This window comes from Pseudomonas sp. PB105, from assembly GCF_009764655.1.
GTDB classification, from domain to species: Bacteria; Pseudomonadota; Gammaproteobacteria; order Pseudomonadales; family Pseudomonadaceae; genus Aquipseudomonas; species Aquipseudomonas cyclaminis.
In genome coordinates, this window is sequence record NZ_RWIO01000027.1 from 1 (window position 1) to 57,671 (window position 57,671).

The following is a 57,671-nucleotide window of genomic DNA, read 5'->3' on the forward strand; positions in this document are numbered from 1 at the left end:
CCACCCGCCCACCCCCGCCTAAACTCCATCCAAGTTATTTCAACGGACAGAGGACTCACCATCATGGGCAAACGGCACCCCAATCTCCCCGCCTGGCAATGGCGTAACTACCCGCAGAATCACCAGCACCCCACCAACCTGGCCTTGCACCTGATCGCCGTGCCACTGTTTATCGTCGGGTTTCTGTTGATCGTTTCCGGGGTGTTCAGCCTGAGCCTGGCCAGTTTCGCCATTGGCGTGGTGGGCATCCTGGCCGGCCTGGGTTTGCAGCGTCATGGTCATAGTCTGGAAGCCCAGGCGAGTGAGCCGTTCAGTGATCGCAACGATGCCGTGCAGCGCCTGGTGGTCGAGCAGTTCGTGACTTTTCCGCGCTTTGTGTTGAGCGGTGGCTGGTGGCGCGCCTGGCGGCAGCGCCATCGGCACTGATGCTTAGGCGAACACTACAACGGTCTGGCGGCTGATCGCGATCAATTCGCCGGAGGGGCTCCACAGTGCTGCCGCAGCGTGGCCGTAGCCGTCGCAGGCGTGTTCGATGTTGACGTAGTACTGGCACCAATCGAGGGTTGTCAGATCCTGCAATGGTTGGATGAACTCGATGGTCCAGGTCAGGGTGCTGCCCGGCGCCGGTTTTTTCAGGTGCGGGAGCAAGGCCGGGGGCCAGGCGTCGACCAGGGCGAGGATGTGCGCTTCGGTCAGCGGCTCTTCTTTCACATCCCCACGCAAGCGAACCCAGCCGCCCATGTCGCGGGATTTATTGCCGGTAAATGGCAGGCCGCCAACGCTCCAGCGCATCGCCAGGTGCCGCATGAACTCAGGCGTGACGCCTTTGATGTAGGGCAACTCCTGGCACTCGTCCCAGTGTTTGAACACCGGCGGTGCTTCGCTTGCCACATCAATGACTGATTCACGGGAAGCGCCGAAACTGGCCTGTACCAGCGTCGCCACTTCACCGTTCTGCATGACACGGCCGAGCAATTGGCTGACCGCCTTGCCTTCGCGCAACACTTCGACTTGATAGCTGGCAGAGACATCGGGCGCCACCGGGCCAACGAAGGTGATTGCCAACGAGCGCAACGGTCGATCCGCAGGCACCTGGGCGCGCAGGGCTTCGTATTGCAAAGCGGCAACCAAGCCGCCAAACGTCGCGCGACCTTGTGCCCATTCAGCAGGAATGGTGACATCCAGCGGGTGGCTACGGGCAGCGTCGAGCAAGTCACTAAAGCGCATGGCGACCTCAGGTCAAAGGAAACAGATGAGGGATCTTAACCATCGTGGGGGTGACGTACAGCGCCTATTCCGGCCAAAAGCCGGACCGATTCAGAAACAATCGGAGCTGAGCTTATCCAGCACCCGATCCGCCTGCCCCTCGGCTTTGGCCATGGTTTTGTGCCATACCGCCACACAGGGTTGCAGATCGGCCTGGTGTTCAGCTTGGGCCAGCCACTGCCAGCAGTCGTGCCAATCGCCCAGGGCACCTTGGGCTTTCTTCAGGCGCGACATGGCGTTGGCGGGCAACTTGTCCAATTCGGGATAGGCCTCGGCGGCATAACGCACGCGCTTGATCAACAGCCGCAGACGGTGGCGATCATGGCCAGGATCCTTGAGGGCTTCACCGAGGGTATGCCATTGCTTGGCCAGGCGCTTCTCGATCCGCGAGCGCACGCCCTTGAGCAATTTCTGATGCTGGGAGGCGCGAATAAAGCGTGGGAAGGCATCCAGAATCTGCAGCAAGTGCGCCAATTCCGGACTTTGGGCTACGTGCCGATAAGCATCGGGCTGCAGGCGCAGACGCCGATCCGCCGCGTCGTGATGACCATGCTGGTGCAGATAGGCGGCCAGCACCTCACGATCACGCAGCGGGGTGGTCAATTGGCCGACACTGCTGGCGGCCAGCTCAAGCTGTTCGACGCCCGGCAACCCGCGCAAGGGCCGCAACAGACTACGCAGGCGCCGCACCGTGGTGCGCAAGTCATGCAGCGCTTCGTCGTCGGTGACGGCAGCGAGGCGAGCCTGGCAGCTCAGTAACCCTACTTCCAGGCCAATGACCTGAGCGACTAACTGATCGACCAACGCTGACATCCTGCCCTCACTTCTTGATGAAAAATCCTACTTTCTGCCGACGGCTCAACGCCCGGCGCGCGACTCACGAATATAGAACCGTGCCTTTTCAGCCTTGTTGGAGCAGCCTTCAAACGCTTCAAACTGCTGCTGAGTCTTGGCACCGGTCAACAGGGACAACGCCTTGGAATAGCTGACGGTACCGGCGAAGCCTTCGGCCTTGGCCAGGTCGAGCTCTTTCCACGCGGCGTCCAATTGCGCACCGCAACTGTCGCGGTAAGCGGTTTTGCCGGCACAACCGGCCAGGGCCAACAGAATCACAGGCACACACATCCAGGCTTTCATCGATGACACCTCAAAATAAAGAAAAACAGTCGTACGGTTGTAGACGTTACCTACAACAAAAAGTGCCTTGTCCTTAGCCTGAAATCGATAGTACCTATTGCCAGAGCATACCCGAGCCTAGTCGCTACTCTGGAAAAATATTACGCCGCTTAGCGAAGATTGAAGCCGCCCCCTCAATGGGTGCATTGTGGCTACCTGCCGATCAAAGGATATGGACCATGAAAAAACGTGTTGCCTTGGTGCTGGGCTCGGGCGGAGCCCGGGGTTATGCCCATATCGGAGTGATCGAAGAAATCGAACGACGCGGCTATGACATTGCCTGTATTGCCGGCTGCTCCATGGGCGCGGTGGTGGGTGGAATCTATGCCGCAGGCAAGCTGGACGAGTATCGAAACTGGATTGAAAGCCTTGACTACCTCGACGTGCTGCGCCTAGTGGACGTTAGTTTTCGCCTCGGTGCGATTCGTGGCGAGAAGGTCTTCGGCCAGATCCGCAAGATCGTCGGCGAGATCAATATCGAAGAGCTGCGCATCCCCTACACAGCCGTGGCCACCGACCTCACCAACCAGCAGGAAATCTGGTTCCAGGAAGGCTGCCTGCACCAGGCCATGCGCGCCTCGGCGGCAATTCCCAGCCTGTTCACCCCCGTGATGCAAGGCAACCGCATGCTGGTGGACGGCGGCCTGCTCAACCCGCTGCCCATCGTGCCGGTGGTGTCGAGCCATTGCGACTTGATCATCGCAGTCAACCTCAACGCCACCAACCAGAAGCACTACCACTTGCCGGTGATCCAGCGGCCGCCGGCCTTCAAGAGCCGCTTCAACAGCCTGGCGAAATCACTGGGCTCGCACCTGCCGTTTCGCCGCAAGCAGGCCGAGCAGTTGATGAAGCTGGAGCAGGAAGCCTTGCAGGCCCAGGCGGCCGAGATCAACCCGTGGCTGGATTCGGCTGAACCCGAGTCCCAACAACCCGCCGCCGCACCGGAAAAACCCGGCGCACCGAAGTCCGCCACTGGATCGTTCATCATCGATAATGTGGGGCCAGCGTCGTTGCTGGACCTGATCAACCAGAGTTTCGAGGTGATGCAGACGTCATTGGCCCAATACAAGATTGCAGGCTATCCGCCGGACGTGTTGATCAACGTGCCGAAGCGGGTGTGCAGGTTTTTCGAGTTCTACAAGGCGCCGGAGTTGATCGCGTTGGGCCGGGAAATAGCCAGTGACACGTTGGACCGGTATGAGAGTGAGCAGTCCTGAGTACTTCGCTGTTGCCCGCGACGACGGTGGATCAGATAACAAACCTCTTCAGGCTCAAGCCCCCAACAACCGATACCCCACCCCCGCCTCGGTCACGATAAAACGTGGCTGAGTCGGATCATCCGCCAGTTTCTGGCGCAGATGGCCCACCACAATCCTCAGATAGTGACTGTCCTCGGTATGGGTCGGCCCCCAGATATCCTTGAGCAATTGCTGCTGAGTAATCACCCGCCCTGGATGCCGTGCCAACTGCGCCAGCACGGCATATTCCTTACGGGTCAGCGCCACTTCAGCGCCGTCCAGCAGTACGCGGCGATAGGCCAGATCGACCGTCAGCGGGCCGAAACTCAATGCTGCTTCCTGCGCTTCGCCTGCAGGTGCCTGGCGCAGCAGCGCGCGAATCCTGGCGAGAAATTCCTGGATACCAAAAGGCTTGGTCACATAGTCATTGGCGCCACCGTCGAGGGCTTCGACCTTTTGCCCTTCGCTGGCGCGCACCGACAGCACCAATACCGGCACCGTCGACCACTCACGAAACTCCCGCAGCACTTGCTGGCCGTCCATGTCCGGCAGGCCGAGGTCGAGCACCAGCAAGTCCGGCTTGCTCAATGCCGCCTGGGCCAGGCCTTCGTTACCGGTACCAGCCTCGATCACTTTGTAGCCCTGGGAGGCCAGGCTGATGCGCAAGAACTTGCGGATCTGTGGTTCGTCATCAATGACCAAAATCGTCGCGGTCTGGCTCATGGTGTTCCATCAAAATCCGTGGAGAAAGGAGGGTAGCTCACGACTCAGGCTCCAGGCCAGGCTGTGTCGGCAATGGCAAAAACAAGGTGATACAGGTGCCGCGCCCTTCAATGCCCTCGGCCACGCGGATATGCCCTCCGTGCGCCCCGACCATGCCCTGGCAGATCGCCAAGCCGAGGCCGGTGCCCTGCCCGCCCCGATCACCGCGTGCGGCGGTGTAGAACATATCGAAAATTTTCGCACGCTCGTCTTCGGGAATACCCGGCCCCTCATCGGCCACCGCGAAAAACAGTTGGTTATCCGACACCCCGGCACTCAATTGCAAGCGTCCCTGAAGAGGTGAAAAGCGTGCGGCGTTCTCCAGCACATTGACCAGCGCCTGCTCGATCAAGGCCGCATGCACATACAGCAATGGCAGCTCAGGCGGCACCTCGGTGCTTACCTGCAACGGCGCCAGCACCGCACGTAAACGGCCGAGAGCACTGCCGACGATATCGCCCGGCGACACCCAATCCCGCGCCAGCTTGAGCGCGCCATGGCCCAGGCGCGTCATGTCCAGCAGGTTCTGGATATAACGATCGAGGCGCTCGGCTTCATCGCGCGTGCCTTCGAGTAATTCGCGACGGTCCTCCAAGGGGATGGCTTCACCCAACGCCAACAGGCTGTCGATACTGCCGCGCATGGACGTCAGCGGCGTGCGCAGATCATGGGACACCGACGCGAGCAAGGCGCTGCGCAGTTGCTCGGTTTCGCCGTGCAGACGTGCGGATTCAAGCTCCTGCGCCAACTGCGCACGGGCCAGGGCCTGGGCCAGCGGCTGGCTCAACGCGGTGAGCAGGCGGCGGCGTTGACCACTCAACGCCTGGCCCGGTTTGGCACTGACACCCAGCAAGCCCAGCGGACCTTCCTCGCCCGACAATGGCCACCACCACCAGCGCCCAAACGGCAAGGTGCCGGTGCCCATGCCAGCGGGCTGGTCATGTTGCCAGGCCCAGTCGGCCGCGGCGCGTTCGGCTTCGCTGAGGGTCAGCGGGCCGCCGGTCTCGACCTTCCAGCCGCCCTGACCGTCGCGATTGACCAGGCACAGGTCCAGATCGCTCCAGCCTTCCAGGTGATGGGCCGCCGCGCTGACCACCGCCTGGCGATCGGTGGCGGCCGTGAGTTTGCGTGACAGGTCGAGCAGCTCGCTGGTTTCTTCCTGAGTGTCGCGCAATGCCTGCAATTGTCGACGCTGGCGCGCCGCGAGGTTGCCGGTGAGCGCCGCCATCAGCAGGAAGAACAGCAGGGTCAGCACATCTTCTTCGCGCTGGATGGAGAAGGAAAAATTCGGCGGAATAAACAGGAAGTCGTAGGTCAGAAATGACAACGCCGCGCACACCAGGGATGGCCCCAGGCTGCTGCGCACCGCCACCAGCAAGACGGCGGCGAGGAACACCAAAGAGATATTCGGCAACGGCAACACACTGGACACCGCCCAGGCCACGCCCGCAGCCACCAGCGTTGCGAACACCGCCAAGGCGTAATCGAACCACACCAGCCCGCGCACCTGCGGCATACGCGGCGGTGCGGGAATGTCGTCGCTGTCGAGCACGTTGATTTCCAGGCCCCGCGCATTGCGTAACAGACGCGCCGCCAGGCCACCACCAAACAGGCGACGGCGCCAGCGCATCCGCGACTGCCCGACCAACACCAAGCTGGCGCGGCGTTCGGCTGCGTGCTGGATCAACGTTTTGGCCACCTCCCCCGCCCTTAGCAACACGACTTCGCCGCCGAGACGCTCGGCCAATTGCTGGGCGTTTTGCAGGCGCAGACGCGACTGTTCATCCCGTGCGCGGCCGTTATCGACATGCACCAGGCTCCACGGCAAGTGCCGACGCTGTGCCACCCGACTCGCATGCCGTACCAGGCGTTCAGCCTGGGCATCACCGTCCACGCCCACCAGCAAACGACCGCGCACCGCCGGTGCCGCCTGACCAAGCTGGCGATAGCCCTGGGCCAAGTCGTCGTCGACGTGGGCGGCGGCGGTCTGCATCGCCAGCTCGCGCAGGGCCATCAGGTTGGTCTGGGTGAAAAACGCATCGATGGCCGCTCGGGCCTGTTCCGGGACGTAGACTTTGCCGTCGCGCAGACGCTCCAGCAGCTCGCGGGATGGCAGGTCGATCAGCAGCAGTTCGTCGGCCTCTTGCAGCACCCAGTCGGGCAGGGTTTCACGCACGTGCACGCCGGTAATGCCGCGCACTTGGTCATTAAGGCTTTCCAGATGCTGGACGTTGACCGTGGTAAACACGTTGATGCCGGCGGCAAGCAGTTCCTGAATGTCTTGCCAGCGCTTCTCATGACGGCTGCCCGGGGCGTTGCTGTGGGCCAGTTCGTCCACCAGCACCAGCTTGGGTTTGGTGGCGAGCAGGCCGTCGAGGTCCATTTCTTCGAGCATCACGCCGCGGTATTCGCTGCGCAGCAACGGTTGCTGTGGCAGGCCGCTGAGCAAGGCTTCGGTCTCGGCGCGGCCATGGGTTTCCACCACGCCGGCGACCAACTTGACGCCCTGGCGCAGTTGGGTGTGGGCGGCCTGCAGCATGGCGTAGGTCTTGCCCACGCCCGGTGCGGCGCCGAGGAAAACTTTGAGCCGGCCACGGCCGTTGCGGGGCAGATCGGCGAGCAGGGCGTCGGCGCGGCCGGAGTCGCTCATGCGTGGGGGTTCCTTCAGGTGTTTGTATAAAGTTTTTCAGGGCTCCATCGGGGGCAAGCCCACTCCCACATTTGGAATGCATTTCCCTGTGGGAGGGGGCTTGCCTCGACGGTGGTCTCAATGCCTACAACTTTTCCAGGGCCATGTTCAGCGCCAGCACATTCACTACCGGCGGCCCCACCAACGGGCTTTCGATGTGCTCATCCAGCAGCCGTTGCAAGGTCGACACCGGCACATTCCGCGCCGCCGCCACCCGCGCCAGTTGATAGGCAATCGCCTGAGGTGGCAAGTGTGGATCAAGACCGCTGCCAGAGGTAGTCAGAGAGGCCAACGGCACCGGACCCTGACTGGGCACCCGCTGTTTATTCGCGTCATCGAATACACGGGTAGCCAACGCTGGGTTACTCGGGCCGAGGTTACTGGCGCTGCTCGACACGGTCGCAAAAGCACCCGCCGATGGGCGCGGGTGGAACCAGCTGTCACCGGTAAAATCCTGGGCGATCAGGCTGGAGCCGCGCACCTTGCCATCGGCGTCGCGCACCAGGCTGCCGTTGGCCTGGTCGGGGAAGGCCACTTGCGCCACGCCGGTGACCACCAGTGGGTAGGCCACACCGGTGATCAGGGTCATGAGGACCAGCAGGCTCAGGGCCGGACGGATCATGTTAGTCATAGTCAAATCCTCAATAAATCGGCAAACCAAGGTAGCCAGTTCAAACCAGGTGCAGCGCGGTCAGCAGCATGTCGATGGCCTTGATGCCCACGAATGGCACCAGCAACCCACCCACGCCATAGATCAACAGGTTGCGCCGCAGCAACGCCGCTGCACTCGCCGCCTGTACGCGCACACCGCGCAATGCCAGCGGGATCAACACCACGATAATCAGCGCGTTAAACACAATGGCCGACAGAATCGCGCTCTGCGGACTCTGCAGGTGCATGACGTTGAGCACACCCAGTTGCGGATAGATCGAGGCGAACAGCGCAGGCAGAATCGCGAAGTATTTGGCCACGTCGTTGGCGATGGAAAAGGTGGTCAGCGCGCCACGGGTCACCAGCAATTCCTTGCCGATCTGCACCACATCCAGCAGCTTGGTGGGGTCGCTGTCGAGGTCGACCATGTTGGCGGCTTCACGCGCTGCCTGGGTGCCGTCGTTCATGGCCATGCCCACGTCGGCCTGGGCCAGTGCCGGTGCATCGTTGGCGCCGTCGCCGCACATGGCCACCAGGCGACCGTCGTTCTGCTCATGGCGGATACGTGCGAGTTTTTTCTCTGGCGTGGCTTCGGCCAGCACATCATCTACGCCCGCCTCGGCGGCAATCGCAGCAGCCGTCAGCGGGTTGTCGCCGGTAACCATCACGGTGCGGATGCCCAATTTGCGCAACTCGGCGAAACGTTCGCGGATGCCGGGCTTGACCACGTCCTTAAGATGAATCGCACCGAGCAACTTGCCATCGGCGCACACCAGCAACGGGGTGCCGCCGCTTTGGGCGATCTTGTCGATTTCCCGCGACAACGCAGGTGCAAGGTCAAGGCGCTGCTGGCCGATAAATGCCAGCAGCGAATCCACTGCGCCTTTGCGATACACGCGGCCTTGGCAGTCAACGCCGGATAGCCGGGTTTCGGCGCTGAACGGCACGGCGGTCAACTCGTCCGGCGCAGGCTCAGCCTGAGGGTGCAAGGCGCGCAGGTATTCAACGATGGATTTGCCTTCCGCCGTGTCGTCCGCCAGGGACGCAAACAGCGCGCCTTCGGCCACCTCGCGGCCGCTGACGCCAGGCGCCGCGACCACCGCTGCGCAGCGGCGATTACCAAAGGTGATGGTGCCGGTCTTGTCCAGCAGCAACACATGCACGTCACCCGCGGCTTCCACGGCACGGCCGGACTTGGCGATCACATTGAGGCGTACCAGGCGGTCCATGCCGGCGATGCCGATGGCCGACAACAAGCCGCCAATGGTCGTAGGAATCAGCGTCACCAGCAGTGCGACCAGAAACACCAAAGGCAAGCTGCCATTGGCGAAGTGGGCGAACGGCTGCAGCGTCACGACCACCAACAGGAAGATCAGCGTCAGGCCGATCAGCAGGATATCCAGCGCAACTTCATTGGGAGTCTTCTGGCGCTTGGCGCCTTCCACCAACGCGATCATGCGGTCCAGGGTCGACTCGCCGGGGTTGGCGGTGATGCGGATCAGCAGCCAGTCCGAGACCAGCCGCGTATTACCGGTGACTGCCGAGCGGTCGCCGCCGGACTCGCGGATCACCGGGGCGGATTCGCCAGTGATCGCCGCTTCGTTCACCGCCGCGATGCCTTCGATCACCTCGCCGTCACCGGGGATCATCTCCCCGGCGGCAACGCGCACCACATCGCCTTTGCGCAGGCTGGTGGCGGGCACGACCTTGAAGCTGCCATCGGCTTCCTTGCGCCGTGCGCTGAGGCCTTCGCTACCGGCCTTGAGGCTGTCGGCGCGCGCCTTGCCGCGCCCTTCGGCCAAGGCTTCGGCGAAGTTGGCAAACAGCACGGTGAACCACAGCCACACGGCGATCTGCACGGCAACGAAAGTCGGCACGGTGGTGTCGGGCACGAAGCACAGCACCGTGGTGAGGATCGCAGTCAATTCGACCACCAGCATCACCGGCGAGCGCTTCAGCTGGCGCGGGTCAAGCTTGACGAACGCCTGGACCAGCGCCGGGCGCCACAGAGCAGAGATGGCGGTTTTGGCAGGCTCCTGGGGTTTGACCGGGGCCGCGTTTTTTGCAGGCATATTCATGTTCATATCCCTTCTCAGAAGCCCATGCTCAAGTGTTCGGCGATAGGACCCAGCGCCAGCGTCGGCAGGAAAGTCAGGCCCCCTACCAGCAAGATGGTGACGGTCAACAGGGTCACGAACAGCGGGCCGTGGGTGGGGAAGCTGTTCTGGCCCATCGGTGCGCTCTTTTTCATCGCCAGGCTGCCGGCCAGGGCCAGTACCGGGAGGATGTAGCCAAAGCGGCCGATCAACATGCCCAGGCCGAGCATCAGGTTATGGAACGGCGTGTTGGCGCTGAAGCCAGCAAACGCCGAGCCGTTGTTGGCACTGGCTGAGGTGTAGGCGTAGAGCAGTTGGCTGAAGCCATGGGGTCCAGGGTTGCTGATGGCACCGGCTGGGCCTGGCAGGCTGGCAGCAATGGCACCGAGCACGAGCACGCCAACCGGCATCACCAACAAGGTCACGACGAGCAGTTGCACTTCCTTGGCCTGTAGCTTCTTGCCGAGGTATTCCGGGGTGCGACCGATCATCAAGCCGGCGAGGAACACCGCGATCAACACGTTGAGCAACATGCCGTACATGCCGGCGCCAACGCCGCCGAAGATAACCTCACCGACCATCATGTTGACCAGCGCCACCATCCCGCTGAGGGGGCTGAGACTGTCCTGCATGCCGTTGACCGAACCGTTGGACGCCGCGGTAGTGGTCACCGACCACAGCACCGTGCCGGTGGTACCGAAGCGCGTTTCCTTGCCTTCCAGCGGTGCGGTCTGCTCCACGGCCGGGTTGTTCAGGGTCGGATTGGGCTGGTACTCGGACCACAGAGACGTCGCGCCGCCGATCAGGAACAACGCCAGCATGCAGCCAAGGATCGCGCGGCTCTGGCGCAGGTCTTTGACGTAGTGACCGAAGGTGAAGACCAGCGCCACCGGGATCAGAATGATGGACGCCACCTCAAACAGGTTGGCCCACGCGGTCGGATCTTCAAACGGATGCGCCGAGTTGACCCCGAAGAAGCCGCCACCGTTGGTGCCCAGTTGCTTGATCGCAATCTGACTGGCCGCCGGGCCGAGGGGGATGACCTGATCCACGCCTTGCAGCGTCACGGCATCGACGTAATGGGCGAAAGTCTGTGGCACGCCCTGCCACACCAGGAACAACGCCAGCACCAGGCACAGCGGCAACAGGCCGTAGAGGGTAGCGCGGGTCATATCAACCCAGAAGTTACCCAATGTCTGGGCCGACTTGCGACCGATCCCACGGCACAGAGCGACCAGGACTGCCAGACCGGTCGCCGCACTGACGAAGTTCTGCACGGTCAGGCCGGCCATCTGGCTGAGGTAGCTCAGTGACGCCTCGCCGCTGTAGGACTGCCAGTTGGTATTGGTCATGAAACTGACCGCGGTGTTGAAGGCCAGCGTCCACTCTTGCCCCGGCAATTTCTGCGGGTTGAGTGGGAGATAGTCCTGGAACACCAGGATCGCGAAAAGCAGCAGAAAACCCGCGAGGTTGAATGCGAGCAAGGCCAGCATGTATTTCTGCCAGCTCTGCTCCTGCTGCGCGTCGACACCCGACAGGCGATAACAGGCTTTTTCGACAGGCCCCAGGACCGGAGTCAGCCACGTGCGCTTGCCCTCCATCACCTTGTAGTAGAACCGCCCCAGGAAGGGGGCCGGCACCAGTACCACGGCAAAGAAGGCAATGATCAGCCAATAGTCATAACTGTGCATGGCCAGCTCCTAGTTCCGATCCGCGCGTAGCAGCGCAACCAGCAGATAAATGAACAGCGCCACGGCCAATAGCAGTGACACCCCGTCCAGAACGCTCATGGAAGTCTCTCCGTTCAGCGGCGAGTGCCGCGTGTGGGGCAATTGTCCGCAGGAGTGGTGTAAAGGAACGAGAGCGAGGGTGCAGGCGGGGCGTAAAGACGGCGTAAAGAGTGGGTTTATACGGGGTTTACAGAGGGATCTGTGGTGGCTGGTAGGGCCTCATCGGGGGCAAGCCCCCTCCCACATTTTGAGCGGTATATGCAGGGCCAAGTGTGGGAGGGGGCTTGCCCCCGATGAGGCCCTCCCAGTCACCCCCGCACTTATCTGGTGCAACAAGGCAAAGTTTCAAACGCCAAACCATCCCCCAGACGACAGTTGCGCGCCTTTACGACAATGATTCTCAGGCTGGCATGGCCGCTGCAACACCTTGAATCATTCCAAACCGTTCAGGGAGCAACACAATGAACACACAACTCAAACCCACCCTAGGCACCCTGCATTTATGGGGCATTGCCGTCGGGCTGGTGATCTCCGGGGAATACTTCGGCTGGAGCTATGGCTGGGGCGTGGCCGGGACCTTGGGCTTTCTGGTGACCTCGTTGATGGTCGCCGCGATGTACACCTGCTTTATCTTCAGTTTCACCGAGCTGACCACCGCAATTCCCCATGCTGGCGGGCCATTTGCCTACAGCCGTCGGGCGTTTGGAGAGAAAGGCGGTTTGATCGCCGGCCTTGCCACACTGATCGAATTTGTCTTCGCGCCACCTGCCATTGCCTTGGCCATCGGCGCTTATCTGAATGTGCAGTTTCCAGCGCTGGATCCCAAACACGCGGCCGTCGGTGCGTATATCGTGTTCATGGGCTTGAACATCCTTGGCGTGAAGCTCGCCGCGACCTTTGAACTGGTGGTGTGCGTGCTCGCTGTCGCCGAGTTGCTGGTGTTTATGGGCGTGGTTGCGCCGGCCTTCAGCTTCAGTAACTTCGCCCTGAACGGCTGGGCCGGTTCCGACACGTTTGGCGCTCCGGCAATTGCGGGCATGTTTGCCGCGATTCCCTTCGCCATCTGGTTCTTCCTCGCCATCGAAGGCGCAGCCATGGCGGCTGAAGAAGCGAAAGATCCGAAACGCACGATTCCAAAGGCCTACATCAGCGGCATCCTGACCCTGGTGATCCTGGCCATGGGCGTGATGTTCTTCGCGGGTGGCGTGGGCGATTGGCGCACCCTGTCGAACATCAACGACCCGTTGCCACAGGCCATGAAAACCGTGGTCGGCGAAAGCTCCGGCTGGTTGCACATGCTGGTGTGGATCGGCCTGTTCGGCCTGGTGGCGAGCTTCCACGGCATTATCCTGGGCTACTCGCGCCAATTCTTCGCCTTGGCCCGCGCCGGCTACCTGCCGTCGTTCCTCGCCAAACTGTCGCGTTTTCAGACACCACACCGGGCGATCATCGCCGGCGGCGTGGTCGGCATCGCCGCTATCTACAGCGACGGCCTGATCAACCTAGGCGGCATGACCCTGACTGCAGCGATGATCACCATGGCGGTGTTCGGCGCGATCGTCATGTACATCATGAGCATGCTCAGCCTGTTCAAATTGCGTAAGACCGAACCGCTGCTGGAACGCACCTTCCGCGCGCCGGGTTATCCGATCGTGCCAGGCATTGCGTTGGTATTGGCGGTGGTGTGCCTGGTGGCCATGGCGTGGTTCAACACGCTGATCGGGTTGATCTTCCTGGGCTTTATGGCGGTGGGTTTCATCTACTTCCAACTGACCGCGCAAGACCGTGCCGATGCGCCGGCAGATGCAATGTTGACCGGGCTCTAAGGTTTACGAGGCAGAACGGGCCTACACTGAACTACTCAGAAAGCCCGTTACTCAAAGCAGCTATTGCCGTGGGAAAATTCTCCCACGGCAATCTGCCTCAAGGAGAGCCTTATGCCGTGGTATGCGTGGTTGATTATGGTGGTCGCGATCGGGTCGATCGTCGGGGGGCTGATGATGCTGCGAGACAGCGCCAACAAAGTGGAGCTCACCGACGAGCAACGCAAACGCGTGGCCGAACGCAACGCCCAGGCGGATGCCAAGGATTCACAGGATCGCTAGGATCGATTACTCCCAATCCGCCTTGGCAATCTGCAACCCGTGCTGCCCCTTGTAGGCAGCACGCTCTGGCTGGCTCCAGCCATTCAGTAACTCATCCTCCAACTGATAGATCTCGACACCCAGCGGACGACACACCGTCAGTGGATCCTGCGCATCCGGGCCCCACATCGGCAGTGACAAATCCCCACCCGGGCAGGTCGACAGCGCACACAGCAAATCAATTTCGGCAAAAAACTCCAGGTAATCGCCCTTCTGTGCAGGACACGCCTTCATGAAATACATGTCGTCGTGATTGAGACCGGTGCACTGGAAAATATTCAACACGTCATGCACGTCGAATTCCGTCAGACCGTGGGGCAACACCGCACGCGTCAGGTTGGAGTGGCAGTGGTGGTGGAAATCCTCCCCCGTCAGCATGCGGTTCACGTAAGGGTCGCAACGCGTGCCCAGCAAGTCATGCAAGCGCCCGCCGTGCTCGTCGATACCGTAGCCGGCCAGGCTGTCATCAGTGATCGTAACCAAAGGCCGCAAAAACGGCAGATTCGACCACAAGCGGTCATGGGTGCTGACATGAGCGCCCTGCAATTGGCGGGTGCGCGCCGCCCAAAGACGTTCGCGAGGGTCATTGGCATTCCATACGTTAAAGTCACCCACCTGCGGCCCCACCGGCGTGGTGACACGAAACACATGCCCGGCCGGCACCTTCCACGCCCTGCCCGTGCGAATCGGCACTTCAAACTGTTCGATCAACGTGCGCTGATCCGCCCGGTCACGAATACGCTCGTAAAACGCCGTATCGACCTGCAACGCCGAGCCTTTGCTGACCTGATAAGCGGCCGGATAGTCTTTATACATGGTGCAGATCCTCAATCAGGGGTGGGTAAAAAGAGCCAACGAGATGCGTTCGGAATCCTCCAGGTACAGGCTCATCGCCTCCCCTGCCGCGGCTTTATTCGGCTGGACCAGTAACGTGTAAATCTCGCGGTCACGTTCCAGCCAGGGCGACTGGAATCGCTGCTCATCGAGCGCCGCGCAAAACACCAAGCGTAATTGGGCGATGACCTGGGCGAAAAACTCATCGAACAACGGGCTGCGCATCAACCCGACAATGTGCTGATGGAACAACAAACTGTGGGTGGCCACGGCGCGCCAGTCTTCGCGCTCACGGGCCAGGGTGGTGGCGTCGATGGCGTTTTGCATGCGTTCAGATTGTTCATCCGTCAACACGCTGCTGTCGGCGATCGCCTGCAATTCGAGGGTGCGGCGCACGACAAACAGGTCGCGAACCTCCTCCCGCTGCAGTCGCCGGACCATCACACCCTTGTTGCGCACGTAACGGGTCAGCCCTTCCTGACCCAAACGGTGCAGGGCTTCGCGAATGGTGTTGCGCGACGCACTGTAGGCCCGGACCAGATCCACCTCGACCAACGCCATACCTGGCAATAACCGCCCGCCGATAATGTCGGCGCGCAGCTCCAAGGCAATCTGGTCGGCTAAAGACAAACTGGGAGTCATCATTCCCTCACGATTGTTGAACAATCTTTTGCGTAGAGGTAATCACTTTTCATGCCAACACCTTAGCTTCGCCAACCGTGTAAAAAAGTTCAGGTTGGTTAAAATGCCAGCCTGTCACCGAGGCCGCCCTATGCGTTATTCCCAAGACCACAAAGCCCAGACCCACCAACGCATCATCAAGGAAGCGTCAGCCCGCTTTCGCCGTGACGGCATCGACGCCACCGGCCTGCAGCCGCTGATGAAAGCGCTCAACCTGACCCATGGCGGCTTCTACGCGCACTTCAGGTCCAAGAAAGAGCTGGTGGAAAAAGCGCTACAGGCTGCGGCGGCCGACCTGGATGCCCATTGCGACATGCTGTTCAGCCAGGAACGGCCGCTGGACTCGTTTATCGACAGCTACCTGTCGGAATGGCACCTGACCTCACCGGACCAGGGCTGCCCGTTGCCAACGATGTCTTCCGAACTGGGCTTGAGAGGCCAACCCAGTGCAACCACCGACCACGTGCTCGACGCAAGGCTCAAGCAAATTGAAACGGCACTGGGCGCGGGACGTTGCGACGCAGAAAGTCTGATGATGATGTCGACACTGGTAGGCGCACTGGTCTTGGCCAGGAGTGTTGAAGATCCACAATTGGCAAGACGGATCATGGAAGTAGTACGGGAGAACCTGAAAACGCAAAATCTGCAGGAGAAAGAGGCCGATCAATGACCGGCCTCTTGGACGTTTAGTTGATCACCAACCTGTCGCGGTTCTTCTCCAGCAACGCCTTGCCGATCCCCTTCACTTCCAACAACTCATCCACCGCCGTGAACGGACCGTTGCTTTCGCGGTAGGCGATGATCGCCTTGGCTTTGGCCGCGCCAATGCCGAACAGATCCCGACGCAGGGTCTCGGCGTCGGCGGCGTTCAGGTTGACCTTGGCGGACTGCTCGACCTGAGTCATCTGCGCGGTGACAGGGGTTGGGGCTTCTGGCTTGATGGACGGCGCTGCGGTGGCGGCGACGGAGAGGGTTGTGAGGAAGGCGAAGATCAGCGAAGAAATGTAGGTTTTCTGCATGGGTGACGCTCCTTGACATCGTTGAGGGAAAAGCAGCTTTTCCGAAGCTGCTTTTCAAACTTAGGTGATGTTGGGGATTCGTCAAAAATGCTTGCGTAACAGAGTGTTAAATCAGGGTTCCAAGCGACGTTGCTGGTAGATCCAGTCGACGATTTCTCCGTCAGGGGAGTAGCCGCTTACAGTGTCGCGCAGGAGTTGGCGGACGCGGGTGTAGTCATCTTGTTCCACCGCGGCCAGCAGCTCCGTCAGCTTGTCTTTGAGCACATCCCAGGATAAATGATCTTCGTTGGCGCTCATGATCATGGGGTGTCGTGTAGCGACAACGTTGTCGCCGATCAGTAACTCTTCGTAAAGCTTTTCACCGGGGCGTAGGCCGGTGAATTCGATGGCGATGTCGCCTTGGGGATTTCTATCGGAGCGCACGCTCAAGCCCGAGAGATGAATCATTCTTTCGGCCAGTTCTACGATCTTCACCGGCTCCCCCATGTCCAGGACGAATACATCGCCGCCCTGGCCCATTGAGCCCGCCTGAATCACCAACTGTGCGGCTTCGGGAATGGTCATGAAGTAGCGTGTGATTTTCGGATGAGTCACCGTGATAGGCCCACCCGACTTGATTTGCTTGTGAAACAACGGGATAACCGAACCGGAAGAGCCCAGTACATTACCGAACCGGACCATGGTGAACCGGGTTTTATTGACGCGGGAAATGTTCGTTTTATCATCAAACAGCACAGGCGCCAGCTCCCGGCTCAGCGCTTGAAGGGTCAACTCGGCAAGGCGCTTGGTACTGCCCATGACATTGGTGGGACGTACAGCCTTGTCGGTCGAGATGAGCACGAAGTTGGAAACGCCGGCTTGGAGAGCAGCCTGTGCGGTATTGAGTGTGCCGATCACGTTGTTCAGTACGCCTTCGGCGATATTGTGTTCGACCATCGGCACATGCTTATAGGCAGCCGCGTGATACACGGTGTCTACCCGCCAGGTTTTCATGACATCCAGCAGTTTGTTCGGGTTACGTACCGATCCCAGGATAGGGAGCAGTCTAACCGATAGCGACTCTCGGGCGATGCGCTGTTCAAGCTCAGACATAATGCTGTAAAGATTGAACTCACTGTGTTCAAACAGTAACAACGTCGTCGGATTCAACGTCAATATCTGGCGGCACAATTCAGCGCCTATCGAACCTCCGGCCCCCGTCACCAGAACGCTTCGTCGCATGATGCAATGTTCCAGCAGTTCGGATTGCGCGGGAACGGTATCGCGCCCAAGCAAATCAGCGATATCAACTTCTTGGATGTCATCTACCTTGACCCGCCCGCTGGCAAGGTCCATAAACCCCGGCACGCTGCGTACATGCAACGGAAAACCTTCCAGAAACCCCAAGATCTCGCGTCGACGGCCTCTGTTGGAAGACGGTATGGCCAGAAGGATTTCCTGTGCGCCAGTGGCTTCGATCATCCGCTGGATATGTTTGGGCTTATAAACCTGCAACCCTGAAATGACGCGGTCAGAAATACCATCATCGTCATCGATAAACGCAACCGGGCGCATGACGCGGCCCATGCGCAAAGCAGCGACCAGTTGGTTGCCTGCGGCGCCTGCACCGTAAATTGCAACTCGCGGCAAACCGTCTTCCCGGCTGGTGAATGGCACATGCTGCGCAGCCGTGAACCAATCGCCGAGGAAGTACTGGCGCATGGCCAGCCGCAATCCGCCGACCATTATCACGCTCAGCCACCAATAGTTGAAAATAATAGAACGAGGTACGACGGCCTGATGATTGCTGTACAGGTAAACCACGACCCCCAGAATCAGAGAGGACAGGCTGACCGCCTTGATTATCACGATCAACGCATCGTTACCGAAATAACGCATCACGGCGCGGTACATTCCGAAACGCACAAAAAGCGGAATAGCCACCACTGGCGCACTCAAAAACAGCCAGAAGTGTTGCGCCACAGGGTTGATCATATCGTCCACACCTAGGCGAACGACAAACGCCATCCACAATGCCAGCCAGACCAGGAGAACGTCTGTGATGACTTGCAGAAAGCGCTTCCTTCGCCGAGGAAGGCCCAGTAGACATGACCGGATGGTACCCATAAACCCTTCAAACACCTGTGCAGCTCCTTTACTCGCGGCTAAACGCTCACCGCCTCTATAACGCGTTTACTGCAAAAATAACATCAGGTTTCCAGCTCACCGGCTTTGTACTTGATGGCTAAAACGACCAATGGCGTATAAGCGATAACCAATCCCAGCAGGCCATTCAAACCCAAAACACCGACGCCTATTGCGATGGGGGTCAGCCACAGCACATTGATCGCCAGGACCGACAGCGTCACAGGCAAATGACTGCCCACTTCACGAGACGCGAACTGGTAGGCGTGGCTGCGATGGGCTTCGTAGACTTTGTCCCCCCGCACCAATCGCCGGATCAACGTCAATGTTGCATCGACAATAAACACACCCAAGAGAATCAACCAGACCCACAGCAAATTGGCATTCTGCCAGGCCGCAGTCAGCGACAGCACGCCAAGGGCGAACCCGAGAAAACCACTGCCGGCATCGCCCATGAATATTCTTGCCGCAGGGAAATTCCAATAGAGAAACCCCAGCACTGCCATGCTTAATAACAGTGGCACCCAGATAGCCGCCCCATACCCGCCCAGCCAATAGACCAGGCAGGCGCCGAGGCATACGCACATCGCCTCGATACTCGCCAACCCATCAATGCCGTCCATGAAGTTGTAAAGGTTGAGTGCCCATACCAGGTAAAAAACAGCGGCCACATGGCCCACCCAACCGAGGTCGGTGGTAATGCCCGGCAAGCTCACAGCGGGTAAACCGCCGATCCAGAAGAGTGCCCATGAGGCGGCACTGAAGTGTCCCAATAAACGCCAACGTGCGGCAATGTGACCATGATCGTCGAGAAAGCCCAGCACCGCGACCGCTGCACCGCCCCCCATGAGTGCCCAGGTGAGGGCGGGAGAAACCGCCCCACTCACGAACAACAGGGGCAGCGCGACGAGAAAACTCACAACAATCGCGACACCGCCGCCCCTGGGCGTGGGCACCGAGTGAGAGCTGCGTGCGTTGGGTACGTCAATCAGGCTTCGGGACAGTGCATAACCGCGCAATAACCAAGTCAATACACCTGCAAGGACGGCGACAATCGGCACGAGCCAAAGTAAGTGGTTCATCAACGGCTCCCTGTCGGGTTCATATTCACACACACCACTACTTCAAACTCCCCTGAAAATGCTCTGCCGTCTTGCGTAAAGCGACCGTCACGGATGTAGGCGGTGTCCATCCCAGGAGCTCACGCGTTTTTTGGATATCAACCTGTAGAGAGCCACACAGGCGCTGCCCCATTCCTCTGCGCCCGATCAGGAACATGCCCCAGCGCAGCAGGGCTGCGGGAACAGGAATCAGCCGCGCAGGCTTGTGCAATGCCAGCCCAATACGGGTCAACAGTTCCGTGGTCGACATATCCTCACCGTCGCTCACCAGAAACACCTGATTGGCCGCTGCGGGATGCTGAAGACACGTCACAATCAGGTCCACCAGGTTATCCAGCGCCACCAAGCTGCGCTGACTGCGGATAGCCCCCAGCGGCAAGGCAATGCCTTTGTTCAGCCATACCATCATGCTGCGAAAGTTCGCCCTCACGTCCGGGCCATACACGAGGACGGGACGAATAATAACGACCTCCATGCCGGTCCGCTGAGCGAGCAACTGAAGTTGCTGCTCAGCCTCCATCTTGGAGACGCCGTATGGGCTAGCCGGGGCGGGTGGATCATCTGCCGTATACGCTTCCCCTGGCCGGGTACCCTCGCCATTGACTTTGATCGAACTGATAAAAATGAAACGCTTGACCCCCGACCGCGCGGCTTGCTCGGCCAACCTCAACGTGCCTTCTACATTGATCCGGCGATAGGCCGAATACGGATCGTTCGATGCATCGGACATCACGTGAACACGGGCCGCACAGTGAACCAGCACATCAACACCGGTGAGAGGCAGGTCCTCCGAGGCAAGGTAGTCTTCACCCACGCGCACCCTGGTCGCCCCCAAAGGCAATACCACATCGTCACGACGTACGAGTGCAAGCACCTGACAATCAGCATTCGACGCAAGACGCTCTACAAGCGCAGCCCCGACAAAGCCACTTGCTCCGGTCACGAAGAATGTTTTCTTATGACTCAATCCGCATTCTCCAACCGCCTAGACACATCAACATGTTGCTCCACAATTTTTCTACACACGCCTGCACGAATCGCTGTCGCTCGCAATGAAGGGAGCAACCAGCAAGACCCAGGTGAAATTCCCGATAAGTTTGAACATGCTCAGGTACTCGCGTCGCCAGTCTTCAAACGCCGAGCAAACTGCGCGTCTACAACGCCCAAAGCCCCGCACTTAGCAGGGTTCACAGCGAGCCCCGACTTTGCGCGCTCGCGTCATCACTTCGCAAGGGGCGTAGAGTACCACTTGAAGCCCTGACTCCGCAGGTTCCGAGCGTGCCTGGACGCGTTTCGTAGCACTGTACCTCGCGTATACATTGATCAATACGATATTGAGCGCTACAAGCAATGGGCAGACAGGGCATCTATGGCACGCCACAGGTTTGAAAGTGCATGCGAAAGCCTGTACCACAAGTTCTGCGCGAGCGCCCGGCTTGTCGTCGAACGCATCGATCCACGCAACCTCAGAAAATCCTCTTGGTCCTGGGATCGGGCGGCTGCAGCGCCACATAAATGGCGCTTTTTAATATGTAAATTCAAGAGTCTATGCTAGTCTCCCCGCCTGCCAATTCTGCTGTAGCACTCGTGCCATATGGGTCTTCGCCCCCACCCACCAGTTGATTGAGCGGGTTTCAAAGGCGCTTGCAGGAGAGGTTTCCCATGACGGCAGCAATGTTGGCGAACGGATTGGGCACACGCCCTCCCGAGACCCGCCATATCCTCGTTCCCTGCGTCACGTCAGCACATCTTTTTCTATAATGAAATACACGATTTTATTACTTGCTCTGTTTAGGGTCATACCGTCAAAGAGTACGTTGCTCACTCAATCGAAACCTTATTTCGATTTCATTGATACCCCGCATGGACCCTGCCTATTGAGCGGGCACGTTGAGGACCCCGGCGAATGAGTGGCCTATTTAAAAATATCTCCGCCAACTTTGTAGGGCAAGGCTGGATCGCCCTGATGGGTATCTGCTTTGTTCCACTCTACCTTAAGTTCATTGGTGTAGAAGGTTACGGGCTGGTTGGATTTTTCATCATTCTTTCGTCAGCCATGACGATGTTTGACGGCGGATTTGGGGCCGTGGCATCGCGAGAGGCATCCACTTATGAAGCCGCCTCTACAGCCCAAAAACAAAAGATAGTACTGACCATTAAAAGCGTGGAATGTATCTTCTGGTCTGTCGCAATCGCGCTCGGTGCATGCATCACACTGCTGGCCCCACTGATAGCTGACCACTGGCTCACCGTCAATGCGGACAACGTTGAATCGGCCACGCGTTCGCTGAGAATAATGGGGATTGCACTGCTGTTACAGTTCCCTATCGGGCTTTACTATGGCGGCCTCATCGGACTTCAAAAACACGTCACACTGAACTCGATAAGTTCTGTATTCGCCACCACGCGTGCCGCCGGCGCGGCGTTGGTTTTATGGATTGTTTCACCGACTGTAGAGTGGTTTCTGATATGGCAGGGCATCAACAGCCTCGCCACCGTTCTGGTATTGCGTAGAAAACTGATCAGTGAACTTCCAGAGTGGCGAGAAGTGGGCGTATTTTCCACGGACATCATTAAACGCCTCGGTGGCTTTGCGGCAGGCGTAGCGACCACCAACATCCTTGCTTTTCTGTTAATGCAAGTGGATAAGATCATCCTGTCAAAAATACTCCCACTCAAGGAGTTCGGGTGTTACATGCTGGCCTGGACCGTGGGTTCGGTGGCATTCCGGCTGGTCTCTCCAGTGTTTAATGTCTACTACCCAAAACTGGTATCCCTTGTCACTACACACAACAACGTCGAAACATTTGGCACGTTTACAAGGGCCAGCCAAGTACTTTCATTGCTGGTGATCCCATTCTCTATCTGGGTCGCGCTATATAGCCAGCCGTTACTGCTGTTATGGACGAGAGATGAACACGTTGCGGCACTAGCCAGTACTCCGCTATGGTTTCTGGCGATTGGGACCATGTTCTATGCATTCATGCAGATGCCTTACGCACTCCAACTGGCCCACGGCTGGACGCGGTTCAGCGTATGGCAGAACGCTGTGGCTGTTGTATTCATCATCCCGCTGACTTACTACCTGGCCACCCACTACGGACTGGACGGCAGTGCATTGCCCTGGTTGATTCTGAACGTGAGTTACGTGGTGATATGCTCACCCGTTATTTTTCGAAAACTCAGTATCAAACCGGCCAGAATCTGGTACACCGAAACAATCCTGATACCCGCCGCCATCGCCTTATGTGCGCTGTTTGCAATGAGAGCACTGTTCGACACTTGGGCGTTAAACAACCCTTTCACAATGGCATTCTCCCTGGGAGCCACCTACCTGCTCGTTGGGCTCCGCGTATTTGTCATCCGCTTTGCTGCCCGAAAAATCGAGTGGAGAAACCCGCTCTGAGAATGCTGGCCCGTCACCGCACCAAAACAGCCGCCAGAGGCACTGATTTTGCTAAGGTGCACACTCGATTTCCTGATCTATCAAGGTCTTATTTCTCACGAGGCGAAGCATAAAAATGCGCGTTGCTTTTGATCACCAGATATTCTGCCTACAAAACTACGGCGGCATTTCTCGCTATTTTTCTCGCATTGCCGAGCAGATGGCCATCACCGGCAACGAGGTGGGCATTTTCTCGCCGCTTCACCGCAACTTTTATCTCAACGACCTGCCCGAGGGCATTGTCCACGGCCAGAAAGCCGAACAGTACCCGCCTCGTACGACGCGGCTGGCGCTGATCTACAACCACTTGCTGGGTCAGCGCGCCATGCGTGCCTGGAAGCCTGAGGTTGTGCATGAAACCTATTTTTCACGTTTCAGCGCTGCCCCGAAGGGCTGCCCGATCGTACTGACTGTCTACGACATGATTCACGAACTGTTCCCCGAGAATTTCTCCGCCCGGGACCAGACAACGGCGTTAAAGCGACGCGCCGTTGAGCGAGCGGATCATGTCATCTGCATTTCGGAGAGCACCCGCCAGGACCTGATGAAACTGTTCTCGGTGCCCGAAAGCAAACTATCGGTGGCACACCTGGGGTTCGAGCAGTTCAAACCCTGCGCCCGGGAAACGGCCGCCTCACCCGTCAAGCCTTATCTGTTGTATGTCGGAAGTCGACACGGTTACAAAAACTTCTCCGGCTTACTGAATGCGGTTTCCCACTCGAAACGCCTCAAGGCCGACTTTGATATTGTCGCCTTCGGCGGCGGTGCCTTTTCGCCAAGCGAGTTGGAGCAGGTTCAACGGTTAGGTTTTGCCGCCGGACAGGTACGCCAGGTCGGCGGTGATGACACGGTCCTCGGTCAACTTTACGAAGGCGCCAAAGCCTTCGTCTATCCCTCTCTTTATGAGGGTTTCGGTCTTCCACCACTGGAGGCCATGGCGCACGGCTGCCCCGTCATCAGCAGCGGTACAAGTTCAATGCCCGAAGTCATCGGCGATGCCGGGGCCTTGTTCGACCCACTCAATGGCGACGAAATGGCCGGAGCGATAGAAAGAGTGGTTTACTCTGACAGTGAAATCGCGAGATTGATTGAGCGTGGCCGTGAGCGGTTGAAGCAGTTTTCCTGGCAGCGCTGCTCCCAGGAAACACTCTCGATCTACAAGTCCTTATAAAGGTGATTTTTTGGAATACTCAGAAAAAACAGCCCTGATTTGTGGCGTGAGTGGTCAGGACGGTGCTTATCTGGCAAAGCTCCTACTCGAAAAGGGCTATACCGTCTGGGGGACTTCGCGAGACGCTCAGGGCTCTTCATTCGCCAACCTGAAGCGACTGGGTATTGTCTCGAAGGTGAAATTGTTGTCGATGGTGCCAGAAGACTTTCGCAGTGTATTCATGGCGCTGAAACGCAGCCAGCCTGACGAAGTGTATTTTCTCGCCGGGCAGTCGTCTGTCGGATTGTCATTTGAACAGCCCGCCGAAACCATCCAAAGCATCACCCTTGGAACGCTGAACATGCTTGAGGCCTGCCGGATGACCGAGCGGCCCATTCGCTTTTACCAAGCGGGTTCCAGCGAATGCTTCGGCGACACGAATGGTGAACCGGCGTCAGAGAACACCACATTCCATCCCCGCAGCCCTTATGCGGTGGCTAAATCATCTGCTTTCTGGCTAGTCGATAATTATCGTGAGGCTTATAATCTTTTTGCGTGTACGGGTATCCTGTTCAATCACGAATCCGAATTACGCCCATCCAGGTTTGTTACACAAAAAATTGTAAGTACGGCCAAGCGCATTGCTGCGGGTTCGGGCGAACGGTTGACGCTTGGACGGTTGGATATTGCTCGTGACTGGGGAGCGGCATCAGAGTACGTCGATGCCATGTGGCGCATGCTGCAGTGCGATGAACCGAGTGATTTCGTGATCGCCACCGGCCAGACGCACACACTTGAAGCATTCGTTGCTGAAGCATTCACACAATTGGGACTCGACTGGACGGACTATGTCGACCAATCGCAGGAGTTCTTCCGGCCAACAGACCTGCTGATCAGTCGCGCGGACCCTGCCAAGGCCGAACGCGTTCTGGGCTGGAAGGCAAAGTCGACGATGACCGATATCATTACCAGCATGCTAAATGCAATTTAACTACATATTCAAAGAATTCTAGGACGTAGACATGACCCTGAAAAAAGCGCTGATCACCGGGATCACCGGCCAGGACGGCTCCTATCTGGCTGAGTTGTTGTTGGAAAAAGGCTACGAGGTCCACGGCATCAAGCGACGTGCATCGTCCTTCAACACCCAGCGCGTTGATCACATCTACCAGGACCCGCATGTTGATAACCAGCGCTTTATCCTGCATTACGGCGACTTGTCCGATTCGTCCAACCTGACCCGTATCATCAAGGAAGTGCAGCCTGACGAGGTCTACAACCTGGGCGCGCAGTCCCACGTAGCGGTAAGCTTCGAATCGCCTGAATACACCGCCGATGTCGATGCAATGGGAACATTGCGCATTCTTGAAGCAATCCGCCTGCTCGGGCTGGAGAAAAAAACCCGCTTCTACCAGGCCTCCACTTCAGAACTCTACGGACTGGTGCAGGAAACGCCTCAAAAAGAAACCACACCCTTCTATCCGCGCTCGCCTTACGCGGTAGCAAAGCTCTACGCCTACTGGATCGTGGTCAACTACCGTGAAGCCTACGGCATGCACGCCTGCAACGGGATTCTGTTCAACCACGAATCTCCACGCCGCGGCGAAACGTTCGTGACCCGCAAGATCACGCGCGGCCTGGCAAACATCGCCCAGGGCCTTGAACAGTGCCTGTACATGGGCAACATGGATGCACTGCGCGACTGGGGACATGCCAAGGACTACGTCCGCATGCAGTGGATGATGCTGCAACAGGATACCCCTGAAGATTTCGTGATCGCGACAGGCGTGCAATATTCCGTTCGTGACTTCATTCGCTGGTCTGCAGCCGAACTCGGCCTGACCCTGCGCTTTGAAGGGACCGGCGTGGACGAATGCGCCATTATCGAGTCCATCGTTGGCGACAACGCCCCAGCACTCAAGGTCGGGGACACACTGGTTCGCGTCGACCCGCGCTACTTCCGTCCCGCTGAGGTTGAAACCCTGCTGGGTGATCCGACCAAAGCGAAGACCAAGCTGGGCTGGGTACCGGAAATCACCGCACAGGAAATGTGTGCCGAGATGGTTCGCGAAGATCTCAAAGTCGCCCAGCGTCATGCGCTGCTGAAGAACCATGGTTACGATCTGCCGGTGTCGCTGGAGAACTAGGATGTCACGCCAATTGAGCGAGTGTGTTTTTGTTGCCGGCCATAAAGGAATGGTCGGTTCGGCCATTGTCCGTCGCCTGCAAGCGTTGGGTTACACAAATATTGTGACCCGGGACAGGGCTCAATTGAATCTCCTGGATCAGCAGTCGGTCGCCGCGTTTTTTGCCGAGAACAAGATTGAGCAGGTCTACATGGCGGCCGCCAAGGTGGGCGGCATTCACGCCAATAACACCTACCCGGCGGAGTTCATCTACGAGAACCTGACCATGCAGGCCAACATCGTCCACGCTGCACATCAACATGATGTGCAGAAAATGCTATTTCTAGGATCATCCTGCATCTACCCGGTCAAGGTTCAACAGCCCATGGCTGAACAGGCCTTGCTGACCGGCGTGCTTGAGCCTACAAATGAGCCTTACGCAATCGCAAAAATTGCCGGGATCAAGTTGTGCGAAAGCTACAATCGTCAATATGGCCGTGATTATCGTAGCGCCATGCCTACCAACTTGTATGGCCCGAACGACAACTTCCATCCGGAAAACTCTCACGTCATTCCTGCCCTCCTGCGTCGCTTTCATGATGCCACCGAGCAGAATGTCGAAGAAGTCGTGATCTGGGGCAGCGGTTCGCCGATGCGTGAGTTCCTGCATGTCGATGATATGGCAAGTGCATCCGTTCATATTATGGAATTGAGCCCTGAGCTGTATGGCGCCCATACCCAGCCTATGCTCTCTCATATCAACGTCGGGACGGGTGAAGACTGCACCATTCGTGAGCTGGCTCAGACCATCGCCAAGGTCACCGGATTCAAGGGCCGCCTGAGCTTTGATGCGAGCAAACCGGACGGTGCCCCAAGAAAACTGATGGACGTCTCCCGTCTGAAGCAGTTGGGTTGGGAAGCGACGATCACCCTCGAAGATGGACTGAGGGGCGCCTACAGCTGGTTTTCCGAGAATGCCTTGCGCGTGCGTTCGCGTTAGTAAAAGGTGCGTGGGATGGTTCATCCTGGAGCCACTCAATGCACCTCTCTCACCTCAATTCCTACTCTGCAGGAAGCAACAGTCTCTGACCGGGGCGCTCCCGGTCGAGGCTTAGTCGGTACCTATGATCAGACACCTAATCAACATCATTCTGTCGCTCCTCCCGCCATCCCGTCTGTTTACCGCCCGATCGGCGCTTCTGCGCTGGGCAGGCATCGAGATGCACCCGGACGTAAAGTTCTGCGGGCGTGGATGGATCTATGGCCGGGGACGCCTGATCATCCGCGAAGGCACCTGGCTTAGCCCTGGGGTGGTGTTTCATACCCATCAAGAAGCCGATATCCAAATCGGCTCCCGCTGCGACCTGGGACATGGCGTTGAATTTATCGTCGGCAGCCACGAACTCGGACCCCGTGAGCGACGCGCAGGCACCGGAACAGCACGCCCCATTGTGGTGGGTGACGGCTGCTGGATTGGCGCCAAAAGCATCATTTTGGGGGGCGTCACCATTGGTGACGGCGCCATCGTTGCCGCCGGAGCCGTGGTGACACGCGACGTTCCCGCCCATACGCTGGTCGCTGGCGTGCCGGCAGTCGCTAAGAGACAACTGCCATGAAGCGCCCGCTGGTCCTGGTAGTGTGCAATGCGCTGGATGACAAGACTCGCCTTGAGAGGGGCATTGTCAGTGATAGCCCTGCCGCCTCCCGCAAGGTGCTCATGCTCTGCCAGGCATTACGCGAAGCAGGCGCACGCCCCTGCATCCTGAGCCTTGGGCGAGGACGCGCCAACGGCTCCTTCAACTATTTCCCCCGCACAGTCAGGCGGGTGGCGGGCGTGCCCGTCGTGTACGCGCCGTTTTCACATGTTCGGTTTTTTTCCCAGTTTCTCTCATTGTTCTTTCTGATCGGCGCCCTGCTCCGACTTTCGTCAAGCCCGAAGAAAGCGGTGATTTTTTACAACCGCATGAGTGCTTATCTTCCCTTGCTGATAGCAGCATCCGTCAGCGGCTACAAACGCTTCCTTGACCTTGAGGACGGAGAAGTCGCGGGCCAGAACAGCGGTGCGCTGAAAGCACTACTGGGGCGCTCTATTACCTGGCTGTACGACCGCCTTTGTCCAGATGGCGCATTGCTGGCGTGCAGCGCGCTGGCAGGCATGACCGGCATTCGTCCAGTCCATTGTTATTATGGCGCGACCTCTACAAAGACATTTGGCGTTAAATCGAGTGCCAACCCGCAATCAGTCCTGATGGCCGGTACGCTCAATGCCGATACCGGTGCGGATCTGCTGATTGATACCATCCGCCTGCTTCGCCAGGACTCCGACGCGTGGGTACACAGCCTGCAATTTGAAGTGACCGGCAAAGGTGAGTCACTCGAAGCCCTCCGGGAGCTGGCCAATGAAGGCGCCCCCCCCAGAGTGACGGTGCACGGGCGCACCACCGATATTGAGTACGCCGAGATACTCCATCGATGCAACGTAGGCCTGGCGCTGAAGCCGGTGGGTGGCCCTCTGGCTGACACAACCTTCCCTTCCAAGGTTATTGAATTCGCCGAGGCAGGCTTGCTGGTATTGAGTACAGACATCAGCGATGTGCGCGCGGTATTGGGCTCGGGGGCGCTGTACCTGACACGCAACGACCCAAAGGCGCTGGCGGACCTGCTTCGCAGCGTCGTCGAGGAACCAGGGCAAACACTGGCATGCGCCCTCAGGGGCACAGAGGCCGTCGTGACTCGATGTTCTCCACAACTGGCTGGTCAGGCAGTGCTAGGTTTTATATGGGGTGAGCGCTCATGACAAAGCAGCCTCTATTCATTACCTGGCAACCGGTCCTGACGGATCATCAGGCGTTTACGTATGAAGCACTGTCCCAGCAAGCACAGACACCGCTCCTGGCTTATGTGCTGACGATGGAAGATGCGACCCGTCGCGCTCAGGGTTGGCAAGACACTCAGGTAACGTCGATAGAACGTCGACTGATACCGCAGCGCGGCGGGATGCTTTACTGCTACCGGAAAATGCGCGAGCACCGACATGAAGTCCACCTGTTCGGCAGCGCATTTCAGAATCTGAAAATGCTCTACTGCCTGATGCTGGCCGTCCTGTTTCGAGTGGAGTTCTACATCATCTCGGAGCCGTACTCCCCGATTGCCCAAGGCTACTTCAACGATAAGCTGCGCACACGCGAAAAGCTCAAGGCAGCGTTACGCCCTTGTCTTTACAGGCTGTACACGGCGCTGCTCAAGCGACATATATCCGGAGTCTTTACAATCTCGGCAAAGGCGATTGAACAATACTCAACGTCGGGGATAGCAAAAAACAAACTGTTTCCTTTCGGCTACTTTGTTCCGGCCATCGGGGCACTCGCGTCGAATTCAAAAGACCCCGGTGAAGACGACACGACATTAAGAATTGTCTTTGTCGGCGCATTGATCGCGCGCAAAGGCATCGATCTGCTCATTGAAGCCGTTACCCGCTCTAAAGCGCCGATCATTCTGGATATCTACGGCCCTGGCGGCTCCAAGCTGCTTGCCTTCGACAGCGACAGGATTCACTTGCGCGGGACAATCCCGTTCGGCATGACCCAGAAAGTAGTGTCCGAGTACGACATCTTGGTCTTGCCTAGTCGTTATGATGGCTGGGGAGTCGTGGTGAATGAAGCGTTGTGCGCGGGCGTTCCTGTGATCTGCAGCGATCAGGTAGGCGCTCGGGTTCTGGTGGAGACATTTGGTGCCGGGGACGTATTCGTGGCCGATGATCCGGATTCACTGGAATCGCTCATCAGTGCATTGCACACCGACCCCACACGCCTGCTTACCATGCGCGCTGCCACATCCCGTGCTGCTGCGGCCATTCAACCGGAGGTCGCGGCCCGCTACATGCTGGCCGTTCTTCGCGCCAATCCCCAAAGCAAAGCTGCCGTTATCTCTCCTTGGTATCCGGAATAATCATCGCCATGAGACAAGATGCTGTTCGTCTTCACCTGACCAACATTGCCGGACTGGGCGCGGTGCAATTGATCAAGTCATTGCTGCCCGCCCTGGAGAGGAATAAAACCGTACGCGTTGTCGAGGTTTATCTGCCCGACAAGGGAGACTTATCGTCTTATCAGAATAACGACACGTCAGTCGCCTTGACACGTTACCGTCGCTACCTTCCCAATTCGCTATCACGCTTGGCGGAGTGCCTGTTTTTAGGACAGCGCTTTAGTGGGGAGCTTCCGCTTCTGGTCATGGGCGACCTGCCCATTCGTTGCACGAGCCAACAGACGGTTTTTGTTCAAACACCCCACCTCTTGCGCCCGGAAAAATTCTCTTGGCGCCTTGGAAAAATGAAGCAGGCACTACTCAGATGGGTGTTTCGGTCCAACATCAAATACGCGCAGGCGTTTATCGTCCAAACTACATTGATGCGTGACGCTCTTATCAAGTCGTACCCGTCCCTGCACTCGCGCGTACACGTTGTGGCACAACCTGTTCCTGCATGGTTGTTGAACGCCGGAATCAAACGCACCGGGCGCATCACGGCCGAGGGTGATCCGCTGCACCTGATCTACCCCGCAGCCGGATATCCGCATAAAAATCACAAGCTGCTTGCCAGCATTGATGACCGCCAGGCTGCACAGTGGCCCTTGGCGCGCCTTGCTATAACGCTCGACGAAAAAAGCAATCCAGCACCCAATCTTCCATGGCTTCACTGCCTGGGCACACTGACTGCGCAACAGATGATTGATGCCTACAACCGAGTGGATGCGCTACTGTTTCTCTCAACGGATGAAAGTTATGGGTTTCCACTTGTGGAAGCCATGTTTGCAGGCCTGCCCATCGTATGTCCGGACCTGCCTTATGCGCGGGTTTTATGTGGCGACGAGGCGATATACTTTCAAGCCAATAGCGCAGACTCGTTGAAAGATGCGGTAAACGAACTGCACGCAAAACTCTCGACAGGCTACTGGCCTGACTGGACAGAACAGTTGAAAACGATCCCTAAAGATTGGGAGAGCGTCGCGAAGACCATGCTGGATATCGCTTTAAAACCGTCTGTCGGCGTGACCAACGAATTGAACGCAAGGGAAGAATAAATGTTGATTCCGGTAATTATGGCCGGCGGTTCTGGCTCACGCCTTTGGCCGCTTTCGCGTCAGCTCAACCCCAAGCAGTTTCTTTGCCTGGCTGACAGCGAGCTGTCCATGTTGCAGGCCACAATCAAGCGCCTGGAAGGACTTGAAGTCGATGTCCCCCGATTAATCTGCAACGAAGAACATCGATTCCTGGCCGCCGAACAGCTTCGGCAACTGGGCCTGGAAAGCGCCAACATCCTGCTGGAACCCGTGGGGCGCAATACGGCTCCAGCGGTCGCACTGGCAGCACTGCAATCGTGCGTCGACGGGCAGGATCCGCTCTTGCTGGTACTGGCAGCCGATCACCTGATCCAGGATGTCGCCGCATTCCAAGCGTGCATCCACAAAGCGCTTCCCCTGGCGCTCGACGGCAAGTTGGTGACCTTCGGTATTGTGGCGACTCAGCCGGAAACAGGTTATGGCTATATCGAAAAGGGTAATAGCGTCAACGCCGCCGGATTCGAGGTCGCGCGCTTCGTCGAGAAGCCTGATGAAGAAACTGCACGCGCTTACCTTTCCAGCGGAAACTATCTCTGGAACAGTGGCATGTTCATGTTCCGCGCGGGCAGGTACCTGGAAGAGTTGGCAAAATTCCGTCCGGACATCCTCGCAGCTTGTCGCAGCGCTATCGCAGTGGGTGCCCAAGATATGCATTTCACGCGTGTCGGCAAAGAGGCCTTCGCAGCGTGTCCGTCGGAGTCGATCGATTATGCGGTAATGGAGAAAACGGCTGACGCTGTCGTCGTACCGCTCGATGCCGGCTGGAGCGATATTGGATCATGGGCAGCGCTGTGGGAGGTTGGCAAGAAGGACGCACAAGGCAACGTGTGCAACGGGGACGTTCTGGTCGAACAGACCCACAACACATTCGTACATTCCCAGAGTCGCCTGGTGAGCACCGTAGGTGTTGAGGACCTGGTGATCGTGGAAACCAAGGATGCCATCCTGGTCGCCCACAAAAGCCAAGTGCAGAACGTCAAGAAGATCGTTGATCGATTGAAAGCCGAAGGCCGATGCGAATCCCTTGATCATCGTGAAGTCTATCGGCCTTGGGGGATGTACGATTCCATTGATAATGGCAGCCGCTACCAAGTGAAGCGCATCACCGTTAATCCAGGCGCGAAGCTATCACTGCAGATGCATCACCATCGAGCTGAGCACTGGATTGTCGTGAGTGGCACCGCCCGGGTTACCAATGGTGAGAAAACTTATCTGGTCACTGAAAACCAGTCGACGTATATCCCTATTGGTCAGGTCCACACGCTGGAGAACCCTGGCGTTATACCCCTGGAGCTGATTGAAGTGCAGTCCGGCTCCTATTTGGGTGAAGACGATATCGTACGCTTCGAAGACCTGTATGGTCGTACATAAGAGGTTGTCTTGAAGTTATCAATTATTACAGTCTGTTTTAACAGCGCGAGCACCATTCGAGACACGATTGAGTCCGTTCTTTCACAAGACTATGGTGATATCGAATACATCGTTGTGGACGGCGGCTCAAGGGACGGGACGCAGGCGATTGTCGAATCTTATGGAGACCGTATCAGTCGCTTTGTCAGCGAGCCGGACAAGGGCCTCTACGATGCAATGAATAAAGGTGTAGCCATGGCTACCGGTGCCGTGGTCGGCATTTTGAATTCCGATGACTTTTATGAAAGCACCACCAGTCTTTCGTCTGTGGCGAAAGCATTCGAACGTCGCCCAGAGAGCGATGCGGTGTTTGGCGATGTGGTTTTTGTCAATCCAACCGACCTGCACAAAGTGACACGCTTTTACCGCGCAAACCGCTTTGCACCATGGAAGTTGCGCTTTGGATGGATGCCACCTCATCCGGCGACATTCATTCGTAAATCAGCTTACAACGTCGTCGGCCAGTACTCGTTGAAGTACAGGATTTCTGCGGATTACGAGTTTTTTGTACGACTGTTTAAGGTGCACGCCCTCAAGTATTCTTATATTAATCAAGTGCTGGTACGGATGCGATCAGGAGGCGCCAGTACAGCTGGACTAAGGAGCAGCTTGAAGTTGAACCTGGAAATCGTTAATGCCTGTCGCACGAATGGGCTCTACACCAACATACTGATGCTGCTGTTCAAACTGCCATTCAAGCTCTACGAATTGCGTAAACGACCAGCCTCATGACTTGGCAGAACCGCTGGATGTGATGGACGAGCAACTGCGTTCACTGGCCGCAGGCAGATCAGGGTTGAGCGGGGTATGCATCCAAGGGCTATAAACCTTGTTTACGACGCCCCGCAAGCCTGATCACTCCACCGAGCAACGGTCCAATCAGCATGCCCGCAATCAACGCCAGCGTTACAAACACGGCCACGGGTAACTGCGCACTACTCCAACCCAAAAACGACAGCGCGACGCCCTGCTGATTCTCAAGCACAAACGCAAGGGTCACCAAGACAAACGCCAGAATGGTCAACACCAACAAAACGCGCTTAACCCCACTCATAACTTTTCCCCCTATCCAAAAACACTCAGACGCCCTCTTCTTCGTCTTCGTTCACCCGATCCCGCAACTCCTTGCCTGGCTTGAAGTGAGGCACGAACTTACCATCAAGACTCACAGACTGCCCGGTCTTGGGATTTCGCCCAACCCGCGGCGCGCGATAGTGAAGGGAGAAGCTCCCAAACCCGCGAATCTCAATCCGATCGCCGGTAGCCAAGCACTGGGACATTTGTTCAAGCATGGTCTTGATAGCCAGCTCCACATCCTTGGATGAAAGCAGCCCTTGATGGGTGACAATTCGTTCGATCAACTCCGACTTCGTCATATTTTTCCCTTCTTTTTCAAGCAGCTAGGAAAAGCGCTTCGAAGGTTTTAGCATGACTTGATGAATTTGAACAGCCCATGCATCAACTTATCTGCTGGCCGAATAAGCACTTGTGGCGAACACGTAATGCGCTTAATTGCAGATCACAAGCATCGTGCGAGTGACTGCCCCTGCCGGGTTCCAGCCGAACAGGTAGTCGCCCTCCTCATCCTTGGCCTCGCTTGACCTGGTGATGACCTTGTAGCCTTGCATCTTGCATTCGCGGGCGGCGCGCTGTTCGCATTTCCCCCAATGATTGCCAAGCCCCGAGCAGTCGACTTCAATCCCGCTGACGCCGCGCCTCACGTGAGTTTTGGCGCTGGTGGCGGAGCAGCCTGCAAGCATTACAACTAAGAACACTACGATAAGCTTGTTCATTGGGACCCTTATTAAAACAGCAACAGGAGAGTGCTTTTATCAAGACTATAGTCAGCTCTGACACTGAGCTGTAGGCCTTGGTTCTCACTTGTTGATTCAACGAATTTCAGGCACAAAAAAGGGCGACCGAAGTCGCCCTTTTTACAGCTTTACAGAACTTAGTTCTGCTTAGCCATTGCTTCGCGCAGCAGGGAGGCCATGGTGGTCTCGCCAGTTGCAGCTTCCGGAGCGGATTTCAGGCTCTGGATAGCTTCTTTCTCTTCAACTTCATCTTTCGACTTGATGGAGAGTTGGATCACGCGGCTCTTGCGGTCAACGCTGATGATCTTGGCTTCTACTTCCTGGCCTTCCTTCAGAACGTTGCGCGCGTCTTCAACGCGGTCACGGCTGATTTCGGAGGCTTTCAGAGTCGCTTCGATATCGTCGGCCAGAACGATGATGGCGCCTTTGGCGTCAACTTCTTTCACAGTGCCTTTAACGATGGCGCCTTTGTCGTTCTCTTGAACGTACTCGGAGAACGGATCGCTTTCCAGTTGCTTGATACCCAGGGAGATGCGCTCGCGCTCTGGGTCAACCGACAGGATAACGGTGTCCAGCTCGTCGCCCTTCTTGAAACGACGAACGGCTTCTTCGCCAACTTCGTTCCAGGAGATGTCGGACAGGTGAACCAGGCCGTCGATGCCGCCGTCCAGACCAATGAAGATACCGAAATCGGTGATCGACTTGATGGTGCCGGAGATTTTATCGCCCTTGTTGAACTGGCCAGAGAAATCTTCCCATGGGTTAGATTTGCACTGCTTGATGCCCAGGGAGATACGACGACGCTCTTCGTCGATGTCCAGAACCATAACTTCCACTTCGTCGCCGACTTGTACGACTTTCGAAGGGTGGATGTTCTTGTTGGTCCAGTCCATTTCGGAAACGTGCACCAGGCCTTCCACGCCTTCTTCCAGCTCAGCGAAGCAGCCGTAGTCGGTCAGGTTGGTAACACGCGCGGTTACGCGGGTGCTTTCTGGGTAACGAGCTTTGATAGCAACCCATGGATCTTCGCCCAGCTGCTTCAAGCCCAGGGAAACGCGGTTACGCTCACGATCGTACTTCAGAACCTTGACATCGATCTCGTCGCCAACGTTGACGATTTCGGAAGGATGCTTGATACGCTTCCAAGCCATGTCGGTAATGTGCAGCAGGCCATCGACGCCACCCAGATCGACGAATGCGCCGTAATCGGTGAGGTTCTTGACGATACCTTTGACTTGTTGGCCTTCCTGCAGGGATTCCAGCAGAGCTTCACGCTCGGCGGAGTTCTCTGCTTCCAGGACGCTGCGACGGGAAACGACAACGTTGTTGCGCTTCTGGTCGAGTTTGATGACCTTGAATTCGAGTTCTTTGCCTTCCAGGTGCGTGGTGTCGCGCACAGGACGAACGTCGACCAAAGAACCTGGCAGGAACGCACGGATGCCGTTAACGTCGACAGTGAAGCCGCCTTTAACCTTACCGTTGATAACGCCCTTGACCACTTCTTCAGCTGCGAAGGCTGCTTCGAGAACAATCCAGCATTCAGCGCGCTTGGCTTTTTCACGGGACAGCTTGGTTTCACCGAAACCGTCTTCAACCGAGTCCAGAGCAACGTGAACTTCGTCACCGACATTGATTGTCAGATCACCAGCATCGTTGTAGAACTGTTCCAGCGGGATCAGAGCTTCAGACTTCAGACCAGCGTGAACGGTTACCCAGCGAGCTTGGTAATCGATATCAACGATAACACCGGTGATGATGGAGCCTGCCTGAAGGTTCAGGGTTTTTAGGCTTTCTTCAAAGAGTTCCGCAAAGCTTTCGCTCATTTTAATTCCTGTTGATAAGGGCGAAGAATACGCCCATCTCCACACCCCAGACGGTGTGGGTCAGTTTCAGTTAAAAGAAGCCACCGCAGGACTATGACTGGTCCCCTGCGGCCTTCTTGATCACCCGGCGATATCGCGAATGGCGATTTCACTCATGATGCGTTCCAGCACCTGCTCGATGGACAACTCCGTGGAATCAAGCTGTATGGCATCAGCCGCCGGCTTTAGCGGGGCTACTGCGCGCTGGGTATCACGCTCATCGCGTGCACGGATCTCATCTAGCAGACTCGACAGACTAACACCATCGACTTTGCCCTTCAACTGCAAGTAACGGCGGCGTGCCCGCTCCTCGGCGCTGGCGGTCAGGAAAATCTTCAGCGGCGCCTCGGGAAACACCACCGTGCCCATGTCACGACCATCTGCCACAAGGCCCGGCGGCTCCTGAAAAGCCCGCTGACGCTGCAGCAACGCGTCGCGCACGGCCGGCAGCGCGGCGATCTGGGAGGCCCAGGAACCCACTTGTTCGTTACGCAGGTCATCCGTCACATCATCCCCTTCCAGGATAATGCGCTGAGGATGACCTTCCGTCGCCCCGACGAACTGCACATCAAGGTGCGCCGCCAGCAGCTTCAAGGACTCTTCGTTGGTCAGGTCCACGCCATGGTTGCGTGCGGCAAATGCCAGCAGGCGATACAGCGCGCCGGAATCCAGCAGGCACCAGCCGAGGCGCTTGGCCAGGATGCCGGCGATCGTGCCTTTGCCCGAGCCACTTGGCCCGTCGATGGTAATCACCGGTGATTTGATATTCACAATTGAGCCTCTTGGGCAACACGGATGCCGACTTGGGCACACAGTGTAAGAAAATTCGGAAAAGACGTAGCAACATTGGCGCAGTCACGGATACGAATCGGCGCAGTCGCCCTGAGGGACGCTACGCTGAACGCCATGGCAATCCGGTGATCACCCTGGGCATGAACTTCACCCCCGCCCATCAGGCCGCCGTCAATGATAATCCCATCGGAGGTGGCTTCACACTTCACGCCCAGCGCCAGCAGACCGTCGGCCATCACCTGGATACGGTCAGACTCCTTTACGCGCAGCTCCTCAGCCCCACGCAAAATGGTCCGACCCTCTGCGCAGGCCGCCGCAATAAACAACACTGGAAATTCATCGATGGCCAATGGCACAAGGGCTTCTGGAATCTCGATACCCTTCAGCGACGCAGCACGCACATGCAGGTCTGCGACAGGCTCACCACCGACTTCGCGCTGGTTTTCCAGGGTGATATCTGCGCCCATCAGCCGCAGGATATCGATTACCCCGGTGCGAGTAGGGTTGATGCCGACATGTTCCAGCAGCAGCTCGGAACCCTCGGCAATCGACGCCGCCACCAGGAAAAACGCAGCAGAGGAAATATCCCCTGGCACTTCAATATGGGTAGCCGTCAGTGCATATCCCGATTCAACCGACGCAGTAGCGCCCTCCACCAGCACCGGATAGCCAAAACCGCGCAACATGCGCTCGGTATGATCGCGGGTCGGTGCAGGCTCGGTCACCGCAGTTTTGCCGTCGGCATACAACCCGGCCAGCAACAAGCAGGATTTGACCTGGGCGCTGGCCATCGGCAACGCATAGTCCAAGCCTTTAAGCGACTGCCCGCCACGAATGGTCAGCGGCGGACGCCCTTGCGGCGCGGTCTCGATCACTGCGCCCATTTCCCGCAGCGGCTTGGCCACCCGGCTCATCGGCCGCTTGGACAACGACGCATCGCCTGTCAGCACGCTGTCAAAGCGTTGCGCCGCCAGCAACCCGGACAACAGCCGCATGGACGTGCCCGAGTTCCCCAGATAAATCGGCCCCGGCGCTGGCTTCAAGCCATGCAAGCCCACGCCATGAATGATCACGCGCCCATGGTGCGGGCCCTCAATGACCACACCCATGTCGCGAAACGCCTGCAAGGTCGCCAGGGCATCTTCGCCCTCAAGAAAACCTTCAACCTCGGTCACGCCATCAGCCAATGAGCCCAACATGATCGACCGATGGGAGATCGACTTGTCACCCGGCACCCGGATACGCCCGCTCAAGCGGCCGCCCGGATTGGCGAGAAAGGCCAGCTCATCGACGTTCACAGCGGTTTCCATATAGGCACGCCGCGCCAGGATCTTGCTGAAATGCTCACGCGCCACCCGCGCACGGGTGAACACGCCCAACAACTGATGACCATCACCCGCATCGACCGCATCACGCAGCGCGTCGAGGTCACTGCGGAAGGTGTCCAGGGTGCGCAACACCGCTTCGCGATTGGCAAGGAAGATGTCGTGCCACATCACCGGATCACTGCCGGCAATCCGCGTGAAATCGCGGAAGCCACCGGCGGCGTAGCGGAAAATATCCAGGTTCTCGTTGCGCTTGGCCAGGGAATCCACCAGGCCGAATGCCAGCAAATGCGGCAAATGGCTGGTCGCCGCCAGCACTTCGTCGTGACGTTCGACTTGCATGTGTTCGACGTCCGCTCCCAGCGCGCGCCAGAGACGATCCACCACGGCCAACGCAGCCGGGTCGGTTTGTTCAAGCGGCGTCAGGATCACCTTATGCCGACGGAACAGCTGCGCATTGGACGCCTCCACCCCGCTCTGCTCGGAACCAGCAATCGGGTGGCCCGGCACGAAGCGCGCAGGCATACCGCCAAAAGCCAGTTGCGCCGCGCGCACCACATTGCCTTTGGCACTGCCGACGTCCGTAAGAATCGCCTGACCCAAGTCCATGCCAGCCAGCACTGCCAGCAACTTCTCCATCGCCAGGATCGGCACCGCGAGCTGGATCACATCAGCCCCCTGGCACGCGAGCGCCAGGTCTGCTTCACAGCGATCCACCACGCCCAGCTCAACCGCGAGCTTGCGCGACTGCGGGTCCAGGTCGACGCCGACCACTTCGCCACACAGCCCGCTTTCACGCAGGCCTTTGGCGAAAGAGCCGCCGATCAACCCCAGCCCGACCACCACCAGGCGACCGATCATAGGCACAGCAGGTTGCAATGCAGTGACATCAACCACGAGCCAGAACCTTGGCCAGCGCCTCCAGGAAACGATTGTTTTCAGCCGGCAAACCGATAGTGATACGCAAGTGGTTCGGCATGCCGTAGTTGGCCACCGGACGCACAATCACACCTTCGCGCAACAGGCCCTGGAACACAGGCGCAGCCACTTGGCCGAGGTCGACGCAGATGAAGTTGCCCTTGGACGGAATCCAGCCCAGGCCCAACTCACTCAAGCCTGCCTGCAACTGCAGCATGCCGCTTTCGTTGATCCGGCGACCCTCTTCCAGGTACTCGGCATCCTTCACCGCCGCACAGGCCGCCGCCAGGGCGAGGCTGTTGACGTTGAACGGTTGGCGCACGCGGTTCAGCACATCAGCCACGACCGCCGTGGACAGGCCATAGCCAACCCGCAGCGAGGCCAGGCCGTAAGCCTTGGAGAAGGTGCGCGACACCAGCAGGTTCGGGTACGCCGCCAGGAAGTCCAGGCCATCCGGCAGGTCGCCGCCTTCGGCGTATTCGATGTAGGCCTCGTCCAACACCACCAGCACGTGCTCTGGCACATCCTGCAAAAACTCGTTCAGCGCCTGCTCATCGAACCAGGTGCCGGTCGGATTGTTCGGGTTGGCGATAAACACCACGCGGGTCTGGGCATCGATGGCCGCCAGCATCGCTGGCAGGTCATGGCCCCAATCCTTGGCAGGAATCACACGCGCGTCAGCACCGACGGCCTGAGTGACGATCGGGTAGACCGCAAACGCGTGCTCACTGAACACCGCATTCAGGCCCGGCGCCAGGTAGGCACGACCGACCAGCTCAAGGATGTCGTTGGAGCCGTTGCCCAGCGTCACCTGGTTCAGCTCGACCCGACATTTTTCCGCCAGCAACGACTTGAGGGCAAAGCCGTTGCCATCGGGATAACGGGTCAGCTCGGCCAGCTCTTCACGAATCGCCGCCAACACTTTGGGGCTCGGGCCCAGCGGGTTTTCGTTACTCGCCAGCTTGACGATTTTGGACGGGTCCAGGTTCAACTCACGCGCCAGCTCGTCCACAGGCTTGCCCGGGACGTAAGGCGACAGTTGTTGCACGCCCGGCTGAGCCAGGGCGAGGAAGTTGCCACTCATGTTAACGCCTCACAAAACCGCTTTCGGGTAAGAGCCCAGCACCTTGAGTGCCACGGCCTCTTGACTGATTTTCTCGAGCACACCTTTGACCAGCGGGTCGCGGTGATGGCCGATGAAGTCGATAAAGAACACGTAGGTCCATTTACCGCTGCGCGAAGGACGAGTCTCAATGCGCGTCAGGTCAATCCCATTGTCATGGAACGGCACCAGCAGCTCATGCAGCGCGCCGGGCTTGTTGCTCATGGAGACGATGATCGAGGTCTTGTCGTCGCCGGTCGGCGGCACTTCCTGGCTGCCGATCATCAGGAAGCGCGTGGAGTTATCCGGGCGATCCTCGATTTTCTCGGCCAGGCGCGTCAGGCCGTACAGGCCTGCGGCCATATCGCCGGCAATCGCCGCCGAGTTCCACTCCCCCTTGACCCGCTTGGCCGCTTCGGCGTTGCTGGACACCGCCACGCGCTCGACATTCGGGTAATGGGCATCCAGCCACTTGCGGCACTGGGCCAGGGACTGGGCGTGGGAGTAGATGCGGCTGATGCTGTCGGTCTTGGTGTTCTCGCCCACCAGCAGGTGGTGGTGGATACGCAGCTCGACTTCGCCGCAGATCACCATGTCATGCTCAAGGAAGCTGTCCAGGGTGTGGTTGACCGCGCCCTCGGTGGAATTTTCCACCGGTACCACGCCAAAGTTCACCGCACCGGCCGCGACTTCACGGAACACTTCGTCGATGGCCGCCATCGGCTTGCTGATCACCGCGTGGCCGAAGTGCTTCATGGCTGCCGCCTGGGTAAACGTACCTTCAGGACCGAGGTAAGCCACCTTCAGCGGCTGCTCCAGCGCGAGGCACGACGACATGATTTCACGGAACAACCGCGCCATCTCTTCGTTGCCCAGCGGCCCCTTGTTGCGCTCCATCACGCGCTTGAGCACCTGAGCCTCACGCTCGGGACGGTAGAACACCGGCACTTCGCCTTCAGCCAGGGACGCCATCTTCACCCGTGCCACTTCCTGGGCGCATCGCGCACGCTCACTGATCAGTTCCAGGACTTTTTCGTCCAGGCTGTCAATGCGTACACGCAGGGCCTTGAGCTCTTGTTCAGACATTAGCCGTGTTCCTTTTCGAACTCTGCCATGTAGGCCACCAGCGCGTTGATCGCGTGGATGTCGACAGCGTTATAGATGGAGGCGCGCATGCCGCCGACTGAACGATGGCCCTTGAGGTTCAACAGGCCGCGCGCATCGGCGCCGGCCAGGAATGGCTTATCCAGACGGTCGTCAGCCAGGCGGAACGGCACGTTCATCCACGAGCGGTCGGTCAGATTGATCGGGTTGCTGTACAGGCCGCTGGCGTCGATGAAGTCGTACAGGGTGCGCTTCTTCTCTTCGTTGAGCTTGCCCATGGCGGCGACACCGCCCTGCTCTTTCAGCCACTCGAACACGAGGCCGGACAGGTACCAGGAAAACGCCGGCGGGGTGTTGTACATAGAGCCATTGTCGGCCGCGACCTTGTAGTTGAGCATGGTCGGGCACAGCGAACGGGCACGCCCCAACAGGTCTTCGCGGACGATGTTGACCAGGATGCCACTTGGGCCGATGTTCTTTTGCGCACCGGCGTAGATCATGCCGTACTTGGACACGTCGATCGGGCGCGAAAGGATGTCCGAAGACATGTCGCACACCAATGGCACATCGCCAACTTCCGGCACCCAGTCAAATTCCAGGCCGCCGATGGTTTCGTTCTGCACGTAGTGCACGTAGGCAGCGTCCTTCGACAACTTCCATTCGTTCTGACTGGGAATGGCGAAGTAGTCGTAGGGCTTGGCGGTGCCGGCCACATTGACGTGACCGTAGCGCGAGGCCTCTTCAATAGCCTTCTGACCCCAGATGCCGGTGTCGATGTAGTCGGCCGTGCCGTCTTCCGGTAGCAGGTTCAGCGGGATCTGAGCGAACTGCTGGCTCGCGCCGCCTTGCAGGAACAGCACTTTGTAATGGGAGGGGATGTCCAGCAAGTCGCGCAGATCCTGCTCGGCCTTGGTCGCAATGGACACGAACTCATCACTGCGATGGCTCATTTCCATCACGGAGAGGCCTTTTCCATGCCAGTCGAGGAGTTCACCCTGCGCACGCTGCAGGACTGCTTCAGGAAGCGCCGCGGGACCGGCACAGAAGTTATAGGCTCTCTTGCTCACATCCAATCTCACTCTGATCTGGTGGGGTGGTGCAATAAACGGGTATTTCAATACTTTCATAAGGGACAAACAACAAGGGGGCGAATCTTCATCCGCCCCCTGTGTGTCCGCTTATTCCTGCGGTTCTTCTTCGTCTGCGGCAGCGTCGAGGGTTGGCTCGTCGACGATATCATCGCCGCTTGCCATTACCTCACGTGCGAACTCGGCATCGGCCTCGTCCAGCTCTTCACCTTCCACTTCCGATGGTTCCTGGACACGCTCCAGGCCAACCAGTGTCTCGTCGCTGGCCAGCTTGATCAGCGTCACGCCCTGGGTGTTACGGCCCAGGCTCGACACTTCAGCCACACGGGTACGCACCAGGGTGCCCTGGTCGGAAATCAGCATGATCTCCTCGCCGTCGAGCACCTGGACCGCGCCGACCAGACGGCCGTTGCGATCGTTGCTGACCATGGCGATAACGCCCTGGCCGCCACGCTTGTACTCCGGGAACTCGCCGATGGCCGTACGCTTGCCATAGCCACGCGCCGAAGCGGTCAGGATCTGGCTGCCTTCTTCCGGGATCAGCATCGAAATCAGCTTCTGCCCTTCCGGCAGACGCATGCCGCGCACACCGCGGGCGGTACGGCCCATGGCACGCACGTCGGATTCCTTGAAGCGCGTGACCTTGCCGCCGTCGGAGAACAGCATGACTTCACGCTCGCCGTCGGTGATGGCGGCGGAGATCAGCACGTCGCCTTCGTCCAGCTCCAGGGCGATCAGGCCCACGCTGCGCTGGCGGCTGAAGGATTCCAGCGGGGTCTTCTTCACGGTGCCTTTGGCAGTCGCCATGAAGATGAAGTGACCTTCGGTGTATTCGTCTACCGGCAGCATGGTGGTGATGTATTCATCACTGTCCAGCGGCAGCAGGTTGACCAGCGGACGACCACGGGCGGCGCGGGAGGCTTCCGGGATTTCGTAGGTTTTGAGCCAGTACACCTTGCCCTTGCTGGAGAACAGCAGCAGCGTAGTGTGGCTGTTGGCGACCAGCAGGTGAGCGATGTAGTCCTCATCCTTCACGCCAGTAGCCGATTTACCTTTACCGCCACGACGCTGGGCCTGGTACGCAGCCAATGGCTGGGTCTTGGCATAGCCGCCGTGGGAGATGGTCACCACGCGCTCTTCTTCCGGGATCATGTCGCCCAGGGTCAGGTCGAGGCGGGCATCGAGAATTTCGGTGCGACGCACGTCGCCGTATTCGGCGCGGATCACTTCCAGCTCTTCGCGGATCACTTCCATCAGGCGCACGGCGCTGTTGAGGATGCGGATCAGCTCGCCGATCTGGTTGAGGATCTCCTGGTACTCGGCCAGCAGTTTCTCGTGTTCCAGGCCGGTCAGACGGTGCAGACGCAGTTCCAGAATGGCCTGGGCCTGTTCCGGCGACAGGAAATACTTGCCTTCGCGCAGACCGTATTGCGGGTCCAGGGTCTCAGGGCGGCACGAGTCGGCACCGGCACGTTCAACCATGGCCACTACGGCGCTGGATTCCCACGGCATCTTGATCAGTGCTTCTTTTGCTTCCGACGGGGTCGGGGAAGCTTTGATCAGGGCGATAACCGGGTCGATGTTCGACAGTGCAACCGCCTGGCCTTCCAGGATGTGGCCGCGTTCGCGGGCCTTGCGCAGTTCGAACACGGTACGGCGGGTGACCACTTCGCGGCGGTGACGCACGAAGGCTTCCAGCAGGTCCTTGAGGTTCAGGATGCGCGGGCGGCCATCGATCAGGGCAACCACGTTGATACCAAACACGCTTTGCAGCTGGGTCTGGGCATAGAGGTTGTTGAGGATCACCTCAGGCACTTCACCACGACGCAGCTCGATCACGACGCGCATACCGTCTTTGTCGGACTCGTCGCGCAGTTCGGTGATGCCTTCCAGCTTCTTCTCTTTGACCAGCTCGGCGATCTTCTCGATCAGGCGCGCCTTGTTGAGCTGGTACGGGAGTTCGGTGATGACGATCTGCTGGCGGCCACCGACCTTGTCGATGTCTTCGATCATCGAGCGGGCACGCATGTAAATGCGGCCACGGCCGGTGCGGTAGGCTTCGATGATGCCGGCGCGACCGTTGATGATCGCGGCAGTCGGGAAATCCGGACCCGGGATGTACTGCATCAGTTCATCGACGGTCAGCTCGGGGTTGTCGATGAGGGCCAGGCAACCGTCGATGACTTCACCGAGGTTGTGCGGCGGGATGTTGGTCGCCATGCCCACGGCGATACCGCTGGAACCGTTGACCAGCAGGTTGGGAATACGGGTCGGCATGACAGCCGGGATCATTTCGGTGCCGTCGTAGTTCGGCACCCAGTCCACGGTTTCTTTATGCAGGTCGGCCAGCAGCTCGTGCGCCAGCTTGGTCATGCGCACTTCGGTGTATCGCATGGCCGCGGCGTTGTCGCCGTCGACGGAACCGAAGTTACCCTGGCCGTCTACCAGCAGGTAGCGCAGGGAAAACGGCTGGGCCATCCGAACGATGGTGTCGTACACCGCAGTGTCGCCGTGAGGGTGATACTTACCGATCACGTCACCGACAACACGGGCAGATTTCTTGTACGGCTTGTTCCAGTCGTTACCCAGCTCGCTCATCGCGAACAGCACACGCCGGTGCACGGGCTTCAAGCCATCGCGCGCATCAGGCAGTGCCCGACCGACAATTACGCTCATCGCGTAGTCGAGGTAGGACTGTTTCAGCTCGTCTTCGATATTGACCGGGAGGATTTCTTTGGCCAGTTCGCCCATGAGAAGCCTGATTCCTTTTTCGGGTGAAACCTCGTCACATCCATATGGGACGAACGAAGCTCGCCGCTGCCGGCAGAGTGCCTGACAACGACTTACGACAAATCAACGAGTTATGACACGGATCTGCACGTTATAGGCAACCCCTCGGGGCGGCCCTGGAAACCGCCGGATGTTATCACAATCGCCGCCACGCACCTATCCCCCTGATGCGCATGGAGACTAGTAATTTGACGGATGACAGGCGTGAGGGAGACGAGAGGGGCTCAGAGGCGCGGTGGTACCATTTTTTGAGATCGGATCCGAGGGTTTTGTTGACTTTACAGACCCATCGGGGGCAAGCCCCCTCCCGCATTTTGACTGTGTTCACACTTCAAGTATGGGAGGGGGCTTGCCCCCGATAGCATTTTCACAGACGCCAAGGCCCTCAATGCAACCGCTTACGGCACATCAGCTTGGCCAGTTTGGCTGTATCCGGCCGCTCGACAACCCCCTTCTCGGTCACGATCACATCAATAAGATCAGCCGGGGTCACATCAAATACCGGATTAAAAGCAGCCACTTCCAGGCGCTGACCCTTCACGTCCAGCAACTCGCCGGGATCACGTTCTTCCAATGCAACATCATCGCCAGTGGCCATCATCAGATCCAAAGTCGAACTCGGCGCCACCACCATAAAGCGCACGCCGTGATGCATGGCGCACACCGCCAACTGGTACGTGCCGATCGGGCCGATCACATCGCCATTGGCCGCAATGCAGTCAGCCCCGACGATTACCCAGGTCACGCCTTTGGTCTTGAGGATATGTGCGCCCGCAGAATCAGCATTCACCGAAAACGGGATGCCCTCGCCCGCCAACTCCCAGGCCGTCAGCCGCGAACCTTGCAGCCAGGGCCGGGTTTCATTGGCATAGACGTGCTCGACCAACCCCTCAAGAAAGGCGGCACGCACCACCCCGAGGGCCGTGCCGACACCCCCCGTCGCCAATGCGCCGGCGTTGCCATGGGTCAGGATCGCCTGGGCGTTGCCTTGGTGCTTGCGAATCCGCTCGACGCCCAGTTGGGCCATCACCAGATTGGCTTCGCGATCACTTTCATGGATTGCAATGGCCTCTGCTTCCAGGACAGCCAGCGGGTCAGCGTGTGTCTTGACGCGATCCAGGCGGTCACGCATGCGTTTGAGGGCCCAGAACAGGTTCGCCGCAGTGGGACGCGTATCGGCCAACAGCGCGTAGTCTTCCTCCCACGCGGCCTGCCAGTCACCGCCCTCGGCAACGCGATCACGGGCGGCCAGTACCAGGCCATAGGCCGCACTGATACCGATGGCCGGCGCACCGCGCACGACCATGGCGCGAATGGCGGCAGCGACGTCATCGACGGTGGAGCAGGCCACCCAGGTTTCCTGGGAGGGCAAGGCACGTTGATCGAGCAGGTACAGCGTGCCATCACGCCAATCGATGGCCTTCACTTTCTCCGCTGCCAACAGTCGATCGCGCATCCCTTACTCCGCACTCATGAACAAAAGCCGCCGATTATAGCGATCCGCCAGCCAGGACGCTCGGGTATACTTCGCGCTTCTTTTATAGCTGCCCGGGAAGAAGCCTGCGATGACCTCCACTGCCGCCCCGCTCGACTTACTGCTACTGCCAACCTGGCTGGTACCTGTCGAACCTGCTGGCGTGGTGCTCAAGGAACATGGCGTGGGCATCCGCGATGGGCGCATTGCCTTTATCGGGCCACGGGCCGCGGCGTTGAAGCTGTCGGCCAGCGAAGTGCGCGAACTGCCGGGCATGCTGCTAAGCCCCGGCCTGATCAACGCCCACGGCCACGCGGCGATGAGCCTGTTTCGCGGCCTCGCCGATGACGTGCCCCTGATGACCTGGCTGGAAAAACACATCTGGCCCGCCGAGGCCAAGTGGGTCGATGAAGCCTTCGTTCGTGATGGCACCGACCTGGCCATCGCCGAACAGCTCAAGGGCGGCATCACCTGCTTCTCTGACATGTACTTCTACCCCAAAGTCGCCAGCGACTGCGTGCACAACAGCGGCATACGTGCACAGATCGCAATTCCGATCCTCGACTTCCCGATTCCCGGCGCCAGCAGCGCCGATGAGGCGATTCGCCAGGGCATCGAGCTGTTCGGCGACCTCAAGCACCACCCGCGCATCAAGATCACGTTCGGCCCCCACGCGCCCTATACCGTGTGCGATGCCAACCTTGAAAAGGTCCGGGTAATTGCCGAAGAGCTGGACGCCGCAATCCATATGCATGTGCACGAGACCGCCTTCGAGGTGCAGCAAGCCGTCGAACAGACCGGCGAACGCCCGCTGGCACGCCTGGGCCGCCTCGGGCTGCTCGGTCCGCGCTTCCAGGCCGTTCATATGACCCAAATCAGCGAGGATGACCTGGCTTTACTGGTAGAAAGCAACACCAGCGTCATCCATTGCCCGGAATCCAACCTTAAACTGGCCAGCGGCTTTTGCCCGGTGGAGCGTCTGTGGCAGGCTGGGGTCAATGTGGCCATCGGCACCGATGGCGCCGCCAGCAATAATGACCTGGATCTGCTGGGTGAAACCCGCACCGCGGCAATGCTGGCCAAGGCCGTCGCCGGTTCGGCGACTGCCCTGGACGCGCACCGTGCACTGCGCATGGCTACGCTCAACGGTGCGCGAGCCATGGGCCTGGAAAGCGAGATTGGCTCACTGGAAGTGGGCAAGGCAGCGGATATCGTCGCGTTCGACCTGTCAGGACTGGCGCAACAACCGATCTACGATCCGGTCTCACAGCTTATATATGCCACCGGACGCGATTGCGTGAAACACGTTTGGGTCGCCGGCAAGCAGTTGCTCGACGACCGGCAATTGACCCGCATGGATGAACACCAGTTGACCGCCACGGCCATTGCCTGGGGCAAACGCATCAGCGGGCACACCGAATAACGCCGGCCCTGGACCCGCGTGTCCAGGACCGACAAACCGATTTATCAGATTTAGAGGATGCACCATGAGCAACGTCGACCACGCCGAAATCGCCAAGTTTGAAGCCCTGGCCCACCGCTGGTGGGACCGCGAAAGCGAGTTCAAGCCCCTGCACGACATCAACCCGCTACGGGTCAACTGGATTGACGAACGTGTCAACCTGGCCGGCAAGAAGGTGCTGGACGTCGGCTGCGGCGGCGGCATTCTCAGCGAAGCCATGGCCCAGCGCGGCGCCACCGTAATGGGCATCGACATGGGTGAAGCGCCGCTGGCCGTGGCCCAGTTGCACCAGTTGGAGTCCGGCGTGAGCGTGGAATACCGCCAGATCACCGCCGAAGACCTGGCTGAAGAGATGCCCGAGCAGTTCGACGTGGTCACCTGCCTTGAGATGCTTGAGCACGTGCCGGACCCGTCCTCGGTGATCCGCGCCTGTTTCCGCATGGTCAAGCCCGGCGGCCAGGTGTTCTTCTCCACCATCAACCGCAACCCCAAGGCTTACCTGTTCGCGATCATCGGCGCCGAATACATCATGAAGCTGCTGCCGCGCGGCACCCATGACTTCAAGAAATTCATCCGCCCGTCCGAGCTGGGCGCGTGGAGCCGCCAGGCCGGCCTGACCGTCAAGGACATCATCGGCCTGACCTACAACCCGCTGACCAAGCACTACAAGCTGGCCAACGACGTTGACGTCAACTACATGATCCAGACCCTGCGCGAGGAGTAAGCCTGTGAAGTTGCGAGCGGTTCTCTTCGACATGGACGGTACCCTGCTGGACACCGCGCCGGACTTTATCGCCATCTGCCAGGCCATGCGCGCCGACCGTGGCCTGCCACCGGTCAACCCGCAGCACATCCGCGATGAAATCTCCGGCGGTGCGCGGGCGATGGTCGCCGTGACCTTCTCGATGGACCCGGAGTCGCCGGGTTTTGAGGAACTGCGCCAGGAATTCCTGGAGCGCTACCTGAAGGACTGCGCGGTGCACAGCAAGCTGTTCGACGGCATGGCCGAGCTGCTGGCAGACATCGAGAAGGCCAAGCTGGTCTGGGGCGTAGTCACCAACAAGCCACTGCGCTTCGCCGAACCGATCATGCAGCAGTTGGGCCTGGCCGAGCGTTCGGCCTTGCTGATCTGCCCGGACCACGTGAAAAACAGCAAGCCGGACCCGGAGCCGATGATCCTGGCGTGCAAGATGCTCGGCCTGGACCCGGCCAGCGTGTTGTTCGTGGGCGATGACCTGCGTGACATCGAGTCCGGCCGCGATGCAGGCACACGCACGGCGGCGGTGACCTATGGCTACATCCACCCGGACGACAACCCGCGCCATTGGGGAGCGGATGTGGTGGTGGATCACCCGCTGGAACTGCGCAAGGTGCTGGATAACGCGCTGTGCAGTTGCTGACTATTCAACGCCCCCTATGAAGATGCAATGTGGGAGGGGGCTTGCCCCCGATAGCGGTGTGCCAGCCCGCACCTCTATTACTGACAGGCCCTCATCGGGGGCAAGCCCCCTCCCACAGGGGATCTTCAGTGTTTTCTGATTTGGGGTTCATAAGCTGCTGAATTCTGTCGAGGCTATTTATGTTTGATTACTCCGCACGCCCAGAACTGCTCAAAGGCCGGGTGATCCTGGTGACCGGCGCCGGTCGCGGAATCGGCGCGGCGGCGGCGAAAACCTACGCCGCCCATGGTGCCACCGTGCTGTTGCTGGGCAAGACCGAAGCCAACCTGGCCCAGGTGTACGACGAGATCGAAGCCGCCGGCCAGCCGCAGCCAGTGGTGATCCCATTCAACCTGGAGACCGCCCTGCCCCATCAGTACGATGAGCTGGCAGCGATGATCGAAAAGGAATTCGGCCACCTCGACGGCCTGTTGCACAACGCCTCGATCATTGGCCCACGCACGCCCATCGAGCAGTTGTCCGGTGAGAACTTCATGCGGGTGATGCACATCAACGTCAACGCGATGTTCATGCTCACCAGCACCTTGTTGCCGCTGCTCAAGCTGTCCCAGGATGCGTCGGTGGTGTTCACCTCCAGCAGCGTCGGGCGCAAGGGCCGGGCGTACTGGGGCGCTTACGGGGTGTCGAAGTTTGCCACTGAAGGCTTGATGCAGACCTTGGCGGATGAGCTTGAAGATGTGGCGGCGGTGCGGGCCAACAGCATCAACCCCGGCGGCACACGTACCAGCATGCGGGCCCAGGCGTATCCAGGGGAAAACCCGATGGAAAGGCCGGCGCCGGAAGAAATCATGCCGGTGTACCTGTACCTGATGGGGCCGGACAGTACCGGCATCAACGGGCAGGCGTTTGACGCGCAGTAACATCTGACACGCCCTGGATTTGAATGTGGGAGGGGGGCAAGCCCCCTCCCACATTGGTATTGCAGTGTTCTCTAGAACTTAGTTCTTCACCACTTCTTCAAGCGTGAAACGCCCCAGCGGGTTCTGCAGGAAGTTGCTCACGTTCTTGCGAGAGATGTTGATGTAGGGGCTGTAGTACAGGTCGATCCAGTTCACATCCTGTTTCGCCAGTTTCTGCAGTTCGACATACATCTGCTCACGCTTGGCCGGGTCGGCCTCGATACGCGCTGCGGCCACGAGGTCCTTGACCTTGTCGTTCTTGTAGCGGGTCATGTAGTTCTGGTTGGTGTCGTGGCCCAGCACGAAGGTGGTTTTCTGGTCCGGGTCGAGAATGTCGTTGGTCCAGTACATCACCGAAATATCGTACTCACCGTCCACTAGCATCTGCCAGCTTTGGGTCGGGTCGACCTTCTGCAGGTTAGCCGTCACACCCACCTTGGCCAGTTGGTCCTTGATGATCACCGCAATCTGCTCGTCAGCCTCATTGCCCGCGTTGACCACGTAGTTCAGCTTCAAATCCTTGGCACCGGCAGCGGCCAGCAGTTTCTTGGCTTCGGTCGGGTCGTACGGGCGTTGCAGATTGTTGGCGTAGTGGTACAGCGAGCCTTTTGGAATGTAGGAATAAGCCACGGTGCCCTGACCGTAGGTGGCGGTCTTGACCAGCGATTGCTTGTCGATGGCCATGTCCAGCGCCTGACGCACTTCGGGCTTGGCCAGCAGGCCGTGGGCGTGGTTGATCAACAGGTGATCTTCACGGGTGGACGGGTCGGCGTGGATCACCACGTTCTGGTCTTTCTTGAGCTCTTCAACACGGGAGAACGGCACGAAGATCGCTGTGTCCAGTTCGTTGTTCTGCACCATGCGCATGCGCGTGTTGTCGTCGGTCACCGAGACCCATTCCACACCATCCAGGCTGACGTTCTTGGCCTGCCAGAAGTTCGGGTTCTTCTTCAGGATCACCCGATCACCCTTGCGCCACTCTTCCACGGTAAACGCGCCGGACGTCACCGGGTTTTCCGAGTAGGCGTCTTCGCCCATTTTGGTCATGGCTTTTTCCGACAGGATCGAGACCGTCGGCGAAGCCAGTTGCGAGAGGAAAGCCACGGCCGGCGTCTTCAGGGTGACGACCAGGGTTTTCGCGTCGGCGGCCTTGGCCGTGTTGATCAGGTTGAACGGATCGGCCCACAACGAGGCTTTGTTATCGCGGATGCGCAACAGGCTGAACGCCGCGTCTTCAGCGGTGATCGCCGAGCCATCGGAGAATTTCGCATCGCGCAGTTTGAAGGTGTAAGTCAGGCCATCCTTGGAGATGTCCCAGCTTTCGGCGAGGCCCGGTTCCATCTTGGTGCCCAGGTTATCCACGCGCACCAGGGTGTCGTAGACGTTGGCGAACACCCAGGTGTCGCGGTTTTGGGCACTTTTGATCGGGTCGAAGGTGGTGCTGTCTTCACGGCAGCCGATGGTGAGCACGCCAGCGGCCTGAGCCAAACCAGCGGTCAGGGACCAAGCCGTAAGCGTAGCGGCGGCGAGCAACTTCAAGTGACGGGATTGCATGTCATAACTCCTTGTTCATGAATGGCAGGGAAAGGTCAAAGCAAAGGTGCTTCAAGCACGCAACTGTATCGATGCTCGTGCAGGAAATGAGTAGGCGGCAACACCACGGAACACATCGCGCGGGCATACCGGCAACGTGGGTGAAAGGCACAGCCGGTGGGTAAACTCAGTGGGCTCGGCGGCTCACCGGGCAAAGGTTCTGCAGGCAACGGTCGATGGGGATCGATCTCCGGGATCGCCTGGATCAACGCCGCTGTGTACGGATGGCGCGGTGCGCTGAACACCGCCTCCACCGGCCCTTCCTCGACGATCTTGCCCAGGTACATCACCGCCACGCGGTCGCACAGGCGCCGCACGATAGCCAGGTCATGGGCGATAAACAGGATGGCCAGGTTCATGCGCTGTTGCAGTTCCAGCAGCAGGTTGATGATCTGCCCCTGGATCGACACATCCAGCGCCGCCACACACTCATCGGCGATGATCAACCGCGGCTCTACCGCCAGGGCGCGAGCAATGCCCACGCGCTGGCATTGGCCGCCACTGAGGGAGCCGGGCTTGCGATTGGCCAGTTCGGGGCGCAAGCCGACCAGATCGAGCAGTTCGTTGACACGCGCCGGGATGCGCTCGGCCGGAACCTTGCGCTGTACCCGCAGCACTTCAGCGATGGTTTCGCCGATGGTGTGGCGCGGGTTCAACGCCGCATAGGGGTCCTGGAAGATCATCGCCGTTTCATGGCGCAGGCGGGCAATGTCGATGGCACTGCCATGGGCCATGTCGACGCCATCGAACAATACCTGCCCGGCGCTGATCGGGTTGAGGTGCAGGATCGCCCGGCCGAGGGTGCTTTTACCGCTGCCGGACTCGCCCACCAACCCCAGGGTTTCGCCCGCCGCCAGGTTCAGCGATACACCGTTCACCGCCCTCACCCACTGCTTGTTCAGGCCAAACAAACCGCTGCCGGACGCCGCGAAGCGCACCTCCAGATCCTTGATCTGCAACAGGCTCATGGACGCTCTCCCAGCGGATAGTGACAGGCGACGCGCGCGCCTTCGGGCAGCAACTCGGTACATAAGGCGCCGACCTGCGGACAGCGCGGGTTGAACCGGCAGCCATCAGGCAACGCATCCAGCAACGGCGGCTGGCCGGGGATGGTGCGCAACAAGGCGTGGCCGCTGCTGTGGGCCGGCTGGCAGTCGATCAGGCCAGCGGTGTAGGGATGTTGCGGATGGGCCAGCAGGTCGTACTTGCTGCCGTGCTCGCACAGGCGTCCGGCGTACATCACCGCGATGGAATCACAGGTTTGCGCCACCACGCCCAGGTCGTGGGTGATCATGATGATCGACAGGCCACGCTGGTCGCGCAGGTCCAGCAGCAGACGCAGGATTTGCGCCTGCACGGTCACATCCAGGGCGGTAGTCGGCTCGTCGGCGATCAGCACCTTGGGGTTGCAGCCCAAGGCCACGGCGATCATGGCGCGCTGACGCATGCCGCCGGAAAACTCGTGAGGATAATTGTCGACCCGCGCCAGGGGATCGGGAATGCCCACTTGGCGCAGCACGTCGATGGCCAGTCGCCGGGCGTCTTTTTTCGACGCGCCCTGATGCAGGCGAATACCCTCGGCGATCTGCTCGCCGATGCGCATCAACGGGTCGAGGTGGCTGCTGGGGTTCTGGAAAATCATGCCCAGTTGCCCGCCGCGTATGGCACGCATGCCCGCGTCATCCAGTTGCAACAGATCCTGGCCGGCAAGGCGCACCGCACCGCCCTGCACCCGCAGGCTGGGCGACGGCAGCAAGCGCATCAGGCCGCGACAGGCCATGGTTTTGCCAGAGCCGCTTTCGCCCACCAGACCCAGGATTTCGCCTTCGGCGAGGTCGAAAGACACACGATCGACCAGCGTCACATCACGCCCGGCATTGTTGGCGATAACACTGAGGTCGCGCACTTGCAGCAGGCTCATGCGCGATCCCCCAGCACTTGGGCAACGCCATCGGCCAGCAGGCTGAAGCCCATGGCCAGGGTCACGATGGCCAGCCCAGGAAAGGTGCAGATCCACCAGGCCGTGGTGATAAAGGCCTGGCCCTCGGCGACCATCGTGCCCCACTCCGCCGTCGGCGGCTGCACGCCCAGGCCCAGGTAGCTCACGGCGGCGCCGTTAAGCAGCACCAGCACCGCATCGGACATGGAAAACACAATCGAGCCAAACATCGCGTTGGGCAGCAAATGCCGGAACAGGATGCGCCCGTGACCAAAGCCCAGGCTCTTGCCCGCCAGGGCGAAGTCGCTTTCCTTGAGTACCAGGATCTGCGAACGGATCAGCCGCGCATACGAAACCCACCCCACCAGCGCCATGGCGATATAAAAGCTCTTCAAGCCAGGGCCGAGGATGGCCATGATCGCCAGCATCAGCACCAGGAAGGGGAACGCGAGGATCACATCAATCACTCGCATGCAAACACTGTCGAAACGCCCGCCGATATAACCCGAGACTGCGCCCACAAAGGTGCCAATCATGAACGGGAAAATCACCCCGATGATCGCCAGTTGCAGGTCGATGCGTGCGCCCCAAATCACCCTCGAAAGAATGTCACGACCGTAGTTATCAGTGCCAAATGGATGGGCCAGGCTGGGACCGATCAAGCTGAAATCGGTGTTCTGCGCAATCGGATCAAACGGAGCGATCCACGGCGCAAACAGCGCCAGGGCCAACCATATCAACAGGATCAACAGCCCCCACGCGGCCGTCAGCCGGCCATTGCGAAAACCAAAACGCAGGCGCAAGCGCCATGGGGCGATCATCGGGCGGCTGCTCATTGCATCTTCACCCGTGGGTCGAGGGCCACTGTCGCCACATCCGCGATGAAGTTGACCACCACCGTGGCGCAGGCCAACACCATAGCCACGCCCTGCACCACCATGTAATCGCGGGTAAAGATGCCGCGCACCAACAACTGGCCGATACCGGGAATGGCGAACAGGCTTTCGATCACCACCGTGCCGCTGATCAGCCAGCCGATGTTCACCGCCAGCAGATTGACCGCCGGCACCAGGGAGTTGGGCAGCACATGGCGGCGAAACACCGCGGCTTCCGACAGCCCGCGCGCACGGGCGGCGGTGACGTGGTCCGCCTGCAGCTCCATCAACATGCTCGCCCGCAGGTTGCGCACCAGCACCGCCGACAGCGCCAGCGCGATGGTCAGGCACGGCAGGACCATATGGTGCGCCTTGTCCAGCCAGGTGCGACCGTAGCCGGACACGGGGAACAGGCCCCATTTCACACTCAGCAGCAGGATCAGCATCAAGCCCAGCCAAAACGCCGGCATGCCCAGGCCCACCGTGGTGAACACGCGAATCAGGTTGTCCGCCCAGCCACCTTTATTGCGCGCCGCCCAGGTCGCCAGCGGCACCGCGATCAGCAGCGCCAGCACCACGCTGCCGAGTACCAGCACCAAGGTCGGCTCGATACGGGTGACGATCAGCTTCAGCGCGTCGACTTTGTACAGCAGGGATTGCCCGAGGTCGCCCTTGAGCAGGTTCTTGAGAAAGTAGAAATATTGCAGCCACAACGGCTGATCAAGGCCGTACTGGGCGCGGATCTTCAGCAACGCGTCCGGTGTGCTGCGCGAGCCGAGCAAGGCTCGCGCGGGGTCGCCGGGAATGGAGCGCACCAGCACAAAGGTAATCAGGCTGATGCCAAACAGCACCGGCAGCAATTGCAGCGGCCGGGACAGCACAAAACGGTAGCGCGCCAGGTTCATCCGTCAGCCTCGGTGGCGAGCGAGAAAGTCCAGCAGCACCGGGAAATATGCCTGGGGTTCTTCGTAGAACGGCATATGGCTGCTGTTGGGGAATACGTGCAGTTCGGCGTGCTTGGCCGCCATCTTCATGCGCATGGCGCAGGCCGGGGTGAGTTCATCGTGCTGGCCGGTGGTGATCAGGATCGGCATCGTGAAGTCGGCCATCTCGGGGATGCGGTTCCAGTCCTTGAGGTTGCCGACGTAGAGGAATTCGTTGGGGCCTTGCATGGTTTCGTAGGGGCCCATGTTCCAGTCGCCGAGGGAACGTTTGACCGGCTCCGGCCATTCGTCCAGGCGGCACACATGGCGATAGTTGAGCAACGTGATCGCGGCCTGGTACTGCGGGTGGTCGAGCGTGCCCATGGCTTCATGGCGTTGCATCATGGCCACGGTTTCGCTGCCAAGGGCGCCGCGCAGGCGCTCCAGCTCCTGGGACAGGTGCGGAATGTCGCCGACAGTGTTTTCCAGGATCAGGCTTTTCAGCGCGTCGGGGTAATGGATGGCGTATTCAATGCCCAGCCAGCCGCCCCAGGAATGCCCGAGCAAATGCACGCGGCCCAGGCCCAGTGCCTGGCGCACGGTTTCGACTTCTTCGACATAACGGCGGATTTCCCACAGCCCAACATCGGTCGGTCTGGCTGATGCGCCCGTACCAAGCTGGTCGAATGCAACCACTCGCAGGTTATGCGCCTTGAGCCAGCCATGGGCGTCGCGCAAGTAGTCACACGGCAGGCCCGGCCCGCCGTTGAGGCACAACAGCACCTCATCGCCTTCGCCAAAGCTGTAGACCACGAGGTTATAGCCGTCGACTTGCACGTTGTACTGCTGGTCGGGGGCAATTTCACGCCACATGCATACATTCCTTGTGTTGTATCGGCCTGGCGGGTAGCGGCCGTTTGCCAGGCCAACACTACCGAGGATGCCGCGCGTCCATAACCTAGTAGTTCTTATAGGTTTGGCCTGGCAGTCCTTCGCCGGGGCGTGGCATTCTACTTGCAGCAAGTCGAGATTCAAATGAATTCAGGAGCAGAACGGATGCTGGCCAAGCTGACTGCCTTCAACAAACGTCTGATGCCGGGCAGGAGCCTGGACGAGCAGATGGACAACGCCTTTATCCTCGCTCAACAGCTGGGTTTCGATGCGCTGGTCTACGACTACTCGCCCGTGCCGATCGACCAGGACGGCGCCTTGATCACCCCCTCGGTGCTGGAACTGCGCAATACCCCGCCCGACTGGCACGCGTTATGGTGCAGCAAAGGGTTTTACCAGATCGATCCGGTGCAACATCTGGCCCTGAGCACGGTGTCGCCGTTCGTGTGGTCCTACGAAGCCAAGACCGATACCCCGCTGCAAAAAATCATCGATCCGTGCCACGCCCCGGTTTCATCCTACCTGCATGACCAGCAACTGACCTGCGGCGTCAGCGTACCGATCCACCTGCCCCGTGG

General features: G+C 59.1%; 53 protein-coding genes (1 of these 53 running past the window's edge). 21 read left to right on the top strand and 32 right to left on the bottom strand.

The features are described from left to right. Positions 1–63: 63 nt before the first annotated feature. Positions 64–426 (top strand): Mpo1-like protein, encoded by a 363-nt coding sequence (locus tag EJD88_RS04805; protein WP_112194215.1) that lies wholly within the window; start codon positions 64–66, stop codon positions 424–426. A gap of 3 nt (positions 427–429) precedes the next feature. On the opposite strand, the gene EJD88_RS04810 is transcribed toward EJD88_RS04805, so the two are convergent. From EJD88_RS04810 to EJD88_RS04820, 3 genes are all read right to left on the bottom strand, one after another. Then, entirely contained in the window at positions 430–1,227 is a 798-nt protein-coding gene (locus EJD88_RS04810) for an acyl-CoA thioesterase II (protein WP_158877012.1), read from the bottom strand. Positions 1,228–1,317: 90 nt separating this feature from the next. Next, on the bottom strand, positions 1,318–2,079 hold the full coding sequence (locus EJD88_RS04815; RefSeq protein WP_099587309.1) for a CHAD domain-containing protein: 762 nt from the start codon (positions 2,077–2,079) through the stop codon (positions 1,318–1,320). 45 nt (positions 2,080–2,124) lie between these two features. After that, positions 2,125–2,403: a hypothetical protein gene (locus EJD88_RS04820; RefSeq protein ID WP_032888964.1), complete on the bottom strand. Its 279-nt coding sequence runs from the start codon at positions 2,401–2,403 to the stop codon at positions 2,125–2,127. A 218-nt stretch (positions 2,404–2,621) separates the two neighbouring features. On the opposite strand from EJD88_RS04820, the gene EJD88_RS04825 reads away from it, so the two are divergent. Further along, positions 2,622–3,659 (top strand): patatin-like phospholipase family protein, encoded by a 1,038-nt coding sequence (locus EJD88_RS04825; protein ID WP_112194209.1) that lies wholly within the window; start codon positions 2,622–2,624, stop codon positions 3,657–3,659. A gap of 54 nt (positions 3,660–3,713) precedes the next feature. Here EJD88_RS04825 and EJD88_RS04830 read toward each other — a convergent pair whose 3' ends face one another. From EJD88_RS04830 to kdpF, 6 genes are all read right to left on the bottom strand, one after another. After that, positions 3,714–4,403: a response regulator gene (locus tag EJD88_RS04830; protein WP_158877014.1), complete on the bottom strand. Its 690-nt coding sequence runs from the start codon at positions 4,401–4,403 to the stop codon at positions 3,714–3,716. A 37-nt stretch (positions 4,404–4,440) separates the two neighbouring features. After that, a complete protein-coding gene (locus tag EJD88_RS04835; RefSeq protein WP_158877016.1) occupies positions 4,441–7,092 on the bottom strand; it encodes a sensor histidine kinase KdpD in 2,652 nt (883 codons plus the stop codon). 124 nt (positions 7,093–7,216) lie between these two features. Beyond that, positions 7,217–7,762 (bottom strand): potassium-transporting ATPase subunit KdpC, encoded by a 546-nt coding sequence (gene kdpC / locus EJD88_RS04840; RefSeq protein ID WP_099587312.1) that lies wholly within the window; start codon positions 7,760–7,762, stop codon positions 7,217–7,219. Positions 7,763–7,802: 40 nt separating this feature from the next. Continuing rightward, on the bottom strand, positions 7,803–9,860 hold the full coding sequence (gene kdpB, locus EJD88_RS04845) for a potassium-transporting ATPase subunit KdpB (protein WP_177411516.1): 2,058 nt from the start codon (positions 9,858–9,860) through the stop codon (positions 7,803–7,805). Between the two features lie 14 nt (positions 9,861–9,874). Beyond that, a complete protein-coding gene (gene kdpA / locus EJD88_RS04850; RefSeq protein WP_158877018.1) occupies positions 9,875–11,569 on the bottom strand; it encodes a potassium-transporting ATPase subunit KdpA in 1,695 nt (564 codons plus the stop codon). 9 nt (positions 11,570–11,578) lie between these two features. Beyond that, complete coding sequence (kdpF, locus tag EJD88_RS04855; protein WP_003218754.1) at positions 11,579–11,668, bottom strand: K(+)-transporting ATPase subunit F; 90 nt, start codon at positions 11,666–11,668, stop codon at positions 11,579–11,581. Positions 11,669–12,069: 401 nt separating this feature from the next. Between kdpF and eat the strand changes: the two genes are divergently transcribed. Then, a complete protein-coding gene (gene eat, locus EJD88_RS04860; protein WP_095184207.1) occupies positions 12,070–13,434 on the top strand; it encodes an ethanolamine permease in 1,365 nt (454 codons plus the stop codon). 111 nt (positions 13,435–13,545) lie between these two features. Next, entirely contained in the window at positions 13,546–13,713 is a 168-nt protein-coding gene (locus EJD88_RS04865) for a DUF2897 family protein (RefSeq protein WP_081797766.1), read from the top strand. A 6-nt stretch (positions 13,714–13,719) separates the two neighbouring features. Here the strand turns inward: EJD88_RS04865 and EJD88_RS04870 are convergent, their stop codons facing one another. Then, positions 13,720–14,568 carry a DUF1989 domain-containing protein gene (locus EJD88_RS04870; protein WP_099587316.1) on the bottom strand — a complete coding sequence of 283 codons (849 nt, stop codon included), beginning with the start codon at positions 14,566–14,568 and terminating at the stop codon, positions 13,720–13,722. 15 nt (positions 14,569–14,583) lie between these two features. Beyond that, positions 14,584–15,228, bottom strand: coding sequence for a GntR family transcriptional regulator (locus EJD88_RS04875; RefSeq protein WP_158877020.1), 645 nt, complete (start codon positions 15,226–15,228; stop codon positions 14,584–14,586). Positions 15,229–15,358: 130 nt separating this feature from the next. Between EJD88_RS04875 and EJD88_RS04880 the strand changes: the two genes are divergently transcribed. Next, a complete protein-coding gene (locus EJD88_RS04880; RefSeq protein WP_158877022.1) occupies positions 15,359–15,937 on the top strand; it encodes a TetR/AcrR family transcriptional regulator in 579 nt (192 codons plus the stop codon). 16 nt (positions 15,938–15,953) lie between these two features. Here the strand turns inward: EJD88_RS04880 and EJD88_RS04885 are convergent, their stop codons facing one another. From EJD88_RS04885 to EJD88_RS04900, 4 genes are all read right to left on the bottom strand, one after another. Next, complete coding sequence (locus EJD88_RS04885; protein ID WP_099587319.1) at positions 15,954–16,286, bottom strand: helix-hairpin-helix domain-containing protein; 333 nt, start codon at positions 16,284–16,286, stop codon at positions 15,954–15,956. Positions 16,287–16,397: 111 nt separating this feature from the next. Beyond that, positions 16,398–18,392 carry a nucleoside-diphosphate sugar epimerase/dehydratase gene (locus tag EJD88_RS04890; protein ID WP_099587565.1) on the bottom strand — a complete coding sequence of 665 codons (1,995 nt, stop codon included), beginning with the start codon at positions 18,390–18,392 and terminating at the stop codon, positions 16,398–16,400. Between the two features lie 83 nt (positions 18,393–18,475). Then, positions 18,476–19,492, bottom strand: coding sequence for a glycosyltransferase family 4 protein (locus tag EJD88_RS04895; RefSeq protein ID WP_099587320.1), 1,017 nt, complete (start codon positions 19,490–19,492; stop codon positions 18,476–18,478). A 37-nt stretch (positions 19,493–19,529) separates the two neighbouring features. Beyond that, positions 19,530–20,498, bottom strand: a complete 969-nt coding sequence (locus EJD88_RS04900) for an SDR family oxidoreductase (RefSeq protein ID WP_099587321.1) — start codon at positions 20,496–20,498, stop codon at positions 19,530–19,532. A 939-nt stretch (positions 20,499–21,437) separates the two neighbouring features. On the opposite strand from EJD88_RS04900, the gene EJD88_RS04905 reads away from it, so the two are divergent. From EJD88_RS04905 to EJD88_RS04955, 11 genes are all read left to right on the top strand, one after another. Beyond that, a complete protein-coding gene (locus tag EJD88_RS04905) occupies positions 21,438–22,937 on the top strand; it encodes a lipopolysaccharide biosynthesis protein (protein ID WP_099587322.1) in 1,500 nt (499 codons plus the stop codon). A 115-nt stretch (positions 22,938–23,052) separates the two neighbouring features. Next, positions 23,053–24,147, top strand: a complete 1,095-nt coding sequence (locus EJD88_RS04910; protein ID WP_158877024.1) for a glycosyltransferase family 1 protein — start codon at positions 23,053–23,055, stop codon at positions 24,145–24,147. Between the two features lie 10 nt (positions 24,148–24,157). Further along, positions 24,158–25,117: a GDP-mannose 4,6-dehydratase gene (locus tag EJD88_RS04915; protein WP_150674626.1), complete on the top strand. Its 960-nt coding sequence runs from the start codon at positions 24,158–24,160 to the stop codon at positions 25,115–25,117. A 31-nt stretch (positions 25,118–25,148) separates the two neighbouring features. Next, positions 25,149–26,273 (top strand): GDP-mannose 4,6-dehydratase, encoded by a 1,125-nt coding sequence (gmd, locus tag EJD88_RS04920; RefSeq protein WP_178075438.1) that lies wholly within the window; start codon positions 25,149–25,151, stop codon positions 26,271–26,273. Position 26,274: 1 nt separating this feature from the next. Beyond that, positions 26,275–27,252, top strand: a complete 978-nt coding sequence (locus EJD88_RS04925; protein ID WP_158877026.1) for a GDP-L-fucose synthase — start codon at positions 26,275–26,277, stop codon at positions 27,250–27,252. Positions 27,253–27,376: 124 nt separating this feature from the next. After that, positions 27,377–27,868: a DapH/DapD/GlmU-related protein gene (locus EJD88_RS04930; protein WP_158877028.1), complete on the top strand. Its 492-nt coding sequence runs from the start codon at positions 27,377–27,379 to the stop codon at positions 27,866–27,868. Further along, positions 27,865–29,049, top strand: coding sequence for a glycosyltransferase (locus EJD88_RS04935; RefSeq protein ID WP_099587327.1), 1,185 nt, complete (start codon positions 27,865–27,867; stop codon positions 29,047–29,049). Before EJD88_RS04930 ends, EJD88_RS04935 begins: the two co-directional genes overlap by 4 nt. Then, on the top strand, positions 29,046–30,200 hold the full coding sequence (locus tag EJD88_RS04940) for a glycosyltransferase family 4 protein (RefSeq protein WP_158877030.1): 1,155 nt from the start codon (positions 29,046–29,048) through the stop codon (positions 30,198–30,200). Before EJD88_RS04935 ends, EJD88_RS04940 begins: the two co-directional genes overlap by 4 nt. 8 nt (positions 30,201–30,208) lie before the next feature. Then, the gene (locus EJD88_RS04945) at positions 30,209–31,333 is read left to right on the top strand and encodes a glycosyltransferase (protein WP_099587329.1); all 1,125 of its coding nucleotides are present in this window, start codon (positions 30,209–30,211) and stop codon (positions 31,331–31,333) included. Continuing rightward, positions 31,334–32,743, top strand: coding sequence for a mannose-1-phosphate guanylyltransferase/mannose-6-phosphate isomerase (locus EJD88_RS04950; protein ID WP_158877032.1), 1,410 nt, complete (start codon positions 31,334–31,336; stop codon positions 32,741–32,743). It abuts the gene before it with no gap. Between the two features lie 9 nt (positions 32,744–32,752). Then, positions 32,753–33,514, top strand: a complete 762-nt coding sequence (locus tag EJD88_RS04955) for a glycosyltransferase family 2 protein (RefSeq protein WP_158877034.1) — start codon at positions 32,753–32,755, stop codon at positions 33,512–33,514. Positions 33,515–33,602: 88 nt separating this feature from the next. On the opposite strand, the gene EJD88_RS04960 is transcribed toward EJD88_RS04955, so the two are convergent. The 11 genes from EJD88_RS04960 to mtnA all read right to left on the bottom strand — a co-directional run bounded on the left by EJD88_RS04960 (position 33,603) and on the right by mtnA (position 47,033). Then, entirely contained in the window at positions 33,603–33,836 is a 234-nt protein-coding gene (locus tag EJD88_RS04960; protein WP_099587332.1) for a lipopolysaccharide assembly protein LapA domain-containing protein, read from the bottom strand. 25 nt (positions 33,837–33,861) lie between these two features. After that, positions 33,862–34,158, bottom strand: coding sequence for an integration host factor subunit beta (gene ihfB / locus EJD88_RS04965; RefSeq protein ID WP_003218804.1), 297 nt, complete (start codon positions 34,156–34,158; stop codon positions 33,862–33,864). Positions 34,159–34,290: 132 nt separating this feature from the next. Continuing rightward, positions 34,291–34,575 carry a hypothetical protein gene (locus EJD88_RS04970; protein WP_158877036.1) on the bottom strand — a complete coding sequence of 95 codons (285 nt, stop codon included), beginning with the start codon at positions 34,573–34,575 and terminating at the stop codon, positions 34,291–34,293. Positions 34,576–34,733: 158 nt separating this feature from the next. Continuing rightward, positions 34,734–36,419, bottom strand: a complete 1,686-nt coding sequence (gene rpsA, locus EJD88_RS04975; RefSeq protein WP_027604177.1) for a 30S ribosomal protein S1 — start codon at positions 36,417–36,419, stop codon at positions 34,734–34,736. Positions 36,420–36,539: 120 nt separating this feature from the next. Further along, a complete protein-coding gene (gene cmk / locus EJD88_RS04980) occupies positions 36,540–37,229 on the bottom strand; it encodes a (d)CMP kinase (RefSeq protein ID WP_099587334.1) in 690 nt (229 codons plus the stop codon). Further along, positions 37,226–39,436: a bifunctional prephenate dehydrogenase/3-phosphoshikimate 1-carboxyvinyltransferase gene (locus EJD88_RS04985; protein WP_250925442.1), complete on the bottom strand. Its 2,211-nt coding sequence runs from the start codon at positions 39,434–39,436 to the stop codon at positions 37,226–37,228. Before EJD88_RS04985 ends, cmk begins: the two co-directional genes overlap by 4 nt. A gap of 28 nt (positions 39,437–39,464) precedes the next feature. Continuing rightward, positions 39,465–40,577, bottom strand: coding sequence for a histidinol-phosphate transaminase (hisC, locus tag EJD88_RS04990; protein ID WP_158877040.1), 1,113 nt, complete (start codon positions 40,575–40,577; stop codon positions 39,465–39,467). A 9-nt stretch (positions 40,578–40,586) separates the two neighbouring features. After that, complete coding sequence (gene pheA, locus EJD88_RS04995) at positions 40,587–41,681, bottom strand: prephenate dehydratase (RefSeq protein ID WP_003172650.1); 1,095 nt, start codon at positions 41,679–41,681, stop codon at positions 40,587–40,589. Further along, positions 41,681–42,766: a 3-phosphoserine/phosphohydroxythreonine transaminase gene (gene serC / locus EJD88_RS05000; RefSeq protein WP_158877042.1), complete on the bottom strand. Its 1,086-nt coding sequence runs from the start codon at positions 42,764–42,766 to the stop codon at positions 41,681–41,683. The genes pheA and serC overlap by 1 nt, the downstream gene beginning before the upstream one ends. Positions 42,767–42,877: 111 nt before the next feature. Continuing rightward, positions 42,878–45,538: a DNA gyrase subunit A gene (gene gyrA, locus EJD88_RS05005; RefSeq protein ID WP_099587338.1), complete on the bottom strand. Its 2,661-nt coding sequence runs from the start codon at positions 45,536–45,538 to the stop codon at positions 42,878–42,880. A gap of 424 nt (positions 45,539–45,962) precedes the next feature. Further along, positions 45,963–47,033: an S-methyl-5-thioribose-1-phosphate isomerase gene (mtnA, locus tag EJD88_RS05010; protein ID WP_158877044.1), complete on the bottom strand. Its 1,071-nt coding sequence runs from the start codon at positions 47,031–47,033 to the stop codon at positions 45,963–45,965. A gap of 109 nt (positions 47,034–47,142) precedes the next feature. On the opposite strand from mtnA, the gene EJD88_RS05015 reads away from it, so the two are divergent. The 4 genes from EJD88_RS05015 (at position 47,143) to EJD88_RS05030 (ending at position 50,833) form a co-directional block, all read left to right on the top strand. After that, positions 47,143–48,474, top strand: a complete 1,332-nt coding sequence (locus tag EJD88_RS05015; RefSeq protein ID WP_158877046.1) for a TRZ/ATZ family hydrolase — start codon at positions 47,143–47,145, stop codon at positions 48,472–48,474. 64 nt (positions 48,475–48,538) lie between these two features. Continuing rightward, positions 48,539–49,237 carry a bifunctional 2-polyprenyl-6-hydroxyphenol methylase/3-demethylubiquinol 3-O-methyltransferase UbiG gene (gene ubiG / locus EJD88_RS05020; protein WP_099587341.1) on the top strand — a complete coding sequence of 233 codons (699 nt, stop codon included), beginning with the start codon at positions 48,539–48,541 and terminating at the stop codon, positions 49,235–49,237. A 4-nt stretch (positions 49,238–49,241) separates the two neighbouring features. Continuing rightward, positions 49,242–49,913 carry an N-acetylmuramic acid 6-phosphate phosphatase MupP gene (mupP, locus tag EJD88_RS05025; protein ID WP_158877048.1) on the top strand — a complete coding sequence of 224 codons (672 nt, stop codon included), beginning with the start codon at positions 49,242–49,244 and terminating at the stop codon, positions 49,911–49,913. A 179-nt stretch (positions 49,914–50,092) separates the two neighbouring features. After that, the gene (locus EJD88_RS05030) at positions 50,093–50,833 is read left to right on the top strand and encodes a YciK family oxidoreductase (RefSeq protein ID WP_150674640.1); all 741 of its coding nucleotides are present in this window, start codon (positions 50,093–50,095) and stop codon (positions 50,831–50,833) included. 78 nt (positions 50,834–50,911) lie between these two features. Here the strand turns inward: EJD88_RS05030 and EJD88_RS05035 are convergent, their stop codons facing one another. The 6 genes from EJD88_RS05035 to EJD88_RS05060 are packed head-to-tail and all read right to left on the bottom strand — an operon-like array spanning position 50,912 to position 57,075. Then, positions 50,912–52,426 carry an ABC transporter substrate-binding protein gene (locus EJD88_RS05035; protein ID WP_099587344.1) on the bottom strand — a complete coding sequence of 505 codons (1,515 nt, stop codon included), beginning with the start codon at positions 52,424–52,426 and terminating at the stop codon, positions 50,912–50,914. 35 nt (positions 52,427–52,461) lie between these two features. Continuing rightward, positions 52,462–53,433 carry an ABC transporter ATP-binding protein gene (locus EJD88_RS05040; RefSeq protein WP_112194138.1) on the bottom strand — a complete coding sequence of 324 codons (972 nt, stop codon included), beginning with the start codon at positions 53,431–53,433 and terminating at the stop codon, positions 52,462–52,464. Then, the gene (locus EJD88_RS05045) at positions 53,430–54,386 is read right to left on the bottom strand and encodes an ABC transporter ATP-binding protein (protein ID WP_112194136.1); all 957 of its coding nucleotides are present in this window, start codon (positions 54,384–54,386) and stop codon (positions 53,430–53,432) included. Before EJD88_RS05045 ends, EJD88_RS05040 begins: the two co-directional genes overlap by 4 nt. Further along, positions 54,383–55,240, bottom strand: coding sequence for an ABC transporter permease (locus EJD88_RS05050; RefSeq protein ID WP_158877050.1), 858 nt, complete (start codon positions 55,238–55,240; stop codon positions 54,383–54,385). Before EJD88_RS05050 ends, EJD88_RS05045 begins: the two co-directional genes overlap by 4 nt. Continuing rightward, positions 55,237–56,184: an ABC transporter permease gene (locus EJD88_RS05055; RefSeq protein WP_032888892.1), complete on the bottom strand. Its 948-nt coding sequence runs from the start codon at positions 56,182–56,184 to the stop codon at positions 55,237–55,239. Before EJD88_RS05055 ends, EJD88_RS05050 begins: the two co-directional genes overlap by 4 nt. Before the next feature lie 3 nt (positions 56,185–56,187). Continuing rightward, a complete protein-coding gene (locus EJD88_RS05060; RefSeq protein ID WP_099587349.1) occupies positions 56,188–57,075 on the bottom strand; it encodes a proline iminopeptidase-family hydrolase in 888 nt (295 codons plus the stop codon). Between the two features lie 183 nt (positions 57,076–57,258). Between EJD88_RS05060 and EJD88_RS05065 the strand changes: the two genes are divergently transcribed. After that, positions 57,259–57,671, top strand: partial view of a LuxR family transcriptional regulator gene (locus EJD88_RS05065; RefSeq protein ID WP_112194134.1) — the 5' portion only. Its footprint extends 352 nt past the window's final position; only the first 413 of its 765 coding nucleotides appear in the window; its start codon is at positions 57,259–57,261; the stop codon falls past the right edge of the window.

Excerpts from the sequence above, each read along its gene's own strand:
- EJD88_RS04805 (WP_112194215.1), top strand. The coding sequence starts at position 64 with ATGGGCAAACGGCACCCCAATCTCCCCGCCTGGCAATGGCGTAACTAC.
- EJD88_RS04810 (WP_158877012.1), bottom strand. The coding sequence starts at position 1,227 with ATGCGCTTTAGTGACTTGCTCGACGCTGCCCGTAGCCACCCGCTGGAT.
- EJD88_RS04815 (WP_099587309.1), bottom strand. The coding sequence starts at position 2,079 with ATGTCAGCGTTGGTCGATCAGTTAGTCGCTCAGGTCATTGGCCTGGAA.
- EJD88_RS04820 (WP_032888964.1), bottom strand. The coding sequence starts at position 2,403 with ATGAAAGCCTGGATGTGTGTGCCTGTGATTCTGTTGGCCCTGGCCGGT.
- EJD88_RS04825 (WP_112194209.1), top strand. The coding sequence starts at position 2,622 with ATGAAAAAACGTGTTGCCTTGGTGCTGGGCTCGGGCGGAGCCCGGGGT.
- EJD88_RS04830 (WP_158877014.1), bottom strand. The coding sequence starts at position 4,403 with ATGAGCCAGACCGCGACGATTTTGGTCATTGATGACGAACCACAGATC.
- EJD88_RS04835 (WP_158877016.1), bottom strand. The coding sequence starts at position 7,092 with ATGAGCGACTCCGGCCGCGCCGACGCCCTGCTCGCCGATCTGCCCCGC.
- kdpC (WP_099587312.1), bottom strand. The coding sequence starts at position 7,762 with ATGACTAACATGATCCGTCCGGCCCTGAGCCTGCTGGTCCTCATGACC.
- kdpB (WP_177411516.1), bottom strand. The coding sequence starts at position 9,860 with ATGAATATGCCTGCAAAAAACGCGGCCCCGGTCAAACCCCAGGAGCCT.
- kdpA (WP_158877018.1), bottom strand. The coding sequence starts at position 11,569 with ATGCACAGTTATGACTATTGGCTGATCATTGCCTTCTTTGCCGTGGTA.
- kdpF (WP_003218754.1), bottom strand. The coding sequence starts at position 11,668 with ATGAGCGTTCTGGACGGGGTGTCACTGCTATTGGCCGTGGCGCTGTTC.
- eat (WP_095184207.1), top strand. The coding sequence starts at position 12,070 with ATGAACACACAACTCAAACCCACCCTAGGCACCCTGCATTTATGGGGC.
- EJD88_RS04865 (WP_081797766.1), top strand. The coding sequence starts at position 13,546 with ATGCCGTGGTATGCGTGGTTGATTATGGTGGTCGCGATCGGGTCGATC.
- EJD88_RS04870 (WP_099587316.1), bottom strand. The coding sequence starts at position 14,568 with ATGTATAAAGACTATCCGGCCGCTTATCAGGTCAGCAAAGGCTCGGCG.
- EJD88_RS04875 (WP_158877020.1), bottom strand. The coding sequence starts at position 15,228 with ATGACTCCCAGTTTGTCTTTAGCCGACCAGATTGCCTTGGAGCTGCGC.
- EJD88_RS04880 (WP_158877022.1), top strand. The coding sequence starts at position 15,359 with ATGCGTTATTCCCAAGACCACAAAGCCCAGACCCACCAACGCATCATC.
- EJD88_RS04885 (WP_099587319.1), bottom strand. The coding sequence starts at position 16,286 with ATGCAGAAAACCTACATTTCTTCGCTGATCTTCGCCTTCCTCACAACC.
- EJD88_RS04890 (WP_099587565.1), bottom strand. The coding sequence starts at position 18,392 with ATGGGTACCATCCGGTCATGTCTACTGGGCCTTCCTCGGCGAAGGAAG.
- EJD88_RS04895 (WP_099587320.1), bottom strand. The coding sequence starts at position 19,492 with ATGAACCACTTACTTTGGCTCGTGCCGATTGTCGCCGTCCTTGCAGGT.
- EJD88_RS04905 (WP_099587322.1), top strand. The coding sequence starts at position 21,438 with ATGAGTGGCCTATTTAAAAATATCTCCGCCAACTTTGTAGGGCAAGGC.
- EJD88_RS04910 (WP_158877024.1), top strand. The coding sequence starts at position 23,053 with ATGCGCGTTGCTTTTGATCACCAGATATTCTGCCTACAAAACTACGGC.
- gmd (WP_178075438.1), top strand. The coding sequence starts at position 25,149 with ATGACCCTGAAAAAAGCGCTGATCACCGGGATCACCGGCCAGGACGGC.
- EJD88_RS04925 (WP_158877026.1), top strand. The coding sequence starts at position 26,275 with ATGTCACGCCAATTGAGCGAGTGTGTTTTTGTTGCCGGCCATAAAGGA.
- EJD88_RS04930 (WP_158877028.1), top strand. The coding sequence starts at position 27,377 with ATGATCAGACACCTAATCAACATCATTCTGTCGCTCCTCCCGCCATCC.
- EJD88_RS04935 (WP_099587327.1), top strand. The coding sequence starts at position 27,865 with ATGAAGCGCCCGCTGGTCCTGGTAGTGTGCAATGCGCTGGATGACAAG.
- EJD88_RS04940 (WP_158877030.1), top strand. The coding sequence starts at position 29,046 with ATGACAAAGCAGCCTCTATTCATTACCTGGCAACCGGTCCTGACGGAT.
- EJD88_RS04945 (WP_099587329.1), top strand. The coding sequence starts at position 30,209 with ATGAGACAAGATGCTGTTCGTCTTCACCTGACCAACATTGCCGGACTG.
- EJD88_RS04950 (WP_158877032.1), top strand. The coding sequence starts at position 31,334 with ATGTTGATTCCGGTAATTATGGCCGGCGGTTCTGGCTCACGCCTTTGG.
- EJD88_RS04960 (WP_099587332.1), bottom strand. The coding sequence starts at position 33,836 with ATGAGTGGGGTTAAGCGCGTTTTGTTGGTGTTGACCATTCTGGCGTTT.
- ihfB (WP_003218804.1), bottom strand. The coding sequence starts at position 34,158 with ATGACGAAGTCGGAGTTGATCGAACGAATTGTCACCCATCAAGGGCTG.
- EJD88_RS04970 (WP_158877036.1), bottom strand. The coding sequence starts at position 34,575 with ATGAACAAGCTTATCGTAGTGTTCTTAGTTGTAATGCTTGCAGGCTGC.
- rpsA (WP_027604177.1), bottom strand. The coding sequence starts at position 36,419 with ATGAGCGAAAGCTTTGCGGAACTCTTTGAAGAAAGCCTAAAAACCCTG.
- EJD88_RS04985 (WP_250925442.1), bottom strand. The coding sequence starts at position 39,436 with ATGATCGGTCGCCTGGTGGTGGTCGGGCTGGGGTTGATCGGCGGCTCT.
- hisC (WP_158877040.1), bottom strand. The coding sequence starts at position 40,577 with ATGAGTGGCAACTTCCTCGCCCTGGCTCAGCCGGGCGTGCAACAACTG.
- pheA (WP_003172650.1), bottom strand. The coding sequence starts at position 41,681 with ATGTCTGAACAAGAGCTCAAGGCCCTGCGTGTACGCATTGACAGCCTG.
- gyrA (WP_099587338.1), bottom strand. The coding sequence starts at position 45,538 with ATGGGCGAACTGGCCAAAGAAATCCTCCCGGTCAATATCGAAGACGAG.
- mtnA (WP_158877044.1), bottom strand. The coding sequence starts at position 47,033 with ATGCGCGATCGACTGTTGGCAGCGGAGAAAGTGAAGGCCATCGATTGG.
- EJD88_RS05015 (WP_158877046.1), top strand. The coding sequence starts at position 47,143 with ATGACCTCCACTGCCGCCCCGCTCGACTTACTGCTACTGCCAACCTGG.
- ubiG (WP_099587341.1), top strand. The coding sequence starts at position 48,539 with ATGAGCAACGTCGACCACGCCGAAATCGCCAAGTTTGAAGCCCTGGCC.
- EJD88_RS05030 (WP_150674640.1), top strand. The coding sequence starts at position 50,093 with ATGTTTGATTACTCCGCACGCCCAGAACTGCTCAAAGGCCGGGTGATC.
- EJD88_RS05035 (WP_099587344.1), bottom strand. The coding sequence starts at position 52,426 with ATGCAATCCCGTCACTTGAAGTTGCTCGCCGCCGCTACGCTTACGGCT.
- EJD88_RS05040 (WP_112194138.1), bottom strand. The coding sequence starts at position 53,433 with ATGAGCCTGTTGCAGATCAAGGATCTGGAGGTGCGCTTCGCGGCGTCC.
- EJD88_RS05045 (WP_112194136.1), bottom strand. The coding sequence starts at position 54,386 with ATGAGCCTGCTGCAAGTGCGCGACCTCAGTGTTATCGCCAACAATGCC.
- EJD88_RS05050 (WP_158877050.1), bottom strand. The coding sequence starts at position 55,240 with ATGAGCAGCCGCCCGATGATCGCCCCATGGCGCTTGCGCCTGCGTTTT.
- EJD88_RS05055 (WP_032888892.1), bottom strand. The coding sequence starts at position 56,184 with ATGAACCTGGCGCGCTACCGTTTTGTGCTGTCCCGGCCGCTGCAATTG.
- EJD88_RS05060 (WP_099587349.1), bottom strand. The coding sequence starts at position 57,075 with ATGTGGCGTGAAATTGCCCCCGACCAGCAGTACAACGTGCAAGTCGAC.